Origin of the sequence: Kordiimonas marina (assembly GCF_023006325.1) — a bacterium.
Classification (GTDB): Bacteria; Pseudomonadota; Alphaproteobacteria; order Sphingomonadales; family Kordiimonadaceae; genus Kordiimonas; species Kordiimonas marina.
In genome coordinates, this window is sequence record NZ_JAINDF010000006.1 from 1 (window position 1) to 56110 (window position 56110).

At 60.0% G+C, this 56110-nt stretch carries 55 protein-coding genes and 1 tRNA gene (1 of these 56 cut by a window edge); 27 read left to right on the forward strand and 29 right to left on the reverse strand.

All coding sequences use genetic code 11. The annotated features are described in order from the left end of the window. Positions 1–370: 370 nt before the first annotated feature. From K6118_RS13520 to K6118_RS13540, 5 genes are all read right to left on the reverse strand, one after another. On the reverse strand, positions 371–2488 hold the full coding sequence (locus K6118_RS13520; protein ID WP_247120955.1) for a TonB-dependent receptor: 2118 nt from the start codon (positions 2486–2488) through the stop codon (positions 371–373). A gap of 59 nt (positions 2489–2547) precedes the next feature. After that, positions 2548–2940 carry a hypothetical protein gene (locus K6118_RS13525; protein ID WP_247120958.1) on the reverse strand — a complete coding sequence of 131 codons (393 nt, stop codon included), beginning with the start codon at positions 2938–2940 and terminating at the stop codon, positions 2548–2550. Positions 2941–3064: 124 nt separating this feature from the next. Continuing rightward, positions 3065–5221, reverse strand: a complete 2157-nt coding sequence (locus tag K6118_RS13530) for a VCBS domain-containing protein (RefSeq protein WP_247120960.1) — start codon at positions 5219–5221, stop codon at positions 3065–3067. Between the two features lie 213 nt (positions 5222–5434). Further along, positions 5435–6133, reverse strand: coding sequence for an SDR family NAD(P)-dependent oxidoreductase (locus tag K6118_RS13535; protein WP_247120962.1), 699 nt, complete (start codon positions 6131–6133; stop codon positions 5435–5437). 219 nt (positions 6134–6352) lie between these two features. Continuing rightward, positions 6353–7438, reverse strand: coding sequence for a porin family protein (locus K6118_RS13540; RefSeq protein WP_247120964.1), 1086 nt, complete (start codon positions 7436–7438; stop codon positions 6353–6355). 354 nt (positions 7439–7792) lie between these two features. Here K6118_RS13540 and K6118_RS13545 point away from each other — a divergent pair, with 354 nt between their 5' ends. Then, positions 7793–8002: a hypothetical protein gene (locus K6118_RS13545; protein ID WP_247120965.1), complete on the forward strand. Its 210-nt coding sequence runs from the start codon at positions 7793–7795 to the stop codon at positions 8000–8002. Here K6118_RS13545 and pstB read toward each other — a convergent pair. The 5 genes from pstB to K6118_RS13570 all read right to left on the reverse strand — a co-directional run bounded on the left by pstB (position 7983) and on the right by K6118_RS13570 (position 13072). Next, complete coding sequence (gene pstB / locus K6118_RS13550) at positions 7983–8780, reverse strand: phosphate ABC transporter ATP-binding protein PstB (RefSeq protein ID WP_343269981.1); 798 nt, start codon at positions 8778–8780, stop codon at positions 7983–7985. The genes K6118_RS13545 and pstB overlap by 20 nt on opposite strands. Before the next feature lie 14 nt (positions 8781–8794). Beyond that, on the reverse strand, positions 8795–9640 hold the full coding sequence (gene pstA / locus K6118_RS13555; protein ID WP_247120969.1) for a phosphate ABC transporter permease PstA: 846 nt from the start codon (positions 9638–9640) through the stop codon (positions 8795–8797). Between the two features lies 1 nt (position 9641). Further along, a complete protein-coding gene (pstC, locus tag K6118_RS13560; protein ID WP_343269982.1) occupies positions 9642–10589 on the reverse strand; it encodes a phosphate ABC transporter permease subunit PstC in 948 nt (315 codons plus the stop codon). A gap of 216 nt (positions 10590–10805) precedes the next feature. Next, on the reverse strand, positions 10806–11828 hold the full coding sequence (gene pstS, locus K6118_RS13565; RefSeq protein ID WP_247120973.1) for a phosphate ABC transporter substrate-binding protein PstS: 1023 nt from the start codon (positions 11826–11828) through the stop codon (positions 10806–10808). Positions 11829–12295: 467 nt separating this feature from the next. Beyond that, entirely contained in the window at positions 12296–13072 is a 777-nt protein-coding gene (locus K6118_RS13570) for a type 2 periplasmic-binding domain-containing protein (RefSeq protein ID WP_247120975.1), read from the reverse strand. Between the two features lie 172 nt (positions 13073–13244). Here K6118_RS13570 and K6118_RS13575 point away from each other — a divergent pair, with 172 nt between their 5' ends. Then, a complete protein-coding gene (locus tag K6118_RS13575; protein WP_247120976.1) occupies positions 13245–15176 on the forward strand; it encodes an ATP-binding protein in 1932 nt (643 codons plus the stop codon). A gap of 11 nt (positions 15177–15187) precedes the next feature. Here K6118_RS13575 and K6118_RS13580 read toward each other — a convergent pair whose 3' ends face one another. Then, a complete protein-coding gene (locus K6118_RS13580; protein WP_247120978.1) occupies positions 15188–15715 on the reverse strand; it encodes a hypothetical protein in 528 nt (175 codons plus the stop codon). 269 nt (positions 15716–15984) lie between these two features. Between K6118_RS13580 and K6118_RS13585 the strand changes: the two genes are divergently transcribed. Further along, positions 15985–17223, forward strand: coding sequence for a hypothetical protein (locus K6118_RS13585; protein WP_247120981.1), 1239 nt, complete (start codon positions 15985–15987; stop codon positions 17221–17223). On the opposite strand, the gene K6118_RS13590 is transcribed toward K6118_RS13585, so the two are convergent. Next, positions 17220–17789, reverse strand: coding sequence for a hypothetical protein (locus tag K6118_RS13590; protein WP_247120983.1), 570 nt, complete (start codon positions 17787–17789; stop codon positions 17220–17222). The genes K6118_RS13585 and K6118_RS13590 overlap by 4 nt on opposite strands. A gap of 264 nt (positions 17790–18053) precedes the next feature. Between K6118_RS13590 and K6118_RS13595 the strand changes: the two genes are divergently transcribed. After that, the gene (locus tag K6118_RS13595; RefSeq protein WP_247120985.1) at positions 18054–18368 is read left to right on the forward strand and encodes a hypothetical protein; all 315 of its coding nucleotides are present in this window, start codon (positions 18054–18056) and stop codon (positions 18366–18368) included. A gap of 44 nt (positions 18369–18412) precedes the next feature. Then, positions 18413–18721 carry a hypothetical protein gene (locus tag K6118_RS13600; protein WP_247120987.1) on the forward strand — a complete coding sequence of 103 codons (309 nt, stop codon included), beginning with the start codon at positions 18413–18415 and terminating at the stop codon, positions 18719–18721. On the opposite strand, the gene K6118_RS13605 is transcribed toward K6118_RS13600, so the two are convergent. Then, positions 18711–19601, reverse strand: a complete 891-nt coding sequence (locus K6118_RS13605; protein WP_247120989.1) for a LysR family transcriptional regulator — start codon at positions 19599–19601, stop codon at positions 18711–18713. The genes K6118_RS13600 and K6118_RS13605 overlap by 11 nt on opposite strands. A 154-nt stretch (positions 19602–19755) precedes the next feature. Here K6118_RS13605 and gabT point away from each other — a divergent pair, with 154 nt between their 5' ends. Next, positions 19756–21039 (forward strand): 4-aminobutyrate--2-oxoglutarate transaminase, encoded by a 1284-nt coding sequence (gene gabT, locus K6118_RS13610; RefSeq protein WP_247120991.1) that lies wholly within the window; start codon positions 19756–19758, stop codon positions 21037–21039. A 281-nt stretch (positions 21040–21320) separates the two neighbouring features. Here the strand turns inward: gabT and K6118_RS13615 are convergent, their stop codons facing one another. The 5 genes from K6118_RS13615 to K6118_RS13635 are packed head-to-tail and all read right to left on the reverse strand — an operon-like array spanning position 21321 to position 25009. Then, the gene (locus tag K6118_RS13615; RefSeq protein WP_247120994.1) at positions 21321–21692 is read right to left on the reverse strand and encodes a hotdog family protein; all 372 of its coding nucleotides are present in this window, start codon (positions 21690–21692) and stop codon (positions 21321–21323) included. 12 nt (positions 21693–21704) lie between these two features. Further along, on the reverse strand, positions 21705–22085 hold the full coding sequence (locus tag K6118_RS13620) for a MaoC/PaaZ C-terminal domain-containing protein (RefSeq protein WP_247120995.1): 381 nt from the start codon (positions 22083–22085) through the stop codon (positions 21705–21707). Further along, positions 22086–23570, reverse strand: coding sequence for an acyl-CoA synthetase (locus tag K6118_RS13625; RefSeq protein WP_247120998.1), 1485 nt, complete (start codon positions 23568–23570; stop codon positions 22086–22088). A 33-nt stretch (positions 23571–23603) separates the two neighbouring features. After that, entirely contained in the window at positions 23604–24383 is a 780-nt protein-coding gene (locus tag K6118_RS13630) for an enoyl-CoA hydratase/isomerase family protein (RefSeq protein ID WP_247121000.1), read from the reverse strand. Further along, a complete protein-coding gene (locus K6118_RS13635) occupies positions 24380–25009 on the reverse strand; it encodes a TetR/AcrR family transcriptional regulator (protein WP_247121002.1) in 630 nt (209 codons plus the stop codon). The genes K6118_RS13630 and K6118_RS13635 overlap by 4 nt, the downstream gene beginning before the upstream one ends. A gap of 75 nt (positions 25010–25084) precedes the next feature. Between K6118_RS13635 and K6118_RS13640 the strand changes: the two genes are divergently transcribed. From K6118_RS13640 to K6118_RS13650, 3 genes are all read left to right on the forward strand, one after another. After that, the gene (locus K6118_RS13640; RefSeq protein WP_247121339.1) at positions 25085–25915 is read left to right on the forward strand and encodes an alpha/beta fold hydrolase; all 831 of its coding nucleotides are present in this window, start codon (positions 25085–25087) and stop codon (positions 25913–25915) included. Between the two features lie 91 nt (positions 25916–26006). Then, the gene (locus tag K6118_RS13645; RefSeq protein WP_247121004.1) at positions 26007–27317 is read left to right on the forward strand and encodes a spinster family MFS transporter; all 1311 of its coding nucleotides are present in this window, start codon (positions 26007–26009) and stop codon (positions 27315–27317) included. A 94-nt stretch (positions 27318–27411) separates the two neighbouring features. Next, positions 27412–27900, forward strand: a complete 489-nt coding sequence (locus K6118_RS13650; protein WP_247121007.1) for a hypothetical protein — start codon at positions 27412–27414, stop codon at positions 27898–27900. Here the strand turns inward: K6118_RS13650 and K6118_RS13655 are convergent. Then, positions 27897–29039 (reverse strand): serine hydrolase domain-containing protein, encoded by a 1143-nt coding sequence (locus tag K6118_RS13655; protein ID WP_247121009.1) that lies wholly within the window; start codon positions 29037–29039, stop codon positions 27897–27899. The two genes, K6118_RS13650 and K6118_RS13655, sit on opposite strands and share 4 nt — an antisense overlap. Positions 29040–29115: 76 nt before the next feature. Then, positions 29116–29601 carry a cupin domain-containing protein gene (locus K6118_RS13660; protein WP_247121011.1) on the reverse strand — a complete coding sequence of 162 codons (486 nt, stop codon included), beginning with the start codon at positions 29599–29601 and terminating at the stop codon, positions 29116–29118. Between the two features lie 225 nt (positions 29602–29826). On the opposite strand from K6118_RS13660, the gene K6118_RS13665 reads away from it, so the two are divergent. Together K6118_RS13665 and K6118_RS13670 are read left to right on the forward strand one after the other, a co-directional pair. Further along, a complete protein-coding gene (locus K6118_RS13665; RefSeq protein ID WP_247121014.1) occupies positions 29827–31791 on the forward strand; it encodes an NAD(P)-binding protein in 1965 nt (654 codons plus the stop codon). 132 nt (positions 31792–31923) lie between these two features. Beyond that, complete coding sequence (locus K6118_RS13670) at positions 31924–32349, forward strand: TerB family tellurite resistance protein (protein WP_247121340.1); 426 nt, start codon at positions 31924–31926, stop codon at positions 32347–32349. A 69-nt stretch (positions 32350–32418) separates the two neighbouring features. On the opposite strand, the gene K6118_RS13675 is transcribed toward K6118_RS13670, so the two are convergent. Further along, positions 32419–32859, reverse strand: a complete 441-nt coding sequence (locus K6118_RS13675) for a hypothetical protein (protein WP_247121017.1) — start codon at positions 32857–32859, stop codon at positions 32419–32421. Between the two features lie 216 nt (positions 32860–33075). On the opposite strand from K6118_RS13675, the gene K6118_RS13680 reads away from it, so the two are divergent. Together K6118_RS13680 and K6118_RS13685 are read left to right on the forward strand one after the other, a co-directional pair. Next, positions 33076–33558 (forward strand): (2Fe-2S)-binding protein, encoded by a 483-nt coding sequence (locus tag K6118_RS13680; protein WP_247121019.1) that lies wholly within the window; start codon positions 33076–33078, stop codon positions 33556–33558. Further along, positions 33551–35812 (forward strand): xanthine dehydrogenase family protein molybdopterin-binding subunit, encoded by a 2262-nt coding sequence (locus tag K6118_RS13685; protein WP_247121021.1) that lies wholly within the window; start codon positions 33551–33553, stop codon positions 35810–35812. Before K6118_RS13680 ends, K6118_RS13685 begins: the two co-directional genes overlap by 8 nt. 42 nt (positions 35813–35854) lie before the next feature. On the opposite strand, the gene K6118_RS13690 is transcribed toward K6118_RS13685, so the two are convergent. Both K6118_RS13690 and K6118_RS13695 read right to left on the reverse strand, forming a co-directional pair. After that, positions 35855–36118, reverse strand: coding sequence for an usg protein (locus K6118_RS13690; RefSeq protein ID WP_247121024.1), 264 nt, complete (start codon positions 36116–36118; stop codon positions 35855–35857). A gap of 136 nt (positions 36119–36254) precedes the next feature. Beyond that, positions 36255–37406: an acyl-CoA dehydrogenase family protein gene (locus K6118_RS13695; protein WP_247121025.1), complete on the reverse strand. Its 1152-nt coding sequence runs from the start codon at positions 37404–37406 to the stop codon at positions 36255–36257. Between the two features lie 200 nt (positions 37407–37606). Between K6118_RS13695 and pcaF the strand changes: the two genes are divergently transcribed. The 3 genes from pcaF to K6118_RS13710 are packed head-to-tail and all read left to right on the forward strand — an operon-like array spanning position 37607 to position 41738. Next, entirely contained in the window at positions 37607–38812 is a 1206-nt protein-coding gene (gene pcaF / locus K6118_RS13700) for a 3-oxoadipyl-CoA thiolase (protein ID WP_247121026.1), read from the forward strand. Positions 38813–38840: 28 nt separating this feature from the next. Then, on the forward strand, positions 38841–40943 hold the full coding sequence (locus tag K6118_RS13705; protein WP_247121027.1) for a 3-hydroxyacyl-CoA dehydrogenase NAD-binding domain-containing protein: 2103 nt from the start codon (positions 38841–38843) through the stop codon (positions 40941–40943). A 9-nt stretch (positions 40944–40952) separates the two neighbouring features. Next, positions 40953–41738, forward strand: a complete 786-nt coding sequence (locus tag K6118_RS13710; RefSeq protein ID WP_247121029.1) for an SDR family NAD(P)-dependent oxidoreductase — start codon at positions 40953–40955, stop codon at positions 41736–41738. Between the two features lie 84 nt (positions 41739–41822). Here the strand turns inward: K6118_RS13710 and K6118_RS13715 are convergent, their stop codons facing one another. Together K6118_RS13715 and K6118_RS13720 are read right to left on the reverse strand one after the other, a co-directional pair. Next, the gene (locus tag K6118_RS13715) at positions 41823–42275 is read right to left on the reverse strand and encodes a hypothetical protein (protein WP_247121030.1); all 453 of its coding nucleotides are present in this window, start codon (positions 42273–42275) and stop codon (positions 41823–41825) included. 209 nt (positions 42276–42484) lie between these two features. Further along, positions 42485–44755, reverse strand: a complete 2271-nt coding sequence (locus tag K6118_RS13720) for a TonB-dependent receptor (RefSeq protein ID WP_247121032.1) — start codon at positions 44753–44755, stop codon at positions 42485–42487. 380 nt (positions 44756–45135) lie between these two features. On the opposite strand from K6118_RS13720, the gene sfsA reads away from it, so the two are divergent. From sfsA to purB, 6 genes are all read left to right on the forward strand, one after another. Further along, complete coding sequence (gene sfsA, locus K6118_RS13725) at positions 45136–45852, forward strand: DNA/RNA nuclease SfsA (protein ID WP_247121033.1); 717 nt, start codon at positions 45136–45138, stop codon at positions 45850–45852. Positions 45853–45930: 78 nt separating this feature from the next. Beyond that, on the forward strand, positions 45931–46761 hold the full coding sequence (gene map / locus K6118_RS13730) for a type I methionyl aminopeptidase (protein WP_247121034.1): 831 nt from the start codon (positions 45931–45933) through the stop codon (positions 46759–46761). A gap of 16 nt (positions 46762–46777) precedes the next feature. Further along, complete coding sequence (radC, locus tag K6118_RS13735; RefSeq protein WP_247121035.1) at positions 46778–47464, forward strand: RadC family protein; 687 nt, start codon at positions 46778–46780, stop codon at positions 47462–47464. A 63-nt stretch (positions 47465–47527) separates the two neighbouring features. Next, complete coding sequence (locus K6118_RS13740; protein WP_281500813.1) at positions 47528–47980, forward strand: NUDIX domain-containing protein; 453 nt, start codon at positions 47528–47530, stop codon at positions 47978–47980. A gap of 5 nt (positions 47981–47985) precedes the next feature. Beyond that, positions 47986–48474 carry a CYTH domain-containing protein gene (locus tag K6118_RS13745; RefSeq protein WP_247121039.1) on the forward strand — a complete coding sequence of 163 codons (489 nt, stop codon included), beginning with the start codon at positions 47986–47988 and terminating at the stop codon, positions 48472–48474. 125 nt (positions 48475–48599) lie between these two features. After that, positions 48600–49904: an adenylosuccinate lyase gene (gene purB / locus K6118_RS13750; protein WP_247121040.1), complete on the forward strand. Its 1305-nt coding sequence runs from the start codon at positions 48600–48602 to the stop codon at positions 49902–49904. A 77-nt stretch (positions 49905–49981) separates the two neighbouring features. On the opposite strand, the gene K6118_RS13755 is transcribed toward purB, so the two are convergent. From K6118_RS13755 to K6118_RS13765, 3 genes are read right to left on the reverse strand one after another with little or no spacing between them, the layout of a single operon-like run. After that, complete coding sequence (locus K6118_RS13755; protein WP_247121041.1) at positions 49982–50938, reverse strand: proline iminopeptidase-family hydrolase; 957 nt, start codon at positions 50936–50938, stop codon at positions 49982–49984. A gap of 11 nt (positions 50939–50949) precedes the next feature. Then, entirely contained in the window at positions 50950–51789 is an 840-nt protein-coding gene (fghA, locus tag K6118_RS13760) for an S-formylglutathione hydrolase (RefSeq protein WP_247121042.1), read from the reverse strand. Beyond that, positions 51789–52892: an S-(hydroxymethyl)glutathione dehydrogenase/class III alcohol dehydrogenase gene (locus tag K6118_RS13765; RefSeq protein ID WP_247121043.1), complete on the reverse strand. Its 1104-nt coding sequence runs from the start codon at positions 52890–52892 to the stop codon at positions 51789–51791. Before K6118_RS13765 ends, fghA begins: the two co-directional genes overlap by 1 nt. A gap of 125 nt (positions 52893–53017) precedes the next feature. On the opposite strand from K6118_RS13765, the gene K6118_RS13770 reads away from it, so the two are divergent. Together K6118_RS13770 and K6118_RS13775 are read left to right on the forward strand one after the other, a co-directional pair. After that, on the forward strand, positions 53018–53785 hold the full coding sequence (locus tag K6118_RS13770; protein ID WP_247121045.1) for a competence/damage-inducible protein A: 768 nt from the start codon (positions 53018–53020) through the stop codon (positions 53783–53785). Between the two features lie 87 nt (positions 53786–53872). Continuing rightward, positions 53873–53958: transfer RNA gene (locus tag K6118_RS13775), tRNA-Leu, on the forward strand. A gap of 99 nt (positions 53959–54057) precedes the next feature. Here K6118_RS13775 and K6118_RS13780 read toward each other — a convergent pair. Next, positions 54058–54630: a YdeI/OmpD-associated family protein gene (locus K6118_RS13780; protein ID WP_247121046.1), complete on the reverse strand. Its 573-nt coding sequence runs from the start codon at positions 54628–54630 to the stop codon at positions 54058–54060. A 173-nt stretch (positions 54631–54803) separates the two neighbouring features. On the opposite strand from K6118_RS13780, the gene K6118_RS13785 reads away from it, so the two are divergent. The 3 genes from K6118_RS13785 to K6118_RS13795 all read left to right on the forward strand — a co-directional run. Next, positions 54804–55358 (forward strand): YdeI/OmpD-associated family protein, encoded by a 555-nt coding sequence (locus K6118_RS13785; RefSeq protein WP_247121047.1) that lies wholly within the window; start codon positions 54804–54806, stop codon positions 55356–55358. A 7-nt stretch (positions 55359–55365) separates the two neighbouring features. Then, the gene (locus K6118_RS13790; protein WP_247121049.1) at positions 55366–55938 is read left to right on the forward strand and encodes a uracil-DNA glycosylase family protein; all 573 of its coding nucleotides are present in this window, start codon (positions 55366–55368) and stop codon (positions 55936–55938) included. A 73-nt stretch (positions 55939–56011) separates the two neighbouring features. After that, positions 56012–56110: the 5' portion of a hypothetical protein gene (locus tag K6118_RS13795; protein ID WP_247121050.1), read on the forward strand. The gene runs 381 nt beyond the window's last position; the window shows 99 of its 480 coding nt (coding positions 1–99); it begins with the start codon at positions 56012–56014; the stop codon falls past the right edge of the window.

Consider the following 56110-nt stretch of genomic DNA (forward strand, 5'->3'; position numbering starts at 1 on the left):
GGGACGGTGAATGAAGCTGTGTTCGGCCGCAGCAACGCGGAGGCAACACGAGGAGCGCAAAGCGCCCGCAGTGGTAAATCCTGCCCCCGCAACCATTAAAAAGGTCAGAGGCCATAAGGCCCCTGGCCTTTTTAATTGTAGGTGGGGCAGAGGAGAGAAGCTTGCCGGTTCGGGCGGTCCAGTATGTCATGGCGCGCGGGCGCCAGCCTGATGCGACTAAAATCAGCAAGGTACGGGGTGTGGCCGTCGAGCGCGCTAATACGCTGGGCGAGAAGTAACGCGCAATTCTTAGGGGATGTGTTTTCAGGCTTTTGAGAAAGAGCCATCCAGGTAACGGGCGGGGCAGTATATTGCCCCGCCCGTCTTGCTTTTAGAAGCTGTATTCGACGCTCAGGAAGGCGTTGGTCCCGGCACCCGGCAGGCGGGCCCCGAGGGCGACATCCGAGTTCGAGATGCGGTTATAGCCCGCCAGATGGTCTTCATAGTAGCGGTTGAACAGGTTCTCGACCCCAGCGGTTAGCTTGACGTTCGAGCCTACCCACCAACCGGCATAGAGGTTGAAGATGGCGTAGCCTGCCGTCTTGGCCTCGCTGTTGGTGGCCGAAACCTTATTCTGCGCTGCGGCGAAGCGGCTTTCCCCGCGGACATACCAGTCCCCACCTTCATAGGTCAGGGAAACCGTGCCGCGGGCAGGCGCGATGCGGTAGAGGTTGTCGTCAATGTCTTCCCGCTCGCCACGGACATAGCTGAAGCTGCCGTCCATATGCAGGTGCTGGGTCAGGGTGACCCCCATGTCCATGTCGAAACCGTAGAGCTTGGCGTCTACGTTGGCGAAGCGGAGCGGGGTCATGTCCCCATTCATCGCGGCAACCATCTCGACCATGCTGTCGACCACACCAGGCGTGTCATCATAGGCGACACCCTGGATGAAGTTCTTGATATCACGGTAGAAAATCGTCGGGCGTGCATAGAAGCGGTCGCTCGCGTAATCGAGGCCGACTTCGGCGACATAAGCGGTTTCGGCCTTGAGGTTCAGATCCCCCACATAGATGTTGCCGTCGGCGAGGCCGCCGCTTGCCGCCGTCGGGAGCCAGGCATATTGCTCGACATACCCGGGGGCGCGGTTCTTGCGGGCAAGGGTGCCGCGCAGCTTGATACTGTCATTGAGCGAATACCAGCCCTGCAGGACGACATCGACAAGGTCATGCGTGATGTTGGTGTCCGTCTTGTTGAAGGCCATGGCGAGCATGGCGGGCATGGCGGGAACGGCGCTGCCGACGCTGGCACCGTCGGTGCTGGAGCTATAATGGTCATAGCGCACACCGGCCTCGTAGCCCGCCTGGCCCATGTCCCGGTACCATTCCACATACGCCCCGGCCCGCTTCATGCTAATGCCCTTGAAGCTGTTCAGGAAGAAGTCGGGGTTGTTGGGGTTGGTAATGGTCAGGTTATGGCGGTTGTCTGCAAAGTCACCGCCGAACCGAATGTCCCCGAGCGCGGTTTGCTTCACCAGTTTCAGGTCCGCGGTCCAGGTTTCGGCTGCGGCGACAGACCGGCGCTGTTTCATCGCATCGGGGGCCGGGCGGGACAGATAGTTGGTCATGGCGTGGTTGATATTGACATAGCCGACACTGGCCTCGAGCGACAGGCTGTCATAGCTGCCTTTGTATTTTGCCCGGGCGAAGTCACTGTCGAAATATTCGATATCCATGGCGAAGGGCGGGTTGCCTGTGGCGCCGACATGCTGGTGGCGGTAGTCAAGCGCAACCTCATGGGTGCCGTCTTCGCTGCGCCAGCCAAGGCCGGTGCCGACCGTGGCGCGTTTATGGAAGCTGTTGGCGATCCGGCCGCCGGGGAAGCGCATGTCGCCGCCATCTTCATAGGAGCCGAGCATCTGAACGCGCCAGCGGTTTGTCGCGGCGCCCACAATGCCGCCGAGGCCGACGCTTTCGTCCGCGCTGCGGGCGGTGGCGGAGAGGTCGCCGCTCACCTCGGCCGTGGTGCCATCGCTGAAGTCGACCTTCTTATAGACGGCATTCACGCTGCCTGCGAGCCCGGGGCCATTGGAGACCGAGCCGACGCTGCGGGAAATCTCAAGCCGGGCGACAAGCGGCAAGGGGGCATATTGAAGCGGCGGGTCCATCAGGTTCGGGCCGCCGGAACCGAAGCGCTGGCCGTCCACCGTTACGTCGACACGGGAACCGGTCAGGCCGCGGAACTGGACCTGGCCTGAAAGCGCGCCGTTGTTGATCAGCGCACCGCCTGGAAGGCCGCTGGCAATCGAAGCGGCATCGGCCGCTGACATGCGGTTGGGTTTGATGCTCTCACTGGTCGGGGTGGTGTCCGCCGACCGGGCGCCGACCACCAGGATCTCAGTAAGCGTGTTGCTGCCATCGTCTGCCGCAGGCGTCTCTGCGAGCGCCGCACCAGACAGCATGGTCGAAGAAGCCAGCGCACTAAGGGCGAGGCGTGAAAAAGAGGAACGCATAAATATCACTCCAGGTAACCGGGCTTCAGACCCGGTGCCATTTAAAAAAAACGGGTTTTTCAGGCTTGGAGTGTGAGGGGTGGACCGCGGCCCCCGTAAGGCGAGATATGGAGGCCGGTTAAAGCCGCCTCCTTATAGACCGGCGTAAAGCTGTATGCGACGCGGACGGCAAGCGCTGCCGGTGTGGCCTCAGGTGTCAGGGCGACAGCCTGGCCCATACACTGGCGGCAATCCTTGCAGCAATCGTGATTGTGGCTGTGGCCCGATCCGGTAGCATCCTGCGCGGCAGCAGCTTTGTCGATGCTGCACCAGTTGGCAGGGTCGGACAGGCCGAAATCACCGGCCGCTGCCGGGCCAATACAGCAGCTGATTTGCAGGAAAGCATTCAGGAGGATCGCAACAATGGCGATATCCCAAATGTTATTGTCTTTCCTGAATTTGTTCAGCGTCATCGGTTTCCCAGCCCATGTTTCGTCTGTCGGCTATCCCAGACCGGCGGGGAGATCAAGAAAATTGATCATGCGGGACATTTTGACGCGTATATCAGGTCTTTCCATCGCGTGAAGGTTGGATAGCCTAAATAATCAGAGGGAGGGTATCCAGGTCTATGATGAGGCCGGCTAAGAAGACACTGTTGCCGTCTCCGAGATCGATATGCAGGCCACGATTGTCGCCTTCCAGGGTATAGGATGCGGCTGCATAGACCGCTGCGCGGTCCGCGAACCCGCAATAACTCAGATCGAGCGTGTCCTGGCTGATGTTGAAGTCGGTGATGGTGTCGTTGCCGCTATTGGCGCCGAACACGAAGGTGTCAGCCCCATCCCCACCCGTCAGCGTATCATCGCCTGCGGAGGCCCAGATGGTGTCGTTACCTGCGCCGCCATCGACACTGTCATTGCCTTGGCCATTGTACAGCAGGTCATTGCCATTACCGCCACTGAGCACGTCGTCACCGGTTCCGCCAAAAAGCGTGTCGCTGCCGGCACCGCCCCACAGGGTGTCGTTGCCGTCGCCCCCGCCCATGCGGTCGCTGCCGTCCGAGCCGGTGAGATGGTCATCGCCACCCCGGGCCCACTGGTTATTTTGGTCCACACTGTTACTGCCCTGAAGCGAATCCTGCCCAACGCCGCCCATTTCTGTCTTCTGTTCGGTCACGTTGCCGACGCTGAAGTTGACGAAGGCCGAGCCCTTAAGGCCGCTCGTGTCTGAGGATGATACCTGCAGGGTAACCTGATGCTCGCTTTCATAATCGAGCGAAACACCGTCCTTGAGCCACAGTTCATCGCCCTTGATGACAAAGCGGCTGTCATCGGTGGAGAAAGTAACCGCGCTGCCTTCCGGGTCGGTAGCGGAGAGTGTACCAACGAAGGCGCCTGTATCATTTTCCTCAACCCCGCCACTCGTGAGGGTGGGGCCGCTGGGCGCACTGTTCCCGCCGGTGATGGTGATGTTGATATTCTGGCTGGTGCCATCCACGGACGTGATGGCGACGGTATCGTGAAGCGAACTGCCGGTCGTCAGGGAGGTCACCGATGAATTGGCCGTGTTGGGGCTATAGGTCCAGGCGCCATTGGCGGCCATAGTCAGGTGTCCATAGGTGCCGTTGACGGTGCCTGTGGTGAAGCTTTCTTCCGACGCACCGTTGAGGTCACTGATCGTGAGCGTGCCGTTGGTGCTGCCCAGCTTGCTGGCGGTCCCCGTGGTGTCGCCGCCGATCGTGGCCGGGTAAGCCGGGCCAAGGCCTTGTGCGGCGCCGGTCGTGTTTACAAGGGCTGTGTAGATTGTCGCACCGGAGGAGGTTGTAATGGCCGAAAGTGTGCCGCCACCGGAGGAGACCGCGTCAAAGATATTGGTCAGCGTGCTCTCAACGGTCGGTGTCGTGCCGGAATAGGCGCCACCCAGCGTGGCACTGACCACGTTGGTCCCGGAAAACGTAAGGGTCTGGGGGGACGAGACAAAACCAATCGGCGTGCCGGCCCCCGCAAAGATGCTGTTGCTGACGGTAGCGGCCGCGTTGGTGCTCAGTACAAGCTCGGCGTTGCCATTGCCGGTGAAAACACTGTTGCTGATGTCGGTGGGGCCTGTAGTGACAACACCGTTCCAATTGTTGTGGGCGATGACTGAACCGGAGATGGCAACGCTTGTCGGGCTCAGAAACTGAAGCGCGTTCCCCGAGCCGTTGCCGGTAAAACTGCTGTCGGTGATGGTGATCGTGCCGTTCATGGTGTCGATCGTGGTGCCGTTGGCCGGGTTGTTCTCGAACCGGCTGTTCTGGATGGTCAGGTCGCTGTTGGAGGCATAGACGCCGCCGTAGGTGCCGCTGTTGCCGGTGACGACGGAATCATTGATGACCAGGGTCGAGCTGGAGGCCGAGATGGGGGTGCCGCTGTTGACGCCGGTGATGGTCAGGCCGTTGAGCGTGACATTCGCGCCTGATGAAACCTGGATAAAGCTGGCGCCGTAGTTGTTGGCGTTGAGCGTAATGTCCGGCGTACCATTGCCGTCGATATCACCATTGATGGTGATATTGTGCGTGATCGCGTAGGCGATGCCTTCTGTGATCGAAGCACCGCTGAGGATCGGGTCGAACACGATGGTGTCGCCGTCCTGCGCGAGGCCAAGGGCTTCAAGGAGCGACAGGCCGAGGCCGTCCGCGCTCTCCGTTGCGAGGGTTCCGCTGTTAAAGGCGTCGGTCGCACTGGTGGCGTTTGTGTCCACGGTAAAAGTCGTCACGCTTCAGTCCCCCATCGTGCAACAACGCACATGTGCAGTGTAAACAAGTTGTCTGCAGTTAGCCTTAGACTGGGAAATGCGTCAATGGAATAACAATATTATCAGTAATGCGTCCAAAAGCATGGGGTGCTATTTTAAAAGGCAGGAAACACCTGTTCCCTGCCTTTCGTTGAGGTCATGTTTGTGCCGGCTGTGCCGCCTACGGTAATGGTATCAGACGCGGCCCGTGACCGGCAGCAGCGCGCCGGTGATGGCCCGCGCTTCGTCGGACGCGAGGAACAGGATCGTGGCGGCCAGGTCATCGGCGCTGACCCATGCACTGAAATCGGCATCCGGCATATCGGCGCGGTTGGTCGGCGTGTCGATGATCGAGGGCAGGACGGCGTTGACGGTGATATTGTCGCCCTTGAGTTCTTCGGCGAGGCTTTCGGTCAGCTTATGCACGCCGGCCTTTGAGGCGGCGTAGCTGCCCATGCCCATACCGGCCTTCAGCGCCGCGGCGGCGCCGATGTTGACGATGCGGCCTTTGCCTGCAGCCTTCATGAAGGGCAGGACGGCCTTGCAGCTATTGAGCGCCGTTTGCAGGTTCATGCGCTGCAGAAGGCCCCAGGTGTCGGTGCTGCCGCCTTCCAGGGTTTCCCAGCGGAAGCCGCCCGCGATGTTGAAGAGCGCGTCGATCCGGCCGAAATGGGTGTGAATTTCCGTAAGCGCCTGGGTGACGCTATTCAGGTCAGTCAGGTCTACGCCGCCTTTGAGAAGGGCTGAGGCCCCGACTTTATCTGAAAGGCCTTCAGGGGCATTGGTGCTGAGGTCGAGGACCGCGACCTTATAACCGCGGGCGGCGGCCTCTGTTGCGACATGGCTCCCGAGGAACCCAAAACCACCGGTTACGATGCAGACTTTTTCACTCATTCTTCCCTGTCCTGTGTTTTACCGGGCGCCCCTCGCGCCCAGGCAGCCCTGGCATGCCCCATTGGGGGCACCTGTTGAGGCCCTTTTTAGGCGGGGGCGGCAGAAGCGTCAATGATGCGGGCGGCTAAAACGACACCGGCCCCGCTGACAGGTGTCAGCGGGGCCGGGCCATTTGTCTTCAGGGAACACGTACCCCTAAGGGCTGGCGTTCCTTATCTACTACCAGCGCAGGCGACCGAAGAGGCCGAACTCGCTACGGACGCCTTCGATGGAACCACCGATGGTGCCGTTGCCGGTGCTGACATAGCCGTTGTCGGACTTGTCATGCTTGTAGACCAGGGAGAGGTCAACAATTTTGGCCGGCGAGTAGGTTACGCCGATGTTGTAGTAGTTGTTCTTAACCGACGGGGCAGTCGTTTCGTTCGGCTTGACGTGGTCGAAGCGGCCGAAGACAGCCCATTCCGGGTTGAACTTGTAGGAAGCGAACGCGCCGTAGCCGCTCGAGTCTTCCGACGTCATGGACGTTACGTTTTTCCAATCGTTGGCTTTGAAGTATTCAACGCCGACGCGGACGGTTTTGGTTTTGTAAGCTGCAAGCGCGTTGAAACGCTTCGCGGTGTGGTAGGTAACGGCGTCCTGGACGTCTTTGCCCAGCTTGCCGCTGTAGCCACCGAGAGCGACGACGAAGTTGTCGAAGTTCACGTTTACGCGGGCTTCAATGTCAACCGACTTGAATTTTTTGGCATTGCCAGCACCCGGAGGGGATTTGTAGCCAGCGCCGTTTACGAGGGCGACAGCGTATTCGAACATGCCGTCAGCAAGTTTACCCTTGGCATGAATACCCCAGTCAGCGGAGGTGCCGTATTTGGTGCGGTCAACGAGGGTGTTCTCAACGTAGCGGTAGCCATAGATGCCCTCTACGAACGGAATCCACGGCAGGTCGGTCGAACCGAGACGCAGGTCAAGAGCTTTCGAAAGTTTGGCTTCGAGGTAAGCTTTCTTGATGTAAAGCTCAGTCGCGCCGAGAGCGCTCTTGTACTGGAAGTCGGTGGTTACGTTCGCCGAGAAGACGTCGTTGAATTTGTGATCGATACCAACGTAGAAACGCTTGATGTCGAAGCCGTAGCCGTTGTCGGTCAGGCCGGTTTTCGCGCCGTCCGACTTGTGGCTGACGGTGCTGGCGTCAAAATACATACGACCGCTGATTTTGGTGCTGTCGGTCCAGTCAGCTGCAGAAGCAGCGGTGCTCAGTGCAAGAGCCATAACGCCGGTGGCAGCGCCGGCCAGCCAGAAAGATTTCTTCATGATGGGGTAGCCTCCCTGAAGTTTGTTACATTCAATAGTGCCCGGTCCGTGTTCCGGGATGTGAACTCAATGGGCCCTCAAATCAGGCCAAGATCGTTACGGGCCTGTGTCCTAGGGCCCTTACGTCTCGCCGGGAGAATTCGCAAAAGCCTGTGACGGCTGGGTGACGCTTATATGAACATTTTATGACGGCCTGGACGTAGGGAAGAGCCGCTCGCAAAAGTAGCGGCGCCTCTTTTGAGTGGGGCGGTGTGGTTCAAGAGCTAACCATATGAAAAATATTAATAAATAACCACGATGCCCTGGTGGTGGCCTGCGCATGCAAGGGCGGCGGTGGCACTGTGGGGGGATGGCGTGATCAGCCGTGTTTTCTACGACTGTTACATGGATGCAACGCAACAGTTTGTAACAAATGAAATGGGACATTGGTTCGACGGTCAGAAAAAGACTCCGGTTGTCGGCGGTGATTTGGGGCAAATAAAAACGGCGGAGGGTGCCCTCCGCCGTCATGTTCAATTAAGCAGATTTGTGGCCCGCGTGGCGATTAGCCGAAGCGCCCGGTGATATAGTCACGGGTCCGCTGGTCACGCGGTGCGGTGAACATCTGGTTGGTTGCGTCAAACTCGACCAGTTCGCCCAGATACATGAAGGCGGTATAGTCGGAGACCCGCGCCGCCTGCTGCATATTGTGGGTTACGATCACGATCGTATAGTCGTTCTTAAGCTCTGCGATCAGTTCCTCGATCTTCGCCGTGGAGATCGGGTCAAGTGCCGAGCAGGGCTCATCGAACAGGATGACCTCAGGCTTTACGGCAACGGTCCGGGCGATGCAGAGACGCTGCTGCTGGCCGCCCGACAGGCTGATGCCGCTGCTGTGCAGTTTGTCTTTCACTTCATCCCACAGTGCCGCACGCTGAAGCGCATATTGCACCCGGTCGTCGATCTCGGACCGCGGCAGGCGCTCATAGAGTTTGATACCGAACGCGATATTGTCATAGATCGACATCGGGAACGGCGTCGGCTTCTGGAAAACCATGCCGATACGGGCGCGGAGAAGGTTCAGGTCGAGCTTGGGCGACAGCAGGTTCTCGCCATCGAAGACCACGTCGCCTTCGGCACGCTGGCCGGGGTACAGCTCGAACATCCGGTTCAGGGTCCGGAGAAGGGTCGACTTACCGCACCCGGACGGTCCGATGAAGGCCGTGACCTTGTTTTCATAAAGCGGGACATTGATGTCTTTCAGCGCCTTGGCCTGCCCGTAAAAGAAATTCAGGTTCCTGATCGAGACTTTTTCCACCAAGCCAGGGGTGTCCGTCGAGATATGTCCGGTCTCTGAGGGCATGATTGGTGTATGGTTCATTGCTGTTTTCTCGATGCTGCAAGCGTACGCGCACCGATACTGAGCGCGAGCACGGCCATAGTGATAATAAGAGCGCCGGTCCAGGCAAGTTTCTGCCAATTTTCATAGGGGCTCAAGGCAAATTGGAAAATGACGATCGGCAGGCTGGAGACCGGGGCATTGAGATTCGTGTTCCAGAACTGGTTGTTAAGTGCCGTAAACAACAGGGGCGCGGTTTCGCCGCTGATACGGGCGATTGCCAGCAATATCCCTGTAATCATGCCTGCGCGTGCCGCTTTATAGCTGACGTGGCGAATCACGAAGGCTCGGGGGAGGCCAAGCGCAAAGGCTGCTTCCCGCATCTGGTTCGGGACCAGGTTCAACATATCTTCCGTGGTGCGGACAACGACCGGGATTACCATCACGGCCAGCGCGACGGCACCAGCCCAGCCAGAAAAGTGCCCCATGGGGTAGACCATGATTTCATAAATGAACAGGCCGATCACAATCGATGGAGCACTCAACAGAATGTCATTGATGAACCGGATCACACTGGTCAGCCGGTCATGACGACCATATTCCGCCATATAGGTGCCCGCGAAAATGCCGATCGGCGTCCCGATGGCGACCGCAATGCCGGTCATGATCAGGCTACCCATAATCGGGTTCAAAAGGCCGCCGTCGGACCCCGGTGGCGGGGTCATTTCGGTGAAGACAGAAGAGGACAGGCCGCTAAAGCCTTCCCACAGGAGCTTCCCGAGGATGAGGACGAGCCAAGTCACGCCAAAAAGGGTGGCGGCCAGGGCTAGAGCCATGGCGATGGCGTTGCGGCGTTTGCGGGCGCTGTAGAGGCTTTTCATCATGTTACCCAGCCTTTTTCTCAAGACGCATCAGCATATAGCGAGCGACAGCAAGCACAATGAAGGTGATGCAGAACAGGATAAGGCCAAGGGCCACCAGCGATGAGGTGTACAGGTCACCGACTGCTTCGTTGAATTCGTTGGCGATTGTCGCGGAGATCGTGGTCCCCGGCGCCAGAACCGAGCCGGAAATACGGTGGGCATTACCGATGACGAACGTTACGGCCATGGTTTCGCCAAGCGCACGGCCAAGACCAAGCATTGCGCCACCGATCACGCCGACGCGGGAATAGGGCAGAACCACATTGCGGAAGACTTCCCAGGTCGTGCAGCCGACGCCGTAGGCGGCTTCCTTCAGGACATGGGGAACAGTCGCAAAAACATCGCGCGAGACCGAGGTCACATACGGCAGAACCATCACGGCGAGGACGAGGCTCGCGGTCAGGATGCCAATGCCGTAGGGCGGACCGGAAAATAGATTAGACAGTATCGGCACCCCGTCGAATGTATCGATCAGGAAGGGTTGCACATGATGCTGCATGAAGGGGGCGAAAACGAATAAGCCCCAGATACCGTAGATGATGCTAGGAATGCCGGCGAGCAGTTCAATCGCGATACCGATCGGCCGCCTCAGCCACACAGGGCAAATCTCGGTCAGGAAAAGGGCGATCATGATTCCGACAGGTACAGCAATCAGCATGGCGATGGCTGAGGTAACGACGGTGCCATACATAGGGGCGATTGCGCCGAACTTGTCGGTTACCGGGTTCCAGTTGCTGTTGGTCAGGAAGCCGAACCCGAATTTTTCGAGCGCAGGCAGCGAACCATGGAAAAGCGATATGATTACGGCGCCAAGAAGCAGCAGGACGGTGATGGAAGCCGATCGTGTAACGATGCGGAATACCGTGTCACTGTGCCTTAGGCGATCCAGTATCTTATGGCGGGCGCGCATTTCGGAAGCCGTTATGACTCCGTTGTGCATCGTACTTTTTTGCATGAGTTCGCCTCTAGGGTACGAAGTAGGCATTTATATGCCGCCAGGGATATACTAAGAGCGTCTCTCAATCAACCCGTCTGCCTACGCTATTGTCAGACGGTTGCCCTGTCTATCAAACAGAAGGAAAAGGCGCCGTCGGGCGCCTTTTCCCGTCCTGATATCAATCAGGACTTATTTGCTGTGAACGTCGCGGGCCCACATTTTTTCAATGTCGGCAACAACATTCTGCGGCATCGGAACATAATCGAGTTCTTCAGCCATCTTACCACCGTTCTTGTAGCTCCAAGCGAAGAACTTCAGAGCTTGGCCGGTAGCAGCCGGATCAACCGGGTTTTTGTAAACCAGGATCCAGGTAGCGGCAGTCATCGGCCAGGAAGCGGCACCCGGCTGGTTGCCGAGGATAACGCCGTAGCCCGGCTTGGAGCTCCAGTCAGCGTTAGCAGCAGCAGCCTGGAAAGCTTCCGACTTCGGTGCAACGATGTGGCCGTCTTTGTTCTTCATGTTGGTGTAGGTCATGTGGTTCTGCTTAGCGTAAGCATACTCAACATAACCGATCGAGTTAGCGGTCTGCGCAACGTTGTTTGCAACACCTTCGTTGCCTTTGGCGCCAATGCCAACCGGCCACTGAACGGCTTTTGCGTTACCAACTTCGTCTTTCCAAGCGGCGCTTACGTCCGAGAGGTAGTAGGTGAAGTTGAAGGTCGTGCCCGACCCGTCCGAACGGTGAACAACTGCGATCGACTTGTTCGGCAGCTTCAGGCCCGGGTTCAGCTTAGCAATAGCAGCATCGTTCCACTTGGTGATTTTACCAAGGAAGATGTCAGCAAGGGTCGTGCCGTCCAGAACCATGGTACCCGGCTTGATACCGCGTACGTTGATGATCGGAACGATACCGCCCATAACCATCGGGAACTGAGCGAGGCCGATTTTTTCGAGTTCAGCACCCGAAAGCGGAGCGTCGCTGGCGCCGAAGGTAACGGTCTTGGCTTTGATCTGCTTGATCCCGCCGCCGGAACCGATCGACTGGTAGTTCAGGCCGATGCCGGTTTCTTTCTGGTAGGCGTCAGCCCATTTAGCGTAGATCGGGTACGGGAAGGTTGCACCAGCGCCGGAAATCTGGTCGGCGGCAGCCGGAGCAAGCGAAGCAGCGAGAGCAATACCTGCTGCTGCGATAGCGTTGACAAAAAGTTTCACGGGTTCTCTCCATATATACAGCCCAAGCGAGGCAACGACTCTTTCGTCGCATTACCCCTTCAGTTCTTCGGCCCTTTGGCGAAATGTCTTTCCAGACACGTCTCTAAACTTTGGTATCCCGATTAGCAGCACCCTGCTGCCTGTAACGGGATATCCGAGGTCTTGATGACCGAAGCCCTCGAGGCGCAACCATATGGTGGACGTATGACAGTTTGATGAATATCCCGGCCCTTGTCCAACAGGAATATAATTGACTGTTTTGAGCGCGGGGTGAATCAAATAAAGTTATATTTATCAGTGTCTTATGGAAATATTTTTCCTGATCGATATTCAGGCGGTATGTCCGAAAATTAACGATTGTTATAGGGGCTGGGACTGTAATATGAAACCGGACCGGCAGGGCGGAGAATCGGTTTGGTTGCTTTTGCGGGGATGGATTTGCGGGGTGAGCCCTGTGAACGAGAGGCTCATTCAGCCGGAATTTGATCTCCGAGAATATCCCGGTAGGGATCGATATATGGCTTGGTGGCTTTAGCGAGCGCCCCTGACTTCACCGCCTCGTCATGGCAGCGGTTGAAATTGTCCCTGTCTTCTTTGTGACGGAAGGTGATGGTGTCCGCATTTTCGGGGAAAAGACCCACGAATTTGACCTTAGGCCAATTGCTGTCTCCATAGGTTCCGCCGGTAGCCTTGGCCCTCAATTTATAATCGATTGCGAAAATAAGGCCGTCGGTAATGAAGACGTCGACATCTTTATTAATGAGCGCCTGCGTCGTGGAGAAGCCTGACGGAGCCTCCCAATAGCTTTTCAAGTCAGGCAGAACAGCTGCGAGGGAGGGAAACATTTGTGTGGCCCCGCCAAAGCCGAGTACCCGCAGGCCTTTTAGGTCGCTCACAGATCTGATCTTGAGATTCGCCGCCGCCAAAAACGCAACACCGTTCTTCTGATGGATAAAGGGGGCGGATGGAAAACCGTTGATGCCCGCGCTCTCCCACACGATGGCAACGGCATCGAGGTCGGGGTCACGTTCGTAAGCAAGCCAATGCTGTCCCCATGGCTTTAACTCGAACTCAGGTCTGATCCCGCATATATGAAATATGGCTTCAAGGGCAGCGGCACTGCGTCCAACCCCGTTTTTGTCAAAATGTCCGGACAGGATTGGCGCGGAAATGCGCAGGGTTTTTGCAGCCACAGGCAGTGTGGCAGCCACGATGATCAGGCAGAAACCGATAATCCTCTTCATGGCTATCTTCATACCGCAGAATACCTATCCGAGGGTACAATATTTTCTGCCATCTGGCGGCGCAAGAGGAGAGCAACAACCATATATTTACCAAATGATAGAATAGTAATTTGTGCATGATTGGCCCTTGGGGTACCAATGCGGTGGGGAAGAGAAAACTGGGGTGGGGTGCGTGCGCGACTTTCGCTCATTGATGAACGATATTCCTATCCGCTATTTCATGCCGATAGGTTTTTTGGTCGCAGCCGGGGTTGCGTTGCTGGTCTATGGTTTTGTGGCCTTGCCTGTCGCGGAGGAGCAGGCCTTCGCTGTTACAGAACAGGATTTCAGCAGTGAGGTCGACGCGATGCGAGGCCGCTTCAACATGCTCCTCAGCCAAGGCGACAAGCAAGCGGTCAGCCAGGACGTTTTTATCACAGGCAGCAAGCCTGAGGTCAAAGGGATTGCGATTGTCACTGCGGATGGCCGCGTCCGGTATGCGGGCAATACGGCCTATCAGGGGAAACTATATACCGACCTGCCTTTCCAAATTGAGGCGGCTGTTTTCAAACGGGCCCTGTCCACCGGCCAGATGATGATGCTGCGGGATCCGGGCGGCAAGATCCTGACGGGCTATATAGGGCTTGGGGCGCTTGAAGGCGGTGTCATGACCAAGCAGGTGCTGGTGATTGCGCAAAGCACAACCGGGCTGAGCGAGAATATCAAAAAGGTCGCGACCCGTTCTATCGAGATACTGGCACTGACCTTGGTGCTTCTGGCTTTTACTGTCGCCATACTGTTGCGTGAAAAAGTAAGCCGCCGTTTGAACAGGCTTCTGAATGCTTCGAAGATGCTGGCCTCCGAGGAGGATGACATTGGGCCTCTCCTAACCGGGGGGGATGAGTTTGGGCAGATATCCGACCAGATAAAGAAAACGGCTGACATTTTGGCACGCAAACGGGCAAAACTGCTTGATGCGCTGGACGAGGCGAAGGCTGCCAGTGTCGCAAAGTCTGAATTCCTCTCGAACATGAGCCACGAAATCCGGACGCCGCTGAATGGGGTGGTCAGCGGGCTCAGCTTGTTGCAGAGCTCCTCCGACGAAGACGAAAAGCAAGAGCTGACGGCCGCGGCGTTGAATTCAGCGCATGCCCTGATGAATATCATCAATGACGTGCTCGACTTTTCCAAGCTTGAAGCCGGGCGGTTGGAGATTTCGCCCGGGCCCTTTCTTCTGGCCCGTACGCTCAAGGATATTCGGTTGCTTATGCGGCCGTTGGCTGCTGAAAAGCGGACAAAGCTGACGCTGGAAATGTCGGCGGGGTGTGATGTTAAAGTCGTCGCGGATGAGGTGCGGCTGAGGCAGGTCATCACCAATCTTGTCGGCAATGCCATAAAATTTACCGAAGACGGGATCATCACGATCAAGGCGATCATGCGGGGGGAGGAGGACAAGACCCTTGAAGTGCGCGTGGTCGATACCGGCGTCGGAATTTCCAAGGAGGAAATTGGGCTCCTGTTCAGGCGTTTCAGCCAGTTGAGCAACAGTCGGGCTCAGAAAATGCGCGGCACCGGGCTCGGGTTGGCGATATGCCGACAGATTGTTGAGCTTATGGGCGGTGAAATTGGCGTCGACAGTATCCTCGGCGAAGGCAGTACCTTCTGGTTCCGGATACCGGTTGGTCGGGCGAGTGATGAAATTCCGGAGCTTGCAGAGGAGGCCAAGGAAGAGGTCGGCGGTGGGCTTAATATCCTGCTGGCGGAAGACGTATATATCAACCAGATGCTGATTACCAAGATGCTGACCCGCCTCGGCCATACGGTTACATTGGCCGAAAATGGGCAAGAAGCTATTGATTTTCTTGATGAAAAACCTGAAGGGACATTTGACCTGATCCTGTTGGATAACCAGATGCCGATCCTGAGCGGGCTTGAGGCTGCGAAGCTGGTGCGTGCCCGGGGGGATGCCAAGGGCGGGACGCCGATTATCGCACTGACGGCGGACGTACTGGCGGAACAGCGGGAGGCTTTTCAGAATGTTGGTATGAACGGCTTCGTCAGCAAGCCGATCTCCATCGATAAACTGCGCTTCGAAATCAGCCGCGCTATCGAGAATAAGTCATAAAATATAAATGGTTATTCAGTTGGCAGCGGTGTGGGGCCTGTCTCTGCTGGCAGGGTCTCAGGCGTGTCCGGCTTGCCGTTCGGACGGAATTTCAGCACCACCGTGGGCAGGATGCTGAGTTCAAGCTCCAGATGGGTGAAGTGAAAGCGCCGGAACTTCAATTTCGTGCGCGCATTGCTGGCCTTGAAAAGCGTGTTCAGGATCGTGTTGACCATCTTTTTCTCTTTTGTTTCAAGGAGTAAATCCTCCTGATCTGCCTCGCTGATCACGTCCTCCAGCATGAGGTGCGCGGTCAGCTTAGGAGACAGGCCGAGGCCGACTTCGATCTCGGTGACGCGGTAGCCGGCGCGTTCGATATAGGGGAGGGCAGCGTTGAATTTTTCGGCGGTGCCTGTGAGGGTATTGCCGCTTAAGTCTTTGATTTCGCTTACAGTTGCGCCATAAGCGTCGGCGGCGCCCTGCTTCCAGCCGTACCCTGCCTTGCGGCCGAGAAATGCCTGCCGCATGTCTTCCAAAATTTCCGGCAACCGTTTTGTCATGGTTTTATCCCCCTGTTCTAGAAGGAAATATAGGATCGCCTGGTGGTTTTTTAAAGCCTGCGCTTGCCAAGCAGGGAGGCCGGTGACGGCCCTGTCGCAGCTGTTGCCCCCGGTGTGTTGCAGCCGAGCCCGCAAACTGTTGCAGCTGCAACAGGCGCGCCTGACCAGCCCGAATGACGGCCCGCGCGGGGCTTCCGGGCCAGCTTGACTTGATGGAGCCCCCCACCTATAGCTGCGAAACCACCGCAAAGCCGATCAGGGGGCTCTCTGTGAAAACACTTTATCTCCATGTTGGGTTCCCCAAGACCGGCAGCAGTTTCCTGCAGACGGTGTTTGCCCGCAATGCGGATTTCCTGCGGGACGAATATGGGCTTGATTATATCCAGCCGGACGACCGCGCGGCGGAAGCAGCCCGCGAAGGCCGGATCAGTTCCGGCAACGGCCAGTGGTTTATCGCCCAGGCCATGAACGGGGGCGAGGTCGGCCCGGCGCTGGAGCGCTACCTGGAAGGACCATCCGGCAAAAGCCTCCTGTCCACCGAAAACTGGTTCAAGCTACCCTCTGAAGCACAGGCTGAGGTGGCGGCGTACGCCTTGGGGCGCGGGGTCAAGATACAGGCCATCGCCTTCCGGCGCGACCCGTTCGAACTGGCGATTTCAGGGTATCTTCAGGGTGTGAAGCGTGGGATAGCGGCAAATCCGCTCGAAGCCTCAACGAAACGTTTCAGCTACCATCATCCGGTCTATGAAGCCGCGATTGGGGCCCATTTCCCGATCGAAACCATTGATTATAGCGAAAACCGCGACGCGCTGGCGGCGGCCTTCCTCGCGCGGCTGGACCTGGATGGCAGCCGCCTGCCGGATGTGCCCGCGTCCGTGGTCAACCGGTCAATCTCCGCTGAGGAGGCTGTCTATCTCCGCCGTCTCAATGCCCGGCACAAAGATGCGGATATCGCCGCGCATGTGTCGGACTATCTGGTGGAGAACTATCCTTTCGCCGGCACGCCGGTGGCGCATACGGAGGAGACTTTCGGCCATGTCGCAACTGCGCTTGGGCTCGACCCGGTGGCGGAAGCGGCCCGGCGCGGCTTGACACTCGCGCCGCAAAAGCTGGACCCCGATGTCATGGCGGAAACCGCTTTTCGTGTGCAGGAAGCCCTATGCGATTTCGCCATGAAGGCCAGGTCGGATTCCAACGCCGTCCCGGGTTTGAAGGCTCGGAACCGTCTTTTGCGGGCTAAGCTTACGGGGCTGAATGCTGCGGTCATGCGCTCGAAGGCCCATCGCGAAGAAGCGATGAAGGCCGCGTGCGAGTATCTTACAGGTGCAGAAGACTATTTGGCGCTGGCGACATATCTTGCGAAGCGCAACTATGCGTCGGCTGCGCTGACCGTCTGCAACCTTGCGGCAGAAAACGGCCGGTCAAACGCCGATGTCGTGGCGCTTAAGGAAAGCCTCAATACCCGGCCTGTCCTTCGCCGCTTTTCCGATTGGGTCCGCGGGCGCTAACGGCGGTGTTTCGGCAGGTCCACTCGATCAGCGCCTGATACCCTGCGGGTCTGAAGGGCGCTTACGAGGCCCGGTATGCCCGGCCAGCGTTTATCCAGAACAAGCGGGCCCAGACCGGTTTTAAGGATCAGGCCGAGAAACTTGTTGTCCTGAACGCTTTTCACCTCCTGCCAGGGGATGATCTGGGGCGTACCCCGCAGGCGTCCGAGCCTGATGCCTTCCCGGCCGAAGGCGGCGCTTGGCGCGCCGGTCGGCATGAACCCGCGCAGGCACAGCATCAGGGTCGGCAGGCATAAAAGGGCAGGGGCAATCGCGCTCCAAAGGCCCCATTTGCCAGCAAGGTCATTGCCCAGGGCATAGGCAAAGGGCAGGGCCATCAGGAAAAACAGCCCAAGCCATTTGAGGCGGCGGACATGGTTCAGCGCCGTCCAGCCGTCCGCATCCGCCTCGGGAACCCTGCCACCTTTAAGCAAAAGCTGGGCAAACGCCGTGGGCAGGATAACCAGCGGCAGCAGGACCGTTAAGGCAATATGGGTCGGCATGGTGAGGATGGCTTGGAAGGTCATATTCTGTCCTGGTACGGGCGTAGGGAAGGAAGATGTTTACGCCTTATCAGCACGGATTTCCATCTCCTATCCCCTTGAAATTGATTGTGCATTTGCTACATATAGATGCATAAGGTCATGCCATGCAATCAAGGAAAGCCATATGAAAAAAGCCGTCTCCAGGGGTGTTTGAAAGCAACCATTGGAGGAGGGAGGCTTTTGCTTTTGTCTCAAGTATGGTGGGGCTGCCAACCATTCACAAAATAACAGTGGAGGACAGTGAGGATGACGAAACTTCTGGAAAAAATAGCGATCCGCCTTTTCCCGCGCAAAAGCCAGCGCCAGCTTGATGTCTGGCAGCGGGTGCGCACGCAGGGGCCACTTTTCTACATTTTCAAGCGCGGCATCCTGCGCTTCGGCCTGCCGGTTTACCTGCTCGTCAATCTGTTCGATCTGCTGTCGCAGCAGGCGCTGCTTATCCACCGCACCACAGCGCTTGGCCTGACCCTCTGGACGCTCGTCAGCCTCGCATTCGGCGCTTACATCTGGGTCAGCCATGAACTGGCATACCGCCGCCAGCATATGGGGCCGGTGGCGTAAGCTGAAGCCACAATCAGTTATCATCGTAAAACTTAGAAGGATTTATGTTGAGATTTACGGGGATGTTTACGCCTGCCCGCGTCAAACAGTGGGAAAAGCAGCGCTCAAAAGGTCTGCTCTTCAATATCGTCTATATGGGAATCATTCTCTGGCTAATCCCTGTCTATACCAGTGCGAATCTGATGGAGTGGGCCTTGGGGAAGACGCCGCAAATATATCGCACGAATGGATCCGATATCTTCATCTGGGTGGCCATGGGGCTGCTGTTCGGTTGGTTTATGTGGTGCCGCAGCGAACGGGGCTATGCCCGGTGGCTGGCCGAAAATCGGAAGAACGACACCCCTACTTCATAAGGTCCAGGAACAGGTTCGTCAGCGTGGACGGCTGGTCGTTGTCCGCGCTCACGGCACAGATATCCACCTCATAGGATGTGTCGGGCACGCCCAAGCGGACGATCTCCCCGCGTTCCTCGAAAATCGCGCCGTAATAGGTCGGGAAATAACCGAGATAGAGCCCGGTGCGGATCAGCGCCGCCACCCCTTCGGTGGTGTTGGTGGCAGGCCCCGGCGTCAGCCCGAGCTTCTGGATCACTGCCGCCATTTTGGATTCGTAGCGCACGGTCGCGACCGGGGTGGCGAGAAGCGTGTCCAGCGTTTCGGCACCAGCTGCCGCGTTGCCGGGCGCGGCATAGAGCGCGTTTTCCTCCCCATACAGCACATCGTAACGGAGGCTCGGGCGTCTCGCCTGCACCGGCATCAGCCCGACATGGGCGGCGCGGTTGGCGACCGCGCGTTCGACCGCGTCCGGCGGCAGGATCTCGATCACCGGGGTTACCTTCGGGGTTTTCTCCTTCAGGCCGCGGATGGCGTCCGGCAGTCTGAGGCGCGGGTCCCAGATGATGGTGTCGGCGATGGCGATGGCGAAGTCTCCCTCCATCTCCTTATGGATTTCGCTGATATGCTGGCGGAAGTCGCGGAGCGCAGCCAACAGCGCGCGGGCGCGTTCCAGCACCGCGCGGCCTTCCTCCGTGAGCCAGAAACCCGCGCGGCTGCGTTCGCACAGGCGCAGGCCCAGCCGGGTTTCAAGGTCGGTCAGTTGGCGGCTGATGGTGGACGGGTCCAGGTTCAGGCTTGCTGCCGCCCCGGTCACGCCGCCCGCTTCCGCCACCGCGACGAAGACGCGGAGGAGACGAATGTCCACATCTCCCAAGCGGCCGATACTGCCCTGTGCCATGCTGGTTTCCTTGTTTGTATAAACTATCAAATATATCGCTTAAACAGATCATGTATTCAAGGGAAAGCCTCTGGCATGGTTTCCGGCAAATAGGAATTTGTCTGCCGGGCCGGGGGTGATCTTCTGGACCGGTCTTCAGTTTGGAGAGATACTTATGTCGAACAATGAAAGCCTGCTTGCCCGTAGGAAGGCCGCCGTGCCGCAGGGTGTTGCCTCTGCTGCCCCGATCTTCGCCGCGCGCGCTGAAAATGCCGAGCTGTGGGATGCCGATGGCCGCCGCTTCCTCGATTTCGCGGTCGGGATCGCCGTTTGTAACACCGGCCACCGTCACCCGAAGGTGATCGGCGCGGTCAAGGATCAGCTCGACCAGTTCACCCACACTGCCTTCCAGGTGGTGCCGTATGAGACTTATATCTCGCTGGCAGAACGGCTGAATGAAGCAGCGCCGATTGGGGACGCCAAGACCATCTTCTTCACCACCGGTGCCGAAGCGGTCGAAAACGCCATCAAGGTGGCACGCACCAAAACTGGCCGTCCGGGCGTGATTGCCTTCCGCGGCGCTTTCCATGGCCGTACCGCGCTGACCGGTGCGCTGACCGGTAAGATCATGCCGTACCGCACCGGCGCTGGCATTGCCGTACCGGGCATTTATCACGCGCCGTTCCCGGTCGCGCATCACGGCATTTCGGTCGATGACAGCTTCGCCCACCTTGAGGCGCTGTTCAAAAGCGACATCGAAGCCAAGGACGTGGCCGCGATCATCGTTGAGCCCGTGCAGGGCGAGGGCGGCTTCTATGTTGCCCCGGCTGAGTTCATGACCCGCCTGCGCGCGCTCTGTGACGAACACGGCATCATGATGATCTGTGACGAAATCCAGACCGGCTTCGCCCGGACCGGTAAAGTCTTCGCGACCGAATATTATGACATCGAGCCGGACCTGATGACGGTGGCAAAGGCGCTCGCGGGCGGCTTCCCGCTCTCGGGCCTTATCGGCAAGCGTGACATCATCGACGCCCCGGCCCCTGGCGGCATGGGCGGCACCTATGGCGGCAGCCCGATCGGCTGCGCCGCGGCCCACGCGGTGCTGGATGTCATCAAGGAGGAAGACCTCTGCGCCCGCGCTGACAAGGTTGGTGCCCGCATGAAGGAACGTCTGGCTGAAATGAAAGCCCGCCCCGACACCGCAGCTATCGGTGATATCCGCGGCCTCGGCGCCATGATCGCGTTCGAAATGGTCACGGAAAAGGGCGGCAACACGCCGAACCCGGCTGTGGTCTCTAAGCTGGTGGCGGCGGCGCTTGAGCGTGGCCTGATCATCCTCAGCTGCGGCTACTGGGCCAACACCATCCGCCTTCTTGCGCCGATCACCATTCCGGACGATCAGCTTGAGGAAGGCCTCGATATTCTCGAACAGGCACTCGTCGCCGCCGCATCCTAAGCGGCGACTGCGAAACTCCTTCGCGCCATCTGCCGTACCCGTTCGGTAGATGGCGCTTTTTTTATGCGCCCACCCTCGCTTGAATCGTCACCCGACGACTTGATCGGCGGGGCCAGGAACACAGGTGGCAGAGTTCCAGCGGATGCTGAAACAAGTTCAGTATGACAGGGAGACGGGCATCATCGATAGCAGCCAACCTCAGCCGTCACCTAGCCCACAGTATGGTCACCCTGAACTTGTTTCAGGGTCCATTCTGCCAAATGTGCCGGTGGCTGTGTGGCTTACCCTGTCACCGGCCAGTGCGGCGCGTCGAGATAGACGAGCGCGCGGCCGTCGGCCACCAGCGCGCCGTCGCCGTCCCGGCAGCTGGTGCGCAGATCGATCAGTTTCTTCTCCGGCCGCAGCTGGGTGATCTCCACCTTGGCGGTGAGCGTGTCACCGACGCGCGCCGGGGCGATGAAGTCGGTCTCCTGCTTCAGATACATGGTGCCGGGGCCGGGCAGCTCGACGCCGAGCAGGTAGGAGAATAGCCCGCCGATCAGCGGTTCCGGCACGATGTCGGCACCCGGCTTCGCGCCGCCTAGGGCGATATAGTCGTCGATGTCGCTCGCGGTGAAGGCGCGGCTGGTGCTTTTCTGGTCGCCAATGTTCATGCGTCTTCTCCCTCAGGCCGCTTGCCGAAGCGTGGTTTCGACAAGGCAGGTCTCGGTGCCGCCTTCCGCGCGCCGCACACTGGCGGCCAGCGTCACAAGGTCATGGTCGCGGCCGGTGATTTTGGCTTCGAACACCATCGGCGCGCCCGCGTAGGTGGGGGCGGGGAACATGACCGACTGGCTCACCTGCGTGCCGCCGGGCACCAGCTCATCCATCAGGCCCCTGAGGATGCTCACGAGGAACAGCCCGTGCGCGACCGTCGCACCAAAGCGGGTGCCCGCCGCGAACGTGGGGTTCACATGGATCGGGTTATCGTCGCCCGAAAGCGCGGCGAAGCGGTGGAACTCGTCTTGGCTCAGCGTGCGCTCACGCCGGATACTGTCAGTCATCATTCAGGTCCGTTCGATCAGATGTTTCTGGATTTTACCGGCGGCAGTGCGGGGGAATTCCGCGACCACCGAGAAATATTTCGGCACCTTGTAGGCGGCGAGCAGGCTGCGGCAGAAGGCGTTCAGCGCTTCATCCGTGGGGGCGTCCGCCTCCGGGCGCAGCATGAAGAAGGCGTGGCCGACCTCGCCCCAGCGCGCGTCCGGCACGCCGACAACCGCGGCCTCGAGGATCGCCTCGTGGGTTGCCAGTACATTCTCGACCTCGGCCGGGTACACATTCTCGCCGCCGGAGATATACATGTCCTTCGAGCGCCCGACGATATAGTGGTAGCCGTCCCCATCCACCCGCGCCAGGTCCCCGGATTTGAGCCAGCCGTCCTTAAGCGCCGCTGCGGTGGCCTTGGGCTTGTGCCAGTATCCGGGCGTGATGCCGGGGCCACTGATCCACAGCTCGCCGGTCTCGCCCGCGGGCACATCCACGCCGTCCGGGCCGACCATGCGCACGCTAACCAGAAGCTGCGGCTTGCCGACCGAGCCGATTTTCTCCGGCGCGCTTTCGCGGTCCATCAGGAAGACGGTAGGGCCGGTTTCGGTCATGCCGAAGCCATTGCAGATGGTCGCGCCCCGGCCCATGAACAGCTCCAGCAGCGTGTCGGAAATCGGCGCGCCGCCGCAGGCCCAGTGGCGCACGCGGGTGAGGTCCAGTGCCTGAAAACGCGGATGCAGGCTCAGTTGCTGGTAGACCGCGGGCACACCGAAGAACACGGTCAGCCGCCCGCTTTCCAATAGGTCTGCGAGCAGGTCACAGTCGAAGCCCGGCATCACCATCACGGTGCCGCCGTTCATCAAAACCGGCATGGTGTGGGTGTTGATGCCCGCGGTGTGGAAAAGCGGCAGGAAATTGAGCGTGACGTCGTGGCTCGTAATATCAATGGGCTGGCCGAGATTGATGGTGTTGGCGAGCGCCATGCCGAAGGTCTGGATAACCGCTTTCGGCTGCCCGGTGGTGCCGGAGGTATAAAGCAGATACCACAGCCCGTCCTCCGGCCAGACATCCCGGCCCGCATGCGGGGGGAGGCCGGCGCGTTCGGTCATCAAGCAGTCGAAGCTGATGCAGGTGTCGGCGCTGAAGGGCAGGGTGGTGGCGGTGTCGGCGGTCGCCGTGTCATGGAATATCAGCTTGGGTTCGCTGTCGGTGATAAGAGGTTTTAGCTCCGCTGGCGGCATCCGCCAGTTGAGCGGCACCAGCACCGCACCCAGTTTGGCGACGGCAAACAACAGCTCGAAAAAGGCGATGTGATTGTGGCTGAGGACCGCGACCCTGTCCCCGGCCTCCACGCCTTTCTCGGCAAGATAGGCCGCCGTCTTCGCGGCATTCTCATCCAGCTCGGCATAGGTGACGGTGCGCCCGGTGGCGACTTCCTCCATCGCCAGCTTATGAGGGTTGAGCGCCGCGCGCTTGCGCGTGATATCAGGCATATCAAACATGGCTTTCCTTCCCCTTCAAGCCATTGGTTTATTTTACGAAATCGCGTTCAGAAAGGCCTCCAGCCGTTCCTTGACGATCGGGCGCCCGACCAGCGCCACGAATTGCTGCCGTTCGGCCTCCAGCTTGGCGGCCAGAGCTTCCTTGCGGGCGGTGGGCCAGAGGAGCGCCTTGTTGGCAGCGAGGCTTTCGCGTTCCTGCTCCAGGATCATGTCGCACCAGCGGCCGACCGTGGCTTCGATATGTTCGGAGACGCGGGTGATGAGCCCCATGCGCGCGGCGGCGGCCGCGTCCACGCGCCGGTTGACGGCGAGGATACCTGCCGCGGCGTCCGGTCCGATCCGGTCAGGCGTCATCGCGGTCCAACCGCCATCGGGGCCGAAGCCGACCCGGCCATAATAAGGCTGGGCGAAGGCGGTGGGCGCCATCACCGAAAGGTCGGAGGCCAGCACGAAACCAAGCGACCCACCGGTGACCGGGCCATGCACCGCGCTGATCACCGGCACGGGCAGGTCCAGAAGCGCGAGGATGACCTCATTGAGCGTACCGACGAGGTGGCTGGAAAAAGCCTCCAACGTCTCCGGCGTTTCGGCATGGGCGAGGAACGCCTTGAGGTCCCCGCCGGTCGAGAAGCTTTTGCCCGCGCCTTTGAGGATAACCGCGCGTACGTCATGCCGCACCACCTTCACCGTGGCCAGCAGTTCATCGAGGAGCGGCTGGTTGAGGCAATTATGCTGGCGCGGGCGGTTGAGCGTCAGCGTCAGGATACCGTCCTTGAAATGGGTGAGGACGAGCGGGGTATCGGGGTCTGTCATGCTTGGCTCCTGTCTCTTTGGCCCTTAAGGCCGTAGGCGACGAATTCGCTGATGGCCGCGGCGACGTCGGCGGCGGGTTTGTCCGGGTTCCACAGGCCGTAGCGCTGGCCGAGGAAGACATTCATGCCGATAAGCGCCCAGGCCAGCTCCTCGGCGTGGCCTTCGCGGATGTCGCCGCGTGCCGAGGCGGCCTTCAGGCCGGTCTCGTAGGCGTCGGCGAAGGTCTGATAATAGGCCTGATAGGCATCGGGCGCCACAAACTGGGCTTCCCCGATGATGCGGTAGATGTGCGGATGGGCGCGGGCATGCTCGATAAAGGCTTCAAGCCCCAGCCGTTCAGCCGTGACCCGGTCCGGCGCGCCGACGATGCGTTCGGCGATGACTGAGCGGGTGAGGCGGCTGAAGTGGGCGACAAGCGCGCGGAAGATGGCTTCCTTACCTTCGAAATAGACATAGAAGGTGCCGAGCGCCACGTCGGCCCGTGCGGTGATTCCAGCGATCGAGGCGTCATGAAAGCCGCGCTCACCGAACTCGACTTCGGCGGCATCCAGCAGTTTCGCTTGTGTCTTCCGGCCGCGCGCGGTGCGTGGGGCTTTAGGAAGCGTTAAACATGAATACTGATTCATGTTTCGGAAATTGACATAAAAGACGAGCGAGCGCAAGGTGCGGCGAACAGATTTTCTGGGAAGGGAAGACAAGTGATGCTCGAACTGGCGCTCAAGGATGGCGGCCATATGGCGTATCAGGACACAGGCGAGAAGCCGGACGGCCTCACCTTCCTGCTGCTCCACGGCTGGGTCACGGGCGCGGCTTTCTTCGATAAGCAGATAAAGGCGCTTGGCGCGGCGCATCGTGTTATCGTGCCGGACCTGCGCGGCCATGGCGCATCGAGCCCGCTGCCGGAAGACGGGAACCTCACGACGCTCGCCAGTGATGTGGCGGCGTTGGTTGAGGCACTGGATCTTAAGAACATTATTATCGTCGGCTGGTCTATGGGCGCGACGGTGGCGTGGCTCTATCTGCAGCGCCATGGCGCGGACCGTATCGCGGGGCTGGTGATTGAGGACATGACGCCGAAGGTTGTCAATGAGGATGGCTGGACCCATGGCGCGCGCGGCACGCTGGACCGGGTGAGCGCGCTCTCGATGTTCGAGCGCCCGATGGCGAGCCTGTCAAAATCGCTCGTGCGCATGTCGCTGGCGCGCGAAGACAGCCCGGCGGCGGGGGAGGTTGAAACCTATGCCGCCAAGGCCGAGGTGAATGATAGGACCTCCATGAAGGTCTTATGGATTGACCTGCTTGATCAGGACCTTCGGCGCTTCATGCAGGCGGCGCCTGTGCCGATGCTGCTTGCAAGCGGGGCCAGAAGCCAGCTTTATGGTCCTGCGCTTGAGGCCTGGTACCATGAAAATGTGCCTGGCGTGCGCGTTGTCAGCTTCGCAACGTCAGGCCACGCGCCGCATTTGGAACAGCCGGAAGAATTTAATTCAACAATCGTTGAATTTGGGCTATCGTTGCGCCCTGCCTCATAAGGGCCGGCTTGGGAAGGCCGAAAAATCGGGAGGGGAGACCGGGTAAAAGCCTGCGATGTTCCTGTATGCGTAGTGAAGAAAGGCCGCAGCAATGCATGACAGTAAAAGCACCGAATCTGGCAGTGTAACGGACAGCCAGAAGCAGACAGGCGGTAACAGCCGCACGGTCGTCCTCATTATGCTGGTGCTGGTTTACACCTTCAATTTCATCGACCGGCAGATCATCGGCATCCTGGCCGTGCCGATTAAGGCGGACCTGCATCTGACCGACACCCAGCTTGGCCTTATGGGCGGGCTGGCGTTCGCGCTTTTCTATACCTCCCTCGGCATCCCGATCGCCTGGCTCGCGGACCGCAAAAGCCGCACCTGGATCATGACCGGCGCGCTGGTGGTGTGGTCGGCGATGACAGCGGCGTGTGGCCTTGTCACCAATTTCACCCAGCTTTTCCTCGCGCGCCTCGGTGTCGGGGTTGGTGAAGCCGGTGGTGTCGCCCCGGCCTATTCGCTGATTGCCGATTATTTCCCGCAGGAACAGCGCGCGCGGGCGCTTTCCGCCTACAGTTTCGGTATCCCGATCGGCAGCGCTATCGGCATCGTCTTCGGCGGCGTGGTCGCCACGCTGATTGACTGGCGCACCGCCTTCATCGCCGTCGGCCTGATGGGCATTCTGATCGCCCCGCTGTTCCGGCTGATCGTCAAGGAACCCAAGCGCGGCCAGTATGACGGCAAGCTCGCCACCACTGAGGCCGCGTCGATCCTCGATGTGCTGAAGGTCCTTTCGAAGAAGCCTGCCTTCTGGCTCTTGGCCGTTGGCGCGTCCTGCTCCTCCATGATGGGCTATGGCCTCTTTTTCTGGCTGCCGTCCTTCTTCGTGCGCACCTATCACCTGACGCTCCTTCATGCGTCGCTGACCTTTGGTGCCATTCTGCTGGTGGGCGGCCTTGTTGGCATCTGGATGGGCGGCTGGCTCGCGGACCGTAGTGCACGCGCTGGTAAGAAGACCGGCTATGCGCTCATCCCGGCGACGGCGTTTGTGCTGACCGTGCCTTTCTTCCTCGGCGGTATTCTCGCACCCAGTTATGCCATGGCGATGACGGTCCTGTTGGTGCCGGTCGCACTCGGCCTCATGTGGTTGGGGCCGGTCCTAAGCGCCGTGCAGCATCTGGTCGCGCCCAATATGCGATCGACCGCGTCGGCCATCTTCCTGTTCATCAATAACTTGATCGGCATCGGGGCAGGGACAGCGCTTCTGGGCATGCTGTCGGACGGCCTTCGGGCGCAGTTCGGGGATGATGCACTGCGCTATTCGATCCTCGCGGGCACCAGCTTCTATATCGCTGCGGCGGTTCTGTTCTGGCTTGCGTCCAAAACGTTGGACCGGGACTGGGTGCGGGGCGAATAGACGGAAGATATATCCCTTAAATCCTTATTGATTGCCGCGCGGAAAGCTTCCAAGGTTGCGGGCGACATCTTCAGGCAGCTTTTGGGGGATGATGATGCCAAACAAAATGGACAATCTGATCTTTTCCGAAGTTCAGCGCTTTTCGGAATGGTTCTTCATCGGGGTGGTGGTGTTCATCCTGCTGATCAACGCCTATGTCCTGTCTCAGACACCGGCTGAGGCGCAAAAGACGATCTTCTTTTCGGGCTTTGCCATCATCGCCATACTTATCGCGAGTTTCTATTATCTGACTGTGCGCACCGAGGTGGACGGAACGGGCGTTCGCGTGTCGCTGTCGGGGATGGGGAAGAAGTTCGTTCCCTTCGAGGATATCGAAGCGGCCAGCCGCTATGAGTACCGGCCGCTCCGGCAGTTCGGCGGCTGGGGTATCCGGCTGGGGGCCGGGGGCATCATGTATAACGCCCGTGGCACTGTTGCGGTGAAGCTGGAGCTGAAGTCAGGCAAGCCGCTCTATATCGGCACCCAGCGGGTGGATGACCTGCTGGCGGCCATCACGCCCCATATCGCAGGCGCTGACGCTTAGGCGCAGTCCCAGATGGCTTTGGTGAGGCCGAGGACGCGAGCGTCGCCGACCAAATCACCGCCCATCTGGTTCATCACGTACCCGACGCCGAGGCCGGTCTCCCGGTCAGCGGCGCCGAACGAGCCACCCCATCCTGCGTGGCCAAAGGCGCTGTCCGGGCCCATGGCACCCGCGGTCGAATAGGAAAAACCACGTGCCCAGCGGGTCGGACGGCCCATCAGCATATCGGTGCGGTCGCTTTGCACTTCGGTCATCTGGCCGATCACGTCTTCCGACAGGATCCGGGTGCCACCCAATGTGCCGCTGTTCGCGATAGCGCCATAAAGCCGGGCGACGCCGTGGGCGGAGGCATGGCCGTTGATCGCGGGCATTTCCGCCGCGCGCCAGTCAGCGCGGTTGGCGGCCTCGGGCGTCAGTGTCGGGTTCCTGAGCGCCATCAGCGCCACGGGCGGCATGGTGGCGAATTTGGTCACGTCCGGCGCTTCGCGTGCAGCGATAAGATCGGAGACGCGGGTCTCGGCGCCTGCGGGCAGGCCGATATGGATATCAGCGCCCAGCGGATCGGCCAGCGCTTCCTTCACGAAATCCCGCACGCTTTTGCCGGTGGCGCGGCGGAGGATTTCCCCGACGATCCAGCCGTAGGTGGCGGCATGGTAGCTGGTATTCTCCCCCGGCACCCACTGAAGCGGCTGTGCGGCCAGCTTGCCGGTGACCGTGTTCCAGTCGAAAATATCCTCCAGCCGGGTTTTGGTGTCGAAGCCGGTGAGGCCGATCTGGTGGGATAGGGCATGGGAGACGGTGGCCTTGTCCTTATGCTCGCCCTGGAATTCGGGCCACAAGGCCTGGACCGGCATGTCGTAGCTCAACAGCCCCCGGTCGACCGCGGCGGCGATGGCGGCGGCGGCCATGCCCTTGGTGGTGGAGAAGACGTTGACGAGCGTGTCTTCGGTCCAGGGCATGTCGTCATGGCGCGCGCCGCCCCAAAGGTTCACCACCAGGTCGCCATCCTTATAGACGGCCAGCGCCGCCCCGTGCTCGCGGTACTTGTCATCGCGGCTGAAGTTGGCGGCGAAGGCATCGCGTACCGGCTCGAAACCCGGTGCGACCATGCCGTCGATGGTGATGGTGTCTGTGGTCATGGCGTGCGTCTCCCTCTCACCCTGAAATTCATCAGGTAAGCTAGACCGCGCGGGCGGAACGTCTAGGAAATTTCCGTCACTCGCTGAGCGGGCCGTCCGGCGAATAGATGACGTAGATCTTGGTGTAGCCCTTGGATTCCCAAACGCCTTTCCAATTCCGGCCGATGGTGACGGCGTCACCCGGGCCGATTTTCGTGACCGTGCCGTCGGCGGACGTCAGCGTCACGCCTCCCTTGAGGAAATACATGAACTCGTCGACGCCGTAGGGCTGGTCCTTGAATTCCATGCGTACGGGGCCGGACTTATACATGCCGCTGTCCATCTTCTTGTCGGTGGACAGGAAGGCTTCGACATCGTGGGTGACGTATGGCCCCCATGTGCTGTCCTTGTGGGTCATCACCACCGGCTTATGGTCGGTGAATATCTGGCCCGCGATCTGCGCTTTCGACATTTTCACCGGGTGCGTGCCGCCGTCATCGGCCCAGGCCGGAGCAAGTGCGGGTGTGAGGGCGGTGAGCGTGGCGAGGCCTGCGACGGCTGCGAATGTGGTGGCGAATTTCATGACCAGTCTCCCCATAGGTCAGGCGGCGCTGTTCGCCGCATCGGCTAACTGTTAGGGTTGCAAGCATGCCGCAAGAAGGTGAGGCGATAAAGGTAAATGTGATCTCATTTTTGTGATGTATCTTTGGCTTACTCAAGGCATTCGTAAGATAAACTGGCCTTGTCATGGCCGAGGCGGCGGCGTAGGCTGGCTTAAATGTGATCACAAGTGGCTTGGGGAAGCGCAATGGCGAAAGACAGCAAGAGCGATAAGGCAAAGGATGAAGCGCTGGGCATGAACCGGCCGATCGACAGGCGGCAGTTCTGCCAGGGTGTCTCGGTGGGCCTGGGCGCGAGCCTCATGGGTTTCGCGGGCGACGCCTGGGCCATGGACGCGCCGTTTGCGGGATCGCCGGAAGTGAATGCTGCTTACTATCCGCCCGCCAAGCTGGGCCTGAGGGGCAGCCACCCCGGCGCGTTCGAGAATGCTCATGCGCTGGTTCATGAAGGCAAGCATTGGGACACGGCGGCAGACACGGGCGAGGGCGTGTATGACCTCGTGGTTGTCGGCTCCGGCATCAGCGGTCTGTCTGCGGCTTACTTCTTCCGGAAGGCGCGCCCGGACGCGAAAATCCTCATCCTTGAAAACCATGATGACTTCGGCGGCCACGCGAAGCGGAACGAGTTCAAGACCGACAAGCGGATGCTGATCGGCTATGGCGGCAGCCAGTCGATCGACACACCGGCGAGCTACAGCCCGGCGGCGGCGAAGCTGATCGAGGAGCTCGGCATCAAGGTCGAGAAATTCTATCAGGATTATGACCAGCAGTTTTATAACAAGAAGCGGCTGGGCGCGGGCGTCTATCTGGACGCGGATTCCTACGGCCATGAGGTGATGGCGGTGGGCGACCCGTCGTCCTGGCTCACCGACAATGCCGACATGGATGAGGTCAACCGCTTCGTCGCCGAACTCACGGACAATGAAGCCGACCGCGCCTCGCTCGTGAAGATCATGACCTCGACCGAGGATTTTCTCGCCGACATGACCGGGCCCGAGAAGGTCAAATATCTCAGGAGCATCTCCTACGAGCAGTATCTGCGGCGGCATTTCGGGGCGTCTGATTTCGTCATCAGCCTTTACCAGCGCCGGCCGAAGGCGATCTGGGGTGTGGGTGCCGATGCCATCACCGCGCGTGCGGCCATGCGTCTCGGCTATGTGCCCGGCTTCAATGGCATCAAGATCGATGAGGAACATGACGATCCGTACCGCAAGCCGGAGCCCGAGCAGCCCTATATCTTCCACTTCCCGGATGGTAACGCCTCGGTCGCGCGGCTTCTGGTGCGTGCGCTCATCCCGGATGCCGCCCCTGGGCACACGATGGAAGATATCGTCACGGCGCGCTTCAATTATCCTGCGCTCGACCGGGCCGGGCAGGACACCAAAATCCGCCTGAGCGCGACGGTGGTGAATATCCGGCACGAAGGCGATGTCAAAACCGCGAAGGAGGCTGTCGTCCGCTATGTGAAGGCCGATAAGGCCTGGGACGTGCGGGCTAGACACGTCATCTTTGCGGGTTACGGCAATATCCTGCCTTACCTTGTGCCGGAGCTACCCGAGAAGCAGAAAGAAGCGATCCGCCTCGGCACCAAGGTGCCGCTTGTGTACACCAACGTGCTGATCAGGAACCGGCAGGCGTTCGACAAGCTCGGCCTGAGGGCGATCCATTTCCCCAGCGGCTTCTTCGATTGGGCGGAGCTGGATTTCCCGGTCAGCATCGGTGCCTACGACTTCCCGAAAGGCGATGATGAGCCGATCCTGGTGCATATGAGCTGCGTGCCCGACGGCCCGAAGGACGGCAGCGATTGCCGTGCCCAGCTCCGCGCCGCGCGTTATGCGCTTCTGGGCAAACCGTTCGAGGACTATGAGCGCGCGATCCGGGAGCAACTCGGCGGTGCGCTGAAGGACGGCGGCTTCGACCCGGCGGAAGATATTCTCGCGATCACGGTCAACCGCTGGCCGCACGGTTATGCCTATGAATATAATGACCTTTATGACCCGCCGGAATGGAATCCACACAATGGCCCGCACCTGCTCGCGCGGGCCGGGTATGGCCGGATTTCCATGGCAGGCTCCGACATGGCGGCCTTCGCCTATGTCAACGGCGCGATTGACGCGGCCTGGCACGCGATAAACGAAAGGCTTAAGGTCTGATCTTTCCTTCCGGCCGGCAACCTATGGTGTGAAATAAGTCTTGCCGGGGCTTGACCGGTCCGCCGTTTTGGGGTGGTATCGGACCGTAACGATTATGGGCAAGCTTGCCGAACTGGAGGGGATATCGTGAGCATGACTACCTTTGACCATATTGTGCGTTTTTTCCGTGGCGACGAGGAAGGCGCAAGCGATAAGAAAGCGTTCGTCAACGAAGCGCTTTTGATGATTCTGGCCCGCGGCACCAGCTCGGACGCCAATATCGACGCGCTCGAAGTCGACACTGTTTGCCGCATCTACAAGGATGCCACCGGTGAAGAGGTGGACGCCAAGGATGTGCGCGTTGCCGCAATTTCCGACCTGTTCAATGACGCGTCGCTTGACCGCTATATTTCCAAGGCGGCCGGTAAGATGTCGCTCGATGAGCGCAAGATGGTTGTGAAAGCGCTGTGTGACGTCATCAAGGCGGACGGCAAGGTGAACCCGCTGGAAGCCGATTTCTTCAACGGTGTCGTCAAGGCCATGGGGCTCGGCCATGCCGATGCGGCTGGTCTCGTCTAACCGCGGACATTTCAGATTTGAAGAAGGGCGCTCATTGGGGCGCCCTTTGTCTTGGCGGGGCCTATTCGGTCAGTGAAAGCAGGTCAGGCTGGCGGTGACCGGCAGGATGGCGGTCAGCCCTTCAGGCGTCAGCACGGAAAGCGTTCCGGTGGCGCCGCGTCGGCCTTTTTCGGGTGTCAGGCTTAATTTCACCGTCAGGCTGTCGTCCGCGAAATGCTGAACGGCGGGGAAGCCGCCGAAGTCGGGGCCGCTCGTGTCCTTGAGGGGCAGGGTATGGCGCCCATCATCGCGCTGGACCAGGGCCGGGGCGCCGACTTTCTTCTGCATCAGCAGCAGGTTGCCGTCGCGCCGGACATAAAGCGCGCAGTTGCTGCCTGATGTCCGTGTGGAGCCAAGAAGAGCGAGGAGGCTGGTGGGGGTTCCAGTTGACGCGCGGCTGTCATGGGTCGTCCCTGCTGGCGTGCATGCGCTCAGCAGAATGACCGCAAGCACTGTCCGCGCCAGTTTCATCCTCGTTTCCTCTCATGTTTCCGGGCTTCTCGGTGGCCCGCAAGGGCGCTATGGGAGCAGAGAGCCGCTTTTAAATCAAGCTCCAAAGCAGTGTGCTGGGCATTTTAGGTTGTATGTCCGTGCACCAAGGTACCAAGCCATTTGGCTTTTTCCCGTGATCGGGTAGAATGCCGCTCACGTAGAAGAAATATTGGCAACAGGTAAGGGGGAAGACCGATGCCCGACATTCTCATAAATGGCAAGTCTATCCCGGCGGGGGATGACCCCGACATGCCGCTTTTGTGGCTCATCCGCGATATCCTGAAAATGACCGGCACGAAGTTCGGCTGCGGCATCGGCGCCTGCGGGGCCTGCACGGTCATGGTCGACGGTGTCGCGACCCGGAGCTGCATCACCCCGGTTGGCCTTGTCGAAGGCAAAGTCACCACCATTGAAGGGCTTTCAGCCGCGGACCAGACCAGTGCGGTCCAGGCCGCCTGGATCGCCGAGCAGGTGCCCCAGTGCGGCTACTGCCAGTCCGGTATGATCATGGCGGCGACGGCGCTGTTGCGGGAAAACCCTGAACCGACGGATGAGGATATCGACGCGGCGATCACCAACATCTGCCGCTGCGGCACCTATCCGCGTATCCGCAAGGCAATCCACCGGGCGGCTGAACTGACGCGCGATATGACGCGGGGAGGCGTGGCAAATGGTTAAGCTTTCACGCAGAGGATTTCTGATTGGCGGTGCCGCGGTTGTTGGCACGGTCGCGACCGGTATGGCCATTGGCGTCGGCTTCCTGTCCACCATCGATACGGACGGGCTTTCGGGCTCCGTCCTGCCCGATGGCTCGCTGGGGCTGACGGCCTGGATCACCATCCGGCCGGACGGCCATATTACGTTTGCGATCCCGCGGACGGAAATGGGCCAGGGCATTCACACCGCGCTGCCGATGCTGCTGGCGGAGGAGCTGGAAGTCTCGCTCGACTATGACAATGTCAGCGTCGAGTTCCCGACCGATCCGCTGCCGGTTTATGCCAACTTCACCCTCGCGCTCGGCAAACGGCCGGAAGACGCCCACGGTGTCGGCGCCTGGGTCGGCCGCAAGATTTTCGGCATGGTGCCCTATATCGCAACGGGCGGCAGCAGCAGCACGGTCGATGCCTATGAAACCTATCGCAAAGCCGGGGCGGCTGCGCGGAACATGCTGATGCAGGCCGCGGCCAAGCGCTGGCAGATGCCGATGAGCGCGCTTTATGCCGAACTGGGGGAGATCGTGAACCGGGAGACCGGAGAACGGCTTGGCTATGGCGCGCTGGCAGCAGACGCCGCCACCATGACGCCGGAGAAAAATCTGGCGCTGAAGGACCCGAAGGATTTCCGCCTGATCGGCACATCGACCCCACGGCTCGATATCCCCGACAAGGTGCGCGGCGCTGCCATGTTCGGTATCGATACCGTGTTGCCGGACATGCTGTTCGCCGCTGTGGTGCAGGCGCCAGTCTTCGGTGGCCATGTTAAGAATCTCGATAGCAGCAAAGCCGAGGGGATGCCTCACGTCCATAAGGTCGTGAATATGGGCAATGCCGTCGGCGTGATCGCGGACAGCTATTATCACGCCCGCAAAGGCATGGACGCCCTGATGATCGAATTTGCCGACGGCGGCAATGGCGATCTCGATAGTGCAGGCATTTCCAAGAGGCTTAAGGCTGCGCTGGACGGCAAGCCCAACCATATTCATGAGAATGTCGGCGATGTGGATGCCCTCCTCGCGAAGGGTGACACGCTGGAAGCCGAGTATGAAACGCCCTATCTGGCCCACGCCTGTATGGAGCCGATGAACTGCACCGCGCTCTATAAGGACGGCAAGGCCGAGCTGTGGATGTCGGCTCAGTCGCCGCTGGCCATGACTTGGGCGGCCAAGGAAGTGTTCAAGGACCTGTCAGGCGGCACCGTTTGCCACACCACGCTCGCCGGTGGCGGGTTCGGCCGCCGGATCGAAAAGGATGCCGCGGTCTTCGCCTGCAAGCTGGCGGCCGCGATGCCGGGCACGCCGATCAAGGCCGTCTGGCCGCGGGAGGAAGATATCCGCCACGATATGTATAGGCCCGCCGCGCGCGCCCGTATTCGTGCCACACTGGGGGCTGACGGCCTGCCGACGGCGTTTGACTATAATATCGCCGTGCAGTCCACGCTTGAAGGCTTCTCATCCCGCAACATGCCGATGACACAAGGGGGACCGAAGGACCCCAGCAATGTCGAGGGCGCGAGCCATCTGCCGTACGCCATTCCGGCGCGCCGGGTCTCAAACGCAACTGTTGAGTTGCCTGTTCCCGTTGGCTTCTGGCGCAGTGTCGGCCATTCGAACAACGGCTTCATCGTCGAAAGCTTTATCGATGAGATGGCCTTCAAGGCGGGGATGGGCCCGTTTGAATACCGCCGCAAATTGCTTGCTGGCAACAAACGGCTGTCCGCGATGATGGACAAGCTTGCGGAAATTTCCGGTTGGGGTACCCCGGCGCCGGAAGGCGTGGTGCGCGGCGTGTCGTTCCGCCCATCGTTCCGCAGCCATGTCGCCCAGGTGGCTGAAATCCGGCTGGATTCGGAGAAGAACCTGAAGGTGGAGCGTGTCTATTGCGTGGTTGACTGTGGCCAGGTGGTGAACCCGGATACGGTCACGGCGCAGATGGAAAGCGGCATCATCTTCGCGCTGTCGGCGCTGATGTATGGCGAAATCACGCTCGAAGACGGTGCTGTCCAGCAGTCCAACTTCCCGGATTATGACATGGTGCGCATGGCCAATACCCCTGATGTGGTTGTCCATATCATGGAAAACCATGAAGAACCGGGCGGGGTGGGCGAACCGGGCACGCCACCGCTGTTCGCGGCCGTGACCAACGCCATCTTCACCGCGACCGGGGAACGCATCCGCACCCTGCCGCTGATGAACCAGGGCTACAGCTTCGCCTGAAGCGCGCCGTGATGGCGTTTTCTGAGGCCGCGTGGCGCGGCCTCAGTTCAATTTATACTCCACCGGTATGAAGCGGTATTCGGCTGGCTTGATCAGCTGGGTGGAGGCCACTTGCACGCTGTGCAGCTTGCCGTCCAGGTTGGCTTGCCAGAAATCGAGGAATTTCTTGAGCACAGGAAATTTGGGCGCGATATCCAGCTCCTGCCAGATAAATTCCTGCAATAGCCGCTCATAGTCCGGGCGGTAGTAAAAGATATGCGCTGTGGTCAGGCGGTAGTTCTTCAGCTGTTTTGCGAAGTCCGTCATGAAACATCTCCCGCAGGTAGTTTGTAACCCTTCCAGTATGGGCGCGCGGGATTGACAGAAACTTAACGGGCCTGACCTCCCCAACCTCGTCATTCGCCGATCCAGTCGGCGGGTGACGAAAGGGTAAGAGGCGGGCTTAGTCTAGGCTCGCGATGACGTCCTTGGCGATGATAAGCTGCTGGATCTGCGTGGTGCCTTCGTAAATGCGGAACAGGCGCACGTCGCGGTACAGCTGCTCGATGCCGTAATCGGCGATATAGCCGGCGCCGCCGTGGATCTGCACCGCGCGGTCGGCGACACGGCCAACCATTTCGCTGGCAAACAGCTTGGCACAGCTGGCCTTGCGCTTGGTGTTTTCGCCCGCGTCACGCGCTTTGGCGGCATCCCGTACCATGCATTCCGCGGCATAAATCTCGGTTTCGCTGTCGGCGATCATCGCCTGGATAAGCTGGAAATCGCTGAGGGTGCCGCCGAACTGCCGCCTGTCCTTGGCGTAGCGCACGGTATCCCGGAGGATGCGGCGCGCGAGCCCGGTGCACACGGCCGAGATATGCAGGCGGCCTTTGTCGAGCACTTTCATCGCGGTCTTGAAGCCCATATTTTCGCGGCCCCCGATGATATTGGCGGCCGGCACGCGGCAATTGTCGAAAATCACATCGGCCACAGGCGCGCCCTGTTGGCCCATTTTCTTCTCCGGCTTGCCGACGGTCAGGCCCGGTGTCCCGGCCTCAACCAGGAAGGCGGAGACGCCGCGCGCATCCTTGCTGTCCGCATCCGTGCGCGCCATGACGGTGAAGAGGCCAGCCAAGGGCGCATTGGTGATGAAACGTTTGGTGCCGTTCAGGATAAAATGATCGCCGTCCCGCTTGGCACTCGTCTTCAGCGATCCTGCGTCCGACCCTGCTTCGGGTTCCGTGAGGCAGAAGGAGCCGATGAGATCCCCGCTTGCGAGGCGCGGCAGGTAGGTGTCCTTCTGCGCGTCGGTGCCGTCGAGCACAATGGCTTGGCTTCCGATGCCGACATTGGTGCCGAAGATCGAGCGGAAGGCCGGGGCGGCTTGCCCGATCACCATCGCCACCTCGATCTCCTCAACCATATTGAGGCCCAGCCCGCCGTGACTTTCCGGGATCGACAGGCCAAACAGGCCCAGCTCGCGGATATCATGGAGGATATCGTCCGGGATGGCGTCCGCATCCGCGACCTGCCGCTCGGCGGGAATAAGCCGTTCCTGCACGAAACGGTCGAGTGTAGTCAGAAGCTGGTTCAGCGTTTCCTGGTCAAGCGCCATAGTCGAAATCCCTTCCCTTTGGGGGACAATTTAATGCTGGCGATTAATTTATCAAGCGGAGAATGAACCGTAACGGAAATTGCAGGAAGGACGCTGGAAATTTGTGCCGGACGGTTTAGGTTATGGCATGACATCGGGGCGGCGCGAATGGGAGGCGCTGCCGGGAAGGCCCCAGACCCACGGGGCCGAGGGAGAAGAGTATGACAGACGCGTTTATTTGTGACGGCATCCGCACACCGGTCGGGCGCTATGGCGGCGGCTTGTCGCCGGTCCGGGCGGATGACTTGGGCGCCCACCCCATCAAGGCCCTGATGGCCCGGAACGAAGGGGTGGACTGGGGTGCCGTCGACGACCTTTTTTACGGCTGCGCCAACCAGGCGGGCGAGGACAACCGCAACGTCGGCCGGATGGCGGCGCTTCTGGCCGGCCTGCCGAAGGAAGTGCCCGCGGTGACGGTCAACCGCCTCTGCGGCTCCGGCCTTGACGCGATCGCGCAGGCGTCCCGTGCCATCAAGTCGGATGAGGGCGAGCTTGCCATTGCGGGCGGGGTTGAAAGCATGTCGCGCGCGCCGTTCGTGATGGCGAAGGCGACCAGCGCATTCTCCCGCAATGCTGAAATGTATGACACCACCATCGGCTGGCGCTTCGTGAACCCGGCGCTCAAGGCCGCGTACGGTACCGAAAGTATGCCGGAAACCGCCGAGAACCTGGCGGCGGATATGACCATCAGCCGCGAAGACCAGGACGCTTTTGCCTGCCGCTCGCAAAACCGGGCTGAGGCCGCGATCAAGGCGGGGCGTTTCGTCCGGGAAATCGCGCCGGTCAGTATCCCTCAGCGCAGGGGTGACCCGGTTGTGATCGATACCGACGAACATCCGCGCTTCAGCACGACCCTGGAAGCGCTTGCCAAGCTGAAGGCGCCGTTCCGCGAAGGCGGCACCATCACCGCGGGCAATGCCTCCGGCGTCAATGACGGCGCGGCGGCGCTGGTGATCGCAAGCGAAGCCGCGGCGAAGAAACACGGCCTGACGCCGATGGCGCGGATCGTTGGTGCGGGCACGGCGGGTGTTGCACCCCGGACCATGGGCTATGGCCCGGTCCCGGCGACGCAGAAGCTTTTGGCGCGTCTGGGCTTGGCGATCGGGGATATCGATATAATTGAGCTTAACGAAGCCTTTGCCGCTCAGTCGCTCGCTTGCCTGCGGGGGCTTGGCCTGCCGGATGACGCGGACCATGTGAACCCGAACGGGGGCGCGATCGCGCTTGGTCACCCGCTCGGCATGTCGGGGGCGCGGATCGCGCTCAGCCTCGCGCATGAGCTTCATGAACGGAAGGCACGCTACGGCCTCGCCACCATGTGTATCGGTGTGGGCCAGGGAATTGCGATGGTGCTGGAGCGCGTCTGAGGCGCCGGGCACCGATTTTAGGGGAATTATGATGGAAACAGTTACCAGGGAAATGCGCGGCGCGGTCGCCCTCATCACGGTCGATAACCCGCCGGTCAATGCCTTGTCGCATTCGGTGCGGCAGGGGCTCAAGACCCAGATGGAGGAGTTGGCTGCCGACGATAGCGTCAAGGCCATCGTCGTCGCTTGCGCGGGCCGCACCTTTATCGCGGGCGCCGACATCCGCGAATTCGGCCAGGCGCCGAAGGAGCCGGGGCTGATCGAGGTTGTGAACCAGATCGAAGCGATGGAGAAGCCTATTGTGGCGGCGATCCACGGCACCGCGCTTGGCGGCGGGCTTGAGGTTGCGCTCGGCTGTCACTACCGCGTGGCTGTGCCGACCGCCAAGGTTGGCCTGCCGGAAGTCAAGCTCGGCATCTTGCCGGGCGCGGGCGGGACCCAGCGCCTGCCGCGTATTGCCGGGGCCAAAAACGCGCTCGATGCCATCGTCTCCGGCCGTCATGTCAGCGCCAAGGAAGCGCTGGACTGGGGCGTGATCGATGAGATCGTCGATGGTGACCTTGTTCATGCCGCCATCGCCTTCGCCGAAGGGGCGATCGAAAAAGGTGTGCGCCGTACCGGTGAGATGACGGTTGATGCTTCGGAAGCCAGCCCTGAGATGTTCGCGGCTTTCCGTAAATCCATCGCGCGCCAGACCCGCGGCTATTTCGCGCCGGAACGCTGCATCCAGTGTGTTGAGGCGGCGGTTAAGCTGCCGCTCGCCGAGGGCCTCAAGCGTGAGCGCGAGCTGTTCATGGAATGCTTCACCAACCCGCAGGCCAAGGCGCTGCAGCATATGTTCTTCGCCGAGCGGCAGGTCAGCCGTATCCCCGGCATCACCAAGGAAACCCCGCGGCGCGAGATTGGGCGCGTCGGTATCCTGGGCGCAGGCACCATGGGCGGCGGTATCGCGATGAACTTCGTCAATGCCGGTATCCCGGTGACCATCCTCGAAGTGCAGCAGGAAGCGCTGGACCGCGGCCTCAAGGTGGTGCGCGGCAACTATGAGCGCACGGCCTCCAAAGGCAAGCTGACCATGGAACAGGTTGAGGAACGCATGGGCCTTTTCACGCCCACCCTGTCCTATGACGACCTCGCGGACTGCGACCTGATCATCGAAGCCGTGTTCGAGAAGATGGAAATCAAGAAGGAAGTGTTCACCAAGCTGGATGCTGTCGCCAAACCGGGCGCCATCCTCGCCAGCAACACCTCCTACCTGGACATCGACGAGATCGCGGCCTGCACCAGGCGTCCGGCCGATGTGCTGGGGCTGCATTTCTTCTCGCCCGCCAATGTGATGCGGCTGCTGGAGATCGTCCGCGCCGGCAAAACCGCGCTCGATGTGCTCGCCACCTGTGTCGACCTCGCCAAAACCATCAAGAAGGTCGGCGTGGTCGCGGGTGTATGCCACGGCTTTATCGGCAACCGGATGCTGTCACCCTACGGCCGCGAAGCGGCTCTGTGCGTGATCGAAGGCGCGCGGCCTGAGGAAGTGGATGCCGCCCTCTATAATTTCGGGATGCCGATGGGGCCGATGACCATGTCCGACATGGCTGGCCTTGATATCGGCTATTTCAACCGTCAGGGCATGGGCCGCGAGAATTATGAGACCAAGGCCTATGACTGGATGGACACGCTGGTGGAAGCGGGCCGCAAGGGCCTGAAGGTCGGCGCCGGTATTTATGCTTACGAGCCGGGCGACCGCACGCCGAAGCCGGACCCTGAGGTGATGAAAATCATCGAGGCGGCCAGTGCAAAGGCTGGCATCGAGCGCAAATCCAAGACCCCGGAAGAGATTGTCGAACGCTGCATGATGGCGCTGATCAACGAAGGCGCCAAAATCCTCGGCGAAGGCATTGCCTACCGGGCCAGCGACATCGATGTGGTTTACGCCAACGGCTATGGCTACCCGCCGTACCGGGGTGGGCCGATGCATTATGCCGACAGTTTGGGGCTGAAGAATGTTTATGCCAAGATCGTCGAATATGGGGAGAAGTTCGGTCCGCGCTGGTGGAAACCGGCCCCGCTTCTCAAGGAACTCGCGGAAGCTGGCAAAAGCTTTGCCGACTATGACCGCGAAAACGCAAGCTAGGATATCATCATGAGTGCAGACTATTTGAATGGCCTGTTCGGCCTTGAGGGCAAGGTGGCGCTGGTCGCTGGTGCTTCATCCGGTATCGGTGCCGAATTCGCCCGTGCGCTCGCGCGGGCTGGGGCCGATGTCGTCCTCGGCGCCCGCCGGGTGGACCGTATCCAGAAGCTTGCCGATGATATCGCCCAGGAAACCGGCCAGCGCACGCTTGCTGTCAAGATGGATGTGACGGACATGGACAGTGTCGAGGCCGCCTTCAATGAAGCGACGGCCAAGCTCGGCACACCTTCGATCGTATGCAACAACGCCGGTCTCGCGCGCCCCAACTGGGCGCTTGAGGACACGGACGAGGATTGGGATGTCACCATGGACACCAACCTCAAAGGCATGTGGCGCGTGGCGAAGGCCGCGGCCAGCCAGATGATCGAACAGGGCCTGAAGGGCTCCATCATCAATACCGCCTCGATCCTCGGCCTGGGGGTTGCGCCGCAGCAGCTTACCTATGCCACCAGTAAGGCCGCCGTTGTGCAGATGACCAAGTCGATGGCGATCGAATGGCAGCGCTTCGGTGTGCGGGTAAATGCCATCTGCCCGGGCTATTTCGTCACTGAAATCAACGATACCTTCCTGGCCAGTGAACTGGGCCAGCGCTTGCTGAAGCAGTCGCCCGCCAAACGGGCAGGGGAATTGCCGGAGCTGGTGCCCGCCATGCTGATGCTGGCGTCCCCGGCAAGCAGCTTTACCACGGGCGTGGCCCTGCCGGTCGATGGCGCGCATTCTGTCCGGTTGATCTAGCCCGCGGTCCGCAAGGAAAGTCCTAAAAACAGAAACCGCCGTGTCCTCATCGGATGCGGCGGTTTTTTCTGTGGCGTAAGGCTGTTACTTGGTGCGCTTGTACCCAAATTTGGTCATGAACTCGGCGAGCGTAACGTTCGTTTTGGCTATCCGAACCTGCCCTGACAGCATTCCACAATTGCGGGTCTGTATCTTGTCGATGGAGATTTCCTGAGGCACATCAACCAGGATTTTACGTGCCTGTCCCTCTTTTTTCTCCCCAAAGGCTGCTTCGAGCGCAGCCCTGTGTTGTGCGGATACCGGCTGTGTTGCTTCGCAGGTATTTTCATCGAACGGCAGGGCAAACTGGTCTTCGACTACAATATGGGTATGGCAGGGAAAGGTTTGATCCTTGTCGCTGGTAAGGCGCACGATAAGGCCGAAGTCCCGATAGATGCCGATGACGGTTCCTTCCTCGGCATTTACGGCAGAACTTACGCTTAAGCTGGAGCCTGCTGCGATCAACATCGGCAAGAGAACGTTCTTCAGAATTGTCATGCGGCCATCCCCATTCGTGCCTTTTCAAAACTTACTCTGCTCAGAACTTCGGTCAGTATACACTAAAACTTCAACTGTAGGACAATTATTACTCGTTTTTAGGGTGTGGTCATGTGTCGCGCAAGGTGGGGCGGTATGTGAGCATTTAAGGCAAAGAAAAACGGGGGCATAAGGCCCCCGTTTCAGTTTTTCCGTCTTGAAACGGTATCTTAGAAGTGTGCTGCGACCGAGACGCCGATGATGCGCGGATCGTTTACGTACCCCGTGAGGTTGTCGAAGTCGATCGCACCCTTGAGGTTGGCTTCGTTCGTCAGGTTGCGGGCAAAGGCTGCAACTTCGTACTTGCCGTCATCCCAGCGGTAACCTACGCGCAGGCCGCCTTCGAAGGTGGTGCCGGTGCGGAATTCAGCCGACTGATACAGGAACAGGTTGGTCTTGCCCTGGAAAGCCCAGTCGGTGAAGGCGAAGAACTCGTTGCCGCCCTCGGTCGGAATCGTGTATTCGGCGGTGAAGTTCAGGGTCCACAGCGGTGCCTGCGGCAGCGGGTTGCCGTTTACCGAAGCACGGAGTGCGCCGTTCGCATAGTTCGGGTTGTTCGGGTTCGAGATCCGGCGGCCGTCCGGCAGGATGCTGGCGATCGGGTCAAGTACCGTACAGATGGAACCACCAAAGTTGCCACAAGGGTTGACGTAGAGGCCCTTGTCCATCAGCTCCGTGTGGTTATAGGAGAAGCCGGCGGTCATGCGCAGGTTCTCGGTTGCCAGATATTCGAGGTCCGTCTCGAAACCATAGCCGACAGCGCGGGCCGCGTTCACGAGCTGGATGAAGTTGCCGGAACCACCAACAGCGCTCAGCTGGATATTTTTCATATCCCAATAGAAGGCGGCGCCATTCCAGCGCAGGCGCTTGTCCATCAGCTCGGCCTTGAAACCGGCTTCATAGGATGTCACGGTTTCCGACTTGGCAGTTGACGGCGAACCGCCGAAGGCAACGTCGCGACCCTGAATGGTCGGGGCCCGGAAGGCCGTTGCAACGCGGGCATAGATCGAGGTGTCGTCATCCAGCGTGTGGTTGATCGAAACGTCCCAGTTGAGTTTGTCGCCAGCGAGCTGAACCTTGTCGATGCTGGTATCGGACGCGCCGGAGTAGCCGGTGAGGGTCTTGCTGTCGTCCGTGTAACGCAGGCCCACAGTGATGGTGGTGTCGGCGCTCAGATCATAGGCAGCCTGACCGAAGACGGCCCAGGTGGTGTTGCTGTGCGTCAGGATTGACGGATCCAGGAAGATAGGATCGGTCACAACATCCATCTTCGAATTGAAGAGGAAGAAGCCGAACTGGGTGAAGAGTTTGTCAGTCAGGTTACCCGACGCGCGCAGTTCTTCGGTATATTGGTCGAGATAGTTGAGACCGCCCATGGAGGTCGACTGGAACGGAATGAAGCCCGGGCCGGTCGGGTTGCCGCCATCGATATCGCCAAGGCTGTAGCCGTTGGTGGTCTCGTAAGCGGAGATCGAGGTCAGGGTGAAACCGTTTTCCAGGTGATAGTTCATATTCAGCGACGTGCCCCAGCCGTCATAGGACTGCGGGTTGTTGTGCGTATCGCCGTAATAAACTTTGCGCCAGTCGAAGTTGTCGTTCAGCTGGTTGCTGCCCTTGGTGAGGATGTTGGCGCGGAACAGCGCCGACGTACCGTCAAGCGAGCGGATGTGGAAGTTTGCGAGAGCATCAAACTTGTCGTTCGGCTTATAAAGCAACTGAACACGGGCAGCCGCTTCGACGAAGCCGCCCATGGCGTTTTTCACGCCGGTATAGGCATTGTCGACATAGTCGTTGCGGCGGGTATAAAGGCCCGATACGCGAACGGCCAGTTTGTCACCGAGCGGGGAGCCGTAAGCGGCTTCAACCGACGAGGTGCCATAAGAACCGTAGCTTGCGTTCACATAGCCGTTGGCCGGGTCATCGAGGCTCGGCTTGCGGGAGGTGAATTTAATGATACCGGCCGGGGTGTTGCGGCCGAACAGGGTGCCCTGCGGGCCACGCAGCACTTCGACGCGGTCGATATCGAAAAGCGGGGAGCTTTTAAGAACCACGTTTTCCAGAACCACGTCGTCCATGACGATGGAGACCGGCTGGGAAGCGGCGAGGTCGAAGTCGGTGTTGCCGAGACCGCGGAGGTAGAAGCGCGGGGCAATGCGGCCGTTCGACGATTCAGCGTTCAGGCCCGGAATGCGGGACGACAGCAGGCGGATGTCCGAACCGCCGGCAGCGAAGTCGGTATATTTGTCGCCTTTAAGAGCGGTCACCGAAATCGGTACGTCCTTCAGGCTCTGAACCCGTTTCTGCGCGGTAACGACGATCTCTTCAAGGGCGAGATCTTTCTTGCCGTTCTTGGCGTCTTGGGCGTGGGCAGCAAGCGACAGCACCAGCACGGAAGAGCCGGCGGCAAGGCGCGCAACATTGTTGACCCAGGTTTTTTTCATGGTTGGTTCCCCGTATGGAAGTATGAACTTCTTGTAAGCTATTTGGAAAAACGCCAAGGATCCGGCAGAATAAATTCTGGCCGCCTCCTTGTTTATAAAGAGCGTCCAGAGCGTCAGTGTGCATAGTTACCCGGCGAAGGCGACAGTTTTCCGCAATCTATTGCAAGAGAATCTGGACTGTTTGGTCAAACTGTTGCGGTTTAGCAACTCTTGCGTGGAGCTATACCATTAGTTTAGATATCTTTTTATTATATTATAAGGGGTTATCTGCTTTTCCCCTTTTTCGCCATTCTACTCGTAGCTATTGGGGGCGCAGGTGTTGCCCGGTTGGGGGCGCTGTGCCATACCCCGGTGGGAATGCGTGTGACGGGAGCAAAACCATGAAATTTGCAACGCCTTTGCAGGCCGGACAGTTGATCAAACGCTACAAGCGCTTCCTGGCCGACGTGCGGCTGCCGGACGGCAGCGTGGTCACCGCCCACTGCGCCAATTCGGGCTCCATGCTCGGCTGTGACGCGCCGGAAAGCCCGGTGTGGCTATCGGCCAATACCAACCCGAAGGCCAAACTGGACTGGCGCTGGGAAATGGTCGATGTGGACGGGTATCTGGTCGGCATCAACACCAGCCACCCGAACCGGATCGTGGCGGATGCGGTTGAGGACGGCACGATTGCCGAGCTTCAGGGCTATGAAAGCCTCAGGCGCGAGGTGAAATACGGTAAGAACAGCCGCATCGATATCCTGCTGGAAGGCAGTTCGGACGGCGGGCCGGACCTCTGTTATGTCGAGGTCAAGAACGTGACGCTGAAAGTGGGGGATGAGGCCCAGTTCCCGGATGCTGTAACCGCGCGCGGCACCAAACATCTGAGCGAACTGATGGACATGGTGGCGGAAGGCCACCGGGCGGTGATGCTGTTCCTGGTCCAGCGTGGGGACTGTACGCAATTCCGCCCCGCGGCCCATATTGACCCCGTTTATGCGGAAACTTTGTCACGTGCGGCGGCGGCAGGCGTTGAAATCTTATGCTATAGGTGTGATTTGTCACCGGAGGAGATTGCTGTTAAAGGCACCCTTCCCATTGCCCTTGAGGGGGCTTAAGATAGAAAACCGCTTGTCCTGCCGGTTCCCTGGCTGGGCGGGTGGTCAGTTATTCGACCGCAATTTTGGAAACAAGCGATGAATTATGTAGATGCCCTCAATGTTCCTGAGACCCGTACGGGTGCCATCAAAATCCATGGCCCCGAGGCTTTTGAGGGTATGCGCGCGGCGGGCCGCCTGGCGGCCGAGCTTCTGGACCATGTGACCCCCTTTGTCAAAGCAGGCGTCACCACCGAAGAGCTGGACCAGATTTGCGAGGATTATACCCAGGCGCACGGCGCCGTTTCGGCACCGCTCAATTACCGCGGGTTCCCGAAATCCATCTGTACCTCGGTGAACCATGTTATCTGCCACGGCATTCCGGGGCCGAAAAAGCTGAAGAACGGTGATGCGCTCAATATCGATGTCACCGTCATCCTCGACGGTTGGTACGGTGACACCAGCCGCATGTTCTTCATCGGCGAACCCAAGCTTCTGCCGCGCCGCCTGTGCGAGGTGACCTATGATGCGCTCTGGAAGGGCATCGAGCAGGTGAAACCGGGCGCACACCTCGGCGATATCGGCCATGCGATCCAGACCTATGTGGAAGCCAACCGCTTTTCGGTGGTGCGCGATTTCTGCGGCCACGGCATCGGCCGCGTGTTCCATGATGAGCCGAGCGTGATGCATTTCGGCAAGCCCGGTACCGGGCCTGAGTTGAAGCCGGGCATGTTCTTCACCATCGAACCGATGGTCAACGCCGGTAAGCCGGGTGCCAAGGTGCTGGCCGACGGCTGGACCGCGGTCACCCGCGACAAAAGTCTGTCGATGCAGTTCGAACATACGCTCGCGGTTACCGAAGACGGCTATGAGATTTTCACCCGGTCGCCCAAGGGCTGGGACAAGCCACCCTACAATATTTCGGAATAAGGAGCCTGCCGCCTAGATGGGGGACGCGGACAAGGATCTGGTGAAAGGCCATCGGTCTCGGCTTCGGGAACGCTTCCTCAAGGGCGGCGCCGAAGCGCTTGCCGATTATGAGCTTCTGGAGCTGATCCTGTGCCTTGCGATCCCACGGCGGGATGTTAAGCCGCTCGCCAAGGGGCTTATCCGCCAGTTCGGGTCTTATGCCGCAGTATTGAGCGCGGAGCCCCGGGACCTTGGCGCCTTTCCCGGACTTGGCGATACGGCTGTCGTGGCGATCAAATCGGTGCAGGCTTCGGCGCTTCATCTGGCGCGCGCGGAGGTGCATGACAGGCCGGTGCTGTCCAACTGGGCGGCGGTCACGGCCTATTTGCAGGGCGTGATGGCGAACCGGAGCCGCGAACAGGTGCGGCTGATGTTCCTGGACCGTAAAAACGCGCTTGTCGCCGACGAGGTTTTGAGCGACGGTACCATCGACCAGGCACCGGTTTACCCGCGTGAAGTGGTGAAACGGGCGCTGGAGTTGAATGCCAGCGCGCTCATCCTGGTTCACAATCATCCGTCCGGCGACCCGACGCCAAGCCAGGCGGACATCACCATGACCCGGACGCTCGCCGATGCTTGCGGGCGGTTGGGGATCAAGGTTCACGACCATATTGTGGTCGGCACGTCGGGGCAGGTCAGCTTCCGTGAACAGGGGCTTCTCTGACCTGCGGACCCAGAGATTAAGCGTGGGCCGACCCTTAAGGTGTGGGCCCCGAAGGATAGTTTGATGTATTGGCAGCAAGTAGGCTCAGCCAGGGAAACTCTTGAAAATCTGCCGACTTCGGCAAAGCTCGTCCTCATGTCGGCGGATTCCAAAGCGCTCATTATGCGCAAAACCAGCGGCGTGTTCGACCTGCCGGGCGGCAAGGTGGAAACGGGCGAGGACCTGTTCGATGCCCTCAAGCGTGAGGTCAAGGAAGAGGTCGGCCTGAAGGCCAAGAAGTTCGAGTTCGTTTCCTCCTGGGTCAAGCATAACCCTGAAATAGGCGACAGGCTGGTGATCGTCTTCAGCTGCCAGCTCAAGAAGCTTGCCAAGGACATCAAGATCACCCTGTCCGAAGAACATACCTGGGCCGAATTCAAGGGTCCGCGGAAAACCTTCCTGAACGATGACATCCCACCGGGCTATGCCAACGCGCTGTCCATCTGTTTCGCGCGGCACCCCAAACTGAAAGATTAGCGAACGTGCTGGAAATCGAGCGCAAGTTTCTGGTTCATGGCCCGGGGCTTTCGCTCCCGAAGCACCATAAGAAATTAGAGCAGGGATATCTGATGCGGATGGAGGGACGCTCGCTTCGCGTCCGGCGCATTGAGAATAAATATATCCTCACGCTCAAGATCGGCACCAGCAAGGTGCGCGAGGAAATCGAAACCCGGCTTGACCGCCAGGACGGCAAAACGCTTCTTGCCCAGGCGCTGGAGGCGCCGATCAAGAAAAAGCGCTACCATGTAAAAATCGGCGGCAAGACCTGGGATGTCGATGTGTTCGGCGGTGAGAACGAAGGCCTTATCCTCGCGGAAATCGAGCTGAAGCATGAGGACGAGGATTTCGAGCGCCCCAAATGGCTGGGACGGGAAGTCACCGGCGACCGGCGCTTCCACAATAGCCAGCTTGCCGTGAATCCCATTTCGGCGTGGCGCAAGGATTTCGACAAGATGCTCAAAAAGTCCTGACCGCACGCCTGTCGTGCACCTTGTGCAGGGCTGGCCTGCGGTCATCGGCGCTTGCGCAAACCCCGGCTTTCGGCTATCAGGGCGGCGAAAAGACGCCTATCGCCAACTCTTAGGAGCCTCGCCCGATGATCCCACGTTATACCCGCCCCGAAATGGCTGCCATCTGGTCGCCGGAATCCAAATTCCGCATCTGGTACGAGATCGAGGCGCACGCCTGCGACGCTCAGGCCGAGCTGGGCGTTATCCCCAAGGAAGCCGCCAAGGCCGTTTGGGAACGGGGTCAGTGGGAAATCGACCGCATCGACGAGATCGAGCGGGAAGTGAAGCACGACGTTATCGCCTTCCTGACCAACCTGGCGGAATATGTCGGCCCCGAAGCCCGCTTCGTCCACCAGGGCATGACCTCCTCGGACGTTCTGGACACCTGCTTCAACGTGCAGCTCGTCAAGGCGGCTGACCTCCTTATCAAGGACCTTGAGGAGCTTCTGGTGGTCCTGAAGCGCCGGGCGGAAGAGCATAAATACACCATCTGCATCGGCCGCAGCCACGGCATCCACGCTGAGCCGGTCACCTTCGGTCTCAAGATGGCGCAGGCCTATGCCGAATTCGACCGCTGCCTTAAGCGCATGAAAGATGCCCGCAAGGAAGTGGCGACCTGTGCGATCTCGGGCGCTGTCGGCACCTTCGCCAACATCGACCCCTATGTTGAGGAACATGTGGCCGCGAAGCTGGGCCTGGAGGTCGAGCCGGTTTCGACCCAGGTTATCCCGCGGGACCGTCACGCCATGTATTTCGCTGTGCTGGCCGTGATCGCCAGCTGCATGGAGCGCCTGGCCATCGAAGTCCGTCACCTGCAGCGCACCGAAGTTCTGGAAGCCGAGGAGTTTTTCTCCAAAGGCCAGAAGGGCTCCAGCGCCATGCCGCACAAGCGTAACCCGATCCTGAGCGAAAACCTCACGGGGCAGGCGCGTTATGTCCGTTCCATGTGCATCCCGGCGATGGAAAACGTCGCCCTGTGGCACGAGCGCGACATCAGCCATTCGTCGGTTGAGCGTTACATCGGCCCGGACGCCACCGTGGCGCTCGACTTCTCGCTCGCCCGCCTTGCCGGCATGATGGACAAGCTGGTCGTCTACCCTGAAAACATGCTGGATAACATGAACAAGCTGGGCGGCCTGCCGAACAGCCAGCGCGTGATGCTGGCGCTGACCCAAGCCGGTGTCAGCCGCGAGGACGCCTACCGCCTGGTGCAGGCCAACGCCATGAAGGTTTGGGAAAGCCGTGGTGCCCTCCACCTTCTCGACCTCCTGAAGGCCGATGAGAAGGTGACGAGCAAGGTGCCGGAAGCCGAGCTCAATGAGCTTTTCAACATGGACTACCACACCAAGCATGTGGACACGATCTTCCGCCGGGTCTTCGGCGACGCCTAAGGCTTAGGCATCCTGATAGCAAAACGGCCCGGGGAGCAATCCGCCGGGCCGTTTTCTTTTGTATGCTGTCAGGGTGCCTATTGTGCGGTGAGCGCCTTATGCAGGAAGGCGCGCACGGTGCTGATATAAAGCGCTTCATTGTCGCCCATGGTGGCGTGGCCCGCGTTCGGGACGATGAAGACCTGTGAGCCCTTGATCATGCCTGCGTATTTCTTGCAGCTCTTGGGCGCTGCTTCATCATACTGGCCGCAGATCATCAGGGTCGGCTCCTTGATGACATGCAGGCGCGGGCTGATGTCATAATCCTTCAGCGTGCCGGGCGCGAAAAACTCGCTCGGGCCCCACATATATTTATACATCACCGGGTTCCACTTCGGCCCTTCGGCTTTGTAGTGATCCAGCGGGCAGGGCTTGGTGCGGCACATATGCTGGTCGTAGAACTTGTCTTCTGCCGCACGGTATTCCGGCGTGTCGGTGGTTCCGTTGGCTTCGTGGGTGCGGATGGTGTCCGCCACGTCTTTCGGCAGAAGATCGATCCAGTGCTGGTTATCCTTCAGCCACTGGTGCGTGGAAATCAGCGGACTCGACAGGATCGCAGCCTCCAGCCCCTTGGGGTTGCGGGTGGCATATTCAGCCGCCAGCGTGCCGCCCCAGCTGTGGCCCGCGATGACGACCTTCTTCAGCTTCAGCGCCTTCCTTATGCTATCGATCTCGCTGACGAAATGCTTCACGGTCCAGCGGCTTTTGTCATTCGGATGGTCCGAATTGCCGGTATCCAGCTGGTCATAGAGGATGACGGGGTACTCGTTCGCGAGCGCCACATAGGGCATGTTGCTGCGGTGCGTGCCGCCCGGCCCACCATGCATGACGATGATAGCCGGTTTCTTGTGCAGGAATTTGCTGCCGTTCATACGGTACCAGATGCGGCCGCCATCGACCTTGATGTAGCCGGCGATTTCCGGGTCCTGGTGCGCGGTGGCGGGCAGGGTGATGAAGCAGAAGACTGCGAAGGTCAGGGCAAACAGGCGTTTCATGTGCGGTGTCCTCAGGCCAGCAGTTCGGCATGGTGCCGAAGGTGGTCTTCCATGAAGGTGGCGATGAAGAAATAGCTATGGTCATAGCCTGGGTGGCGCCTGAGCATCAGCTTCTGGCCGACTTCCGTCGCGACTTCTTCAAGGAGCTTGGGTTTGAGCTGGTTGTCCACGAACGGGTCAGCCAGGCCCTGGTCCACCAGGATGGTGGTTTCCACCGGGCCATGGGCACGCAGCAGCGCACAGGCGTCATGGGCTGCATGGGCTGCCGTGTCGTCGCCCAGGTAACCGGGCAGTGCCTTCTGGCCCCACGGGCAATTCAGCGGCGAGACAATGGGCGCGAAGGCGGAGACCGAGCGGTAGGTGCCCCGGTTCCGAAGGAACAGCGTCAGCGCGCCGTGCCCGCCCATGGAATGGCCGGTGATGCCCTGGCGCGCCATGTCCGCCGGGAACCGTGCGGCGATAAGCGCGGGCAGTTCCTCGGCCACATAGCTGTACATGCGGAAATTCTTGGCCCAGGGCTCGACCGTGGCGTCGACATAAAAGCCCGCGCCCTGGCCGAAATCCCACTCCGGAACGTCCGGCACATCGTCGCCGCGGGGGCTGGTGTCCGGGCAGACGATCATCAGGCCAAGCTCAGCCGCCACGCGCTGGAAGCCTGCCTTGACCGTGGCGTTGTCTTCCGTGCAGGTGAGGCCGGACAGGTACCACAGCACCGGCACGTTGCCGTCCTCGCCCGCGGGAGGTGTGAAGACCGAAAAGCGCATCGGGCAGCCGGTCACGTCGCTTTCATGCCGGTAATAGCCCTGCGTGCCGCCGAAGCTGGTGGTCTCGCTGATCGTCTCAAAGGTCATCAGTAAATCACCACGCTGCGGATGCTTTCGCCCGCGTGCATCAGGTGGAAGGCGTGGTTGATGTCCTCGAGCGGCATGGTGTGGGTGATCAGGTCATCGATGTTGATCTTGCCGTTCATGTACCATTCGACGATCTTGGGCACGTCCGTCCGGCCGCGCGCGCCGCCGAAGGCCGAGCCGCGCCACACGCGCCCAGTCACCAGTTGGAACGGCCGGGTGGAGATTTCCTGGCCAGCACCGGCAACGCCGATGATGATGCTTTCACCCCAGCCCTTGTGGCAGCATTCCAGCGCCTGACGCATGGTGTTCACGTTGCCGATACATTCGAAGCTATAGTCCGCGCCGCCGTTCGTGAGGTCGGCGATTGCTTCCATCACGTCGGTTTCCTTGGGGTTGATGAAATGGGTCATGCCGAACTTGCGGCCCATCTCTTCACGCGCGCCGTTGATATCCACGCCGATGATCTTGTCGGCGCCGACCATGCGCGCGCCCTGGATGACATTGAGGCCGATACCGCCAAGACCGAACACCACCACGTTGGAGCCCGGCTCCACCTTGGCGTCGAACACCACGGCGCCGACGCCGGTGGTGACACCGCAGCCGATGTAGCAGATCTTGTCGAACGGCGCATCCGGCCGGACTTTTGCGAGCGCGATTTCCGGCAGCACGGTGTAGTTGGAGAAGGTCGAGCAGCCCATATAATGCAGGATCGGCTTGCCATCCAATGAGAAGCGGCTGGTGCCGTCCGGCATCAGGCCTTGGCCTTGGGTCGAGCGGATCGACTGGCACAGGTTGGTTTTGGGGTGGAGGCAATAATCGCACTCCCGGCACTCGGGCGTATAAAGCGGGATCACATGGTCGCCCGGCTTCAGGCTGGTGACACCTTCGCCGACCTCGAGGACGACGCCCGCGCCTTCGTGGCCGAGAATCGCCGGAAACGCGCCTTCCGGGTCATCGCCACTGAGGGTGAAGGCGTCGGTGTGGCAGACGCCTGTGGCCTTGATCTCCACAAGCACTTCACCGGGCTGCGGGCCCTGAAGGTCAACGGTTTCAATGCTGAGCGGCTGGCCTGCGGCCCAGGCGACGGCGGCGCGAGTTTTCATGGGGTGTCCCCTTTATGTGATGCTTGTGAATTTCCCTGAATGTACTAAAACCGGAACAGGCTCGGGAGCGCAAGCCCCCGTAGGCCACTTCACGGAAAAAAGACCGGACAAGACGGGAAACCACCATGACAGCAGCCAGCAACCAGGACGTCAGCGCCAGCCTCGTGATCATCGGCGACGAGATTCTTTCGGGCCGCACGAAGGACGCCAACCTATCCTACCTGGCGCTGTGGCTGAATGAGGCGGGCATCCAGCTGCATGAGGTCCGCGTGGTGCCGGATGTGGAGGCGGAGATCGTCGGCGCCGTCAATGCGCTCCGGGCTAAATACGACTATGTCTTCACCACCGGGGGCATCGGCCCGACCCATGATGACATCACGGTCGACAGCATCGCCGCCGCCTTCGGTGTGCCGGTGATCGTCCACCCCGAAGCCTACGCCCAGATGGAAGCCTATTTCGGTGCGGAGAATTTCACCCCGGCGCGCCAGCGCATGGCACGGGTGCCCGAAGGCGCGGAGCTGATCCCCAACCCGGTGTCCATCGCGCCTGGCATCCGCATCGAGAATGTCTTCATCATGGCCGGGGTCCCGAAGATCATGCAGGCGATGCTGGAAGGCATCCGCGGTGTCCTCAGGACCGGCCGCAAGGTCTGGACCCAGGCGCTGACGATCCATGCGCCTGAAAGCAAGATCGCGGGTGGCCTTGGTGCCATCCAGGAGGCGCATGCAGAAACCTCGATCGGCAGCTACCCCTTCTCGCGCGAAGGCCGTTATGGCGCGCAGATCGTTGTCAGGAGCCCGGAAGAGGGCGCTGTCACGGCCGCCATCACCGAGATTGCGCAATTCTGCGCCCGCGAAGGCTTTGAGACCAGCGGCCTCAGCGCGCTCGAGTAACACGAGGCTGCAAATTGGCATTGTAAGCGCGCGCATGGCTGGTCTATAAACCGCTGGTCTTGCTACCGAATGACTGACGTTCCGGATGCGCCCGTGGCGAAATTGGTAGACGCAAGAGACTTAAAATCTCTCGACCTTTGGTCGTGCCGGTTCGAGCCCGGCCGGGCGCACCACTTTCTCATCCTGAATGTTTCAGGTCTTCTGACTATCCAAACCATTAAAGATTATCCGGCGACGTACCGCATGCTTGAAAGGGGCGCCCGGCGTACCGGCTAGTGTAGCTTCTTCCCGGCTTTCAAAAGCTCCAGCAACTGTGTCTTGCGCCGCTGGCGTGTTTCCGGCTTTTTTGCCGTCTGCAGCCGCCAGGCGATGGAATAGGTATTCGCCTTGTTTAGCGTCTTGAAAAACGCATAGGCTGTTTCATCTTCCTTGAGTTCCGTGATGAAATCTTCCGGAACTTCCATGGTGCTCGCCGCGTCGTATGCGCTGTCCCAGCGGCCATCCTTCTTGGCGGCTTCCACTTCCGCCAGTCCGGCTGGCGTCATGCGGTGTTCTTTTACGAGGCGTTCGACATGCTCACGATTCCGTTTTGACCAAACGCTCTTCGGTCTGCGTGGGGTGAATTTTTGTAGCCACGATTCATCGTCGTACTTGGCTTTTTGTCCATCGATCCAGCCAAAACAGAGCGCTTCATCGAGCGCTTCGGCATAGCTCACCGTCTCCGTGTTGGTGTGTTTCTTGAAGATTCGCACCCAAATACCGGCCGATGCCGCATGATGCTTCGTCAGCCATTGACGCCACGCTGCTGCGGTCTTGAAGGTTTCGGTGGGATAGTTATCAGTCATGTCCGGGTGTTCCAAAAAGAAAGGCGTTCCACAGATATTTACTGCTACATTTTCTGAGCAAGCTGTCCAGATATCAATCTGAGCTTATGGTTTTTTCGCGTACCGATTGTGCTATCGTGCCGTAAGAAGCCGGTGGGTACGAAATCACACCGGCCATAGGACAGGAGGACATTATGGCTGGCATATGCTTCACGGCTGATCTTGTCGAAATTGGCTCCCAGACACTTATCCGCATCCCGAAGCTGGAGAGCGAGAAGCTGCCGTCGCGCGGCATGGTCATGGCGGAAGGCAGTTTCGCGGGTGTTGATACCGTCATGCCGCTGGAGCCGGACGGCGAGGGCAGCCACTGGTTCCGGGTCGAAGACACCCTGCGCGCCAAGGCTGGCGTCGCGGTGAGGGATACGATTGCTCTCAGCCTCAGGCCGGTCAAGGACTGGCCGGAGCCCGAAACGCCTGAGGACCTGATCGCCGCTTTCACCTCGGCGCCCGATGCCCATGCCGTGTGGCTGGATATCACGCCGATGGCGCGCTGGGACTGGATCAGATGGATGCGAGCCACCAATAGCGCCAAAACCCGCCAGGGCCGGATCGACAAGATGATGTCAATGCTGACGGGCGGCAAGCGCCGGCCCTGCTGTTTCAACCGCAGCCTCTGTACCGACGTCTCGGTGTCGCACAGGGGCATCCTGCTGGACCCGGACGGGCATGATGCCGTCGGCGCAGCCTAGCAAAACCATGCCGGACCTCCTGGCACGGGTTCGGACCTGCCACGCCTGTGCCGGTCTGCCGCTCGGGCCGAAGCCGATCCTGCAGGCGGATAGCCACGCCAAAATCCTGATCGCCGGGCAGGCGCCGGGGAAGCGCGCGCATGAACGAGGGCTGCCATTTGACGACCCTTCGGGTGACAGGCTCCGGTCATGGCTCGGCGTAAGCCGGGACGCCTTCTATGACCCGCATAAATTCGCGATCCTGCCCATGGGCTTCTGCTTTCCCGGCACCGGCAAGGGCGGAGACCTGCCACCACGGCCGGAATGCGCGCCTTTGTGGCGGCAGACACTGCTGGATGCCATGCCGCAAATCCGGCTGACACTGGTGATCGGGGCCTATGCCCAGGCGTGGCATTTGGGCGCGCAGCGCGGACGGACACTCACAGAAACCGTAGGGGATTGGCGCGCCTTCTGGCCAGATGTTATCCCGCTGCCGCACCCAAGTCCCAGGAACCAGCGCTGGTTCAAGGCCAACCCGTTTTTTGCCGCTGATCTAGTGCCTGTGCTGCAAGCACGAGTTTTGGAACTTACATCTAATTGACAACTATTGAGAGAAAAATAACATCCTTTATAATCGGTACGTCACGCACATAACTCTGTGAGAGGAGGTGGCGATGCCGACGACAGATGAATTCCTGGAAGACACGATCATTACGACCTTGAAGGATATGGGCATGTGGTCCGCGGAGGCTGAAAAGCTCCTGATGATGACC

Coding starts and splice junctions, on each gene's coding strand:
- K6118_RS13595 (WP_247120985.1), top strand. CDS start 18,054: ATGACGAAACTTCTGGAAAAAATAGCGATCCGCCTTTTCCCGCGCAAA.
- K6118_RS13625 (WP_247120998.1), bottom strand. CDS start 23,570: ATGTTTGATATGCCTGATATCACGCGCAAGCGCGCGGCGCTCAACCCT.
- K6118_RS13645 (WP_247121004.1), top strand. CDS start 26,007: ATGCATGACAGTAAAAGCACCGAATCTGGCAGTGTAACGGACAGCCAG.
- K6118_RS13685 (WP_247121021.1), top strand. CDS start 33,551: ATGGTTAAGCTTTCACGCAGAGGATTTCTGATTGGCGGTGCCGCGGTT.
- K6118_RS13780 (WP_247121046.1), bottom strand. CDS start 54,630: ATGACTGATAACTATCCCACCGAAACCTTCAAGACCGCAGCAGCGTGG.
- K6118_RS13680 (WP_247121019.1), top strand. CDS start 33,076: ATGCCCGACATTCTCATAAATGGCAAGTCTATCCCGGCGGGGGATGAC.
- K6118_RS13650 (WP_247121007.1), top strand. CDS start 27,412: ATGCCAAACAAAATGGACAATCTGATCTTTTCCGAAGTTCAGCGCTTT.
- K6118_RS13630 (WP_247121000.1), bottom strand. CDS start 24,383: ATGACAGACCCCGATACCCCGCTCGTCCTCACCCATTTCAAGGACGGT.
- K6118_RS13675 (WP_247121017.1), bottom strand. CDS start 32,859: ATGAAACTGGCGCGGACAGTGCTTGCGGTCATTCTGCTGAGCGCATGC.
- K6118_RS13635 (WP_247121002.1), bottom strand. CDS start 25,009: ATGAATCAGTATTCATGTTTAACGCTTCCTAAAGCCCCACGCACCGCG.
- K6118_RS13620 (WP_247120995.1), bottom strand. CDS start 22,085: ATGATGACTGACAGTATCCGGCGTGAGCGCACGCTGAGCCAAGACGAG.
- K6118_RS13715 (WP_247121030.1), bottom strand. CDS start 42,275: ATGACAATTCTGAAGAACGTTCTCTTGCCGATGTTGATCGCAGCAGGC.
- fghA (WP_247121042.1), bottom strand. CDS start 51,789: ATGACCTTTGAGACGATCAGCGAGACCACCAGCTTCGGCGGCACGCAG.
- K6118_RS13710 (WP_247121029.1), top strand. CDS start 40,953: ATGAGTGCAGACTATTTGAATGGCCTGTTCGGCCTTGAGGGCAAGGTG.
- pstB (WP_343269981.1), bottom strand. CDS start 8,780: ATGCCCTCAGAGACCGGACATATCTCGACGGACACCCCTGGCTTGGTG.
- K6118_RS13720 (WP_247121032.1), bottom strand. CDS start 44,755: ATGAAAAAAACCTGGGTCAACAATGTTGCGCGCCTTGCCGCCGGCTCT.
- K6118_RS13740 (WP_281500813.1), top strand. CDS start 47,528: ATGTATTGGCAGCAAGTAGGCTCAGCCAGGGAAACTCTTGAAAATCTG.
- K6118_RS13770 (WP_247121045.1), top strand. CDS start 53,018: ATGACAGCAGCCAGCAACCAGGACGTCAGCGCCAGCCTCGTGATCATC.
- K6118_RS13640 (WP_247121339.1), top strand. CDS start 25,085: ATGCTCGAACTGGCGCTCAAGGATGGCGGCCATATGGCGTATCAGGAC.
- K6118_RS13535 (WP_247120962.1), bottom strand. CDS start 6,133: ATGAGTGAAAAAGTCTGCATCGTAACCGGTGGTTTTGGGTTCCTCGGG.
- K6118_RS13525 (WP_247120958.1), bottom strand. CDS start 2,940: ATGACGCTGAACAAATTCAGGAAAGACAATAACATTTGGGATATCGCC.
- sfsA (WP_247121033.1), top strand. CDS start 45,136: ATGAAATTTGCAACGCCTTTGCAGGCCGGACAGTTGATCAAACGCTAC.
- radC (WP_247121035.1), top strand. CDS start 46,778: ATGGGGGACGCGGACAAGGATCTGGTGAAAGGCCATCGGTCTCGGCTT.
- K6118_RS13570 (WP_247120975.1), bottom strand. CDS start 13,072: ATGAAGAGGATTATCGGTTTCTGCCTGATCATCGTGGCTGCCACACTG.
- K6118_RS13765 (WP_247121043.1), bottom strand. CDS start 52,892: ATGAAAACTCGCGCCGCCGTCGCCTGGGCCGCAGGCCAGCCGCTCAGC.
- K6118_RS13690 (WP_247121024.1), bottom strand. CDS start 36,118: ATGACGGACTTCGCAAAACAGCTGAAGAACTACCGCCTGACCACAGCG.
- K6118_RS13600 (WP_247120987.1), top strand. CDS start 18,413: ATGTTGAGATTTACGGGGATGTTTACGCCTGCCCGCGTCAAACAGTGG.
- K6118_RS13615 (WP_247120994.1), bottom strand. CDS start 21,692: ATGAACATTGGCGACCAGAAAAGCACCAGCCGCGCCTTCACCGCGAGC.
- K6118_RS13660 (WP_247121011.1), bottom strand. CDS start 29,601: ATGAAATTCGCCACCACATTCGCAGCCGTCGCAGGCCTCGCCACGCTC.
- K6118_RS13785 (WP_247121047.1), top strand. CDS start 54,804: ATGGCTGGCATATGCTTCACGGCTGATCTTGTCGAAATTGGCTCCCAG.
- K6118_RS13790 (WP_247121049.1), top strand. CDS start 55,366: ATGCCGGACCTCCTGGCACGGGTTCGGACCTGCCACGCCTGTGCCGGT.
- K6118_RS13590 (WP_247120983.1), bottom strand. CDS start 17,789: ATGACCTTCCAAGCCATCCTCACCATGCCGACCCATATTGCCTTAACG.
- pstC (WP_343269982.1), bottom strand. CDS start 10,589: ATGCGCGCCCGCCATAAGATACTGGATCGCCTAAGGCACAGTGACACG.
- pstA (WP_247120969.1), bottom strand. CDS start 9,640: ATGATGAAAAGCCTCTACAGCGCCCGCAAACGCCGCAACGCCATCGCC.
- K6118_RS13655 (WP_247121009.1), bottom strand. CDS start 29,039: ATGACCACAGACACCATCACCATCGACGGCATGGTCGCACCGGGTTTC.
- K6118_RS13605 (WP_247120989.1), bottom strand. CDS start 19,601: ATGGCACAGGGCAGTATCGGCCGCTTGGGAGATGTGGACATTCGTCTC.
- K6118_RS13695 (WP_247121025.1), bottom strand. CDS start 37,406: ATGGCGCTTGACCAGGAAACGCTGAACCAGCTTCTGACTACACTCGAC.
- gabT (WP_247120991.1), top strand. CDS start 19,756: ATGTCGAACAATGAAAGCCTGCTTGCCCGTAGGAAGGCCGCCGTGCCG.
- K6118_RS13520 (WP_247120955.1), bottom strand. CDS start 2,488: ATGCGTTCCTCTTTTTCACGCCTCGCCCTTAGTGCGCTGGCTTCTTCG.
- map (WP_247121034.1), top strand. CDS start 45,931: ATGAATTATGTAGATGCCCTCAATGTTCCTGAGACCCGTACGGGTGCC.
- K6118_RS13665 (WP_247121014.1), top strand. CDS start 29,827: ATGGCGAAAGACAGCAAGAGCGATAAGGCAAAGGATGAAGCGCTGGGC.
- K6118_RS13580 (WP_247120978.1), bottom strand. CDS start 15,715: ATGACAAAACGGTTGCCGGAAATTTTGGAAGACATGCGGCAGGCATTT.
- purB (WP_247121040.1), top strand. CDS start 48,600: ATGATCCCACGTTATACCCGCCCCGAAATGGCTGCCATCTGGTCGCCG.
- K6118_RS13705 (WP_247121027.1), top strand. CDS start 38,841: ATGATGGAAACAGTTACCAGGGAAATGCGCGGCGCGGTCGCCCTCATC.
- K6118_RS13540 (WP_247120964.1), bottom strand. CDS start 7,438: ATGAAGAAATCTTTCTGGCTGGCCGGCGCTGCCACCGGCGTTATGGCT.
- pcaF (WP_247121026.1), top strand. CDS start 37,607: ATGACAGACGCGTTTATTTGTGACGGCATCCGCACACCGGTCGGGCGC.
- K6118_RS13755 (WP_247121041.1), bottom strand. CDS start 50,938: ATGAAACGCCTGTTTGCCCTGACCTTCGCAGTCTTCTGCTTCATCACC.
- K6118_RS13670 (WP_247121340.1), top strand. CDS start 31,924: ATGACTACCTTTGACCATATTGTGCGTTTTTTCCGTGGCGACGAGGAA.